Below are 56,365 nucleotides of genomic sequence, written 5' to 3'. Positions count from 1 at the left end.
CACCGCTCCGAAGAGCCCCTCGCGGGTCTTCCCGGGGCTGATGCGCGGGGCCAGCTTGTGCTTGCCGAAGCGCCAGCCGACCGCGTACGCCCCGGTGTCGCTGACCACCGTCAGGAGCAGGAAGGTGACCACGCGCTGCGGCCCGTCGTCCGCGGTGAGGAGCATCGCGACGAAGGTGGCCAGGAAGGGCACGTAGAAGGCGGCGAAGACCCCCGCCGTGACGTCCTTGAGGTAGTCCTCGGGGGGTTCGGTCATCCGCCACACGAGCACCGCGAGCGCGGTGAGCGCCATCGCGACCCAGGCGCCCTCGGCCCCCCGGACGTATCCGGCGATGACCATGGCCGCGCCACCGACCGCGAGCGGGACCAGCGGGGCCTTGATGCCCTTCTGCTCCTGGAGGCGGGAGGTCAGCTCCCACAGCCCCACGACGACCGCGACGACGACGACGCCGACGAACACCGCCTTGACGATGAACAGCGAGGCGAAGATCACCGCGCCGAGGCCGATGCCGACCCCTATGGCGGCGCGCAGGTCACGCCCGGCCCGCTTCTTCTGCGGGGGCTGCGAGGCGTCCTGCGGGGCCTGCGAAGGTGGGGTGGGCATGGGCTCCTGCGGCGGCGTCTCGGCGCGGAACTGGGGGCCGCCCGCATCGGCGGCCCCCGGATCGCGTGCTTCCCGGTCGTCGAAGTCACGGCCGGCGGCATCGGGAACGATGGGCATGGGCCGAGTGTGCGGGCCCACCTGCGCATCGTATGCGGGACCCGCCGGAACCGGCTCCGCCCGCCAGGGAGAGTCGTTCATCAGACTTCGAGCAGCTCGGCTTCCTTGTGCTTCAGCAGCTCGTCGACCTGCGCGACGTACTTCGCGGTGGCGTCGTCGAGCTCCTTCTCCGCGCGGCGCACCTCGTCCTCGCCGGCCTCCTTGTCCTTCACCATCTTGTCGAGGGTGTCCTTCGCCTTGCGGCGGATGGAACGGATGGAGATCTTGGAGTCCTCGGCCTTGGTCTTGGCAACCTTGATGAACTCCTTGCGGCGCTCCCCCGTCAGCTCGGGGAAGGTGACGCGGATGATGCGGCCGTCGTTGCTCGGGTTGACGCCGAGGTCGGAGTCGCGGATGGCCTGCTCGATGTTCTTCAGGGCCGACGCGTCGAACGGCGTCACGATGGCCATGCGCGGCTCGGGCACCGCGAAGGAGGCGAGCTGGTTGATCGGCGTGACCGCGCCGTAGTACTCGGCCACGATCTTGTTGAACATCGCCGGGTGCGCACGGCCGGTACGGATCGCCGCGAAGTCTTCCTTGGCGACGACGACGGCCTTCTCCATCTTCTCCTCGGCCTCGAGGAGGGTTTCTTCGATCACCACGTGCTCCTGCATGTCTTGATGGGATGGTTCAGGCTGGCGGGCCGGCCGGGCGGGCGCCGGTCGCCCGTGTCAGGCCCGGGTGCCCTGATCGCTGACGAGCGTGCCGATCTTCTCACCCTTGACCGCGCGGGCGATATTGCCCTCGGCGAGCAGTTCGAAGACCAGGATCGGCAGCTTGTTGTCGCGGCACAGCGTGATGGCCGTGGCGTCGGCGACCTTGAGGTCGCGGGACAGCACCTCGCTGTACTCCAGCGCGTCGAACTTCACCGCGTCCGGGTTCTTCTTCGGGTCGGAGTCGTAGACCCCGTCCACGCCGTTCTTGCCCATCAGCAGGGCCTCGGCGTCGATCTCCAGGGCGCGCTGGGCGGCCGTGGTGTCGGTGGAGAAGTACGGCATGCCCATGCCCGCGCCGAAGATCACGACGCGCCCCTTCTCCAGGTGGCGCACGGCGCGCAGCGGGATGTAAGGCTCCGCGACCTGGCCCATGGTGATGGCGGTCTGGACGCGGGAGTCGATGCCCTCCTTCTCCAGGAAGTCCTGGAGGGCGAGGCAGTTCATGACCGTGCCCAGCATGCCCATGTAGTCGGACCGGGCCCGGTCCATGCCGCGCTGCTGGAGCTCGGCGCCGCGGAAGAAGTTGCCGCCGCCGATGACGATCGCGATCTCCGCGCCGTCACGGACCACGGCCGCGATCTCGCGGGCGATGGCGTGCACGACGTCGGGGTCGACGCCCAGGCCGCCGCCGCCGGAGAAGGCTTCGCCGGACAGCTTCAGCATGAAGCGGCGACCCTTCTTGTCCTGGTCGCTCTTGTCGTCGGAAGCGGTGTGGGGGTCCACGCCCTGATTCATGGAGATCTCCTCGTGCACATACGAAGGAGGCCATTGCCGGTGGGTCCTTGCGGTTCCCTCTACGGCAATGGCCTCCTCGTCAGATCTGCGGTCGTCCGGCGCGAACGCGGACGACTGCTTCAGACCCTACCGGGGTCCGGTGTCCGTCGCGTACGGACGGACTCAGATGCCGACCTTGATGCGCGCGAAGCGCACCAGGGTGACACCGGCCTCGTCCAGAACCTTCTGGACGGACTTCTTGGAGTCCAGGGCGTAGGCCTGGCCGAGCAGGGTGTTGTCGCGGACGAAGCCCTTGACGCGACCCTCGACGATCTTCGGAAGGGCAGCCTCGGGCTTGCCCTCCGCGCGGGTGACCTCTTCGGCGACGCGACGCTCGGACTCGAGGATCTCGGCCGGGATCTCGTCCTCGGCCAGCCACTTCGGCGCGAACGCGGCGATGTGCTGCGCGACGCCGCGGGCGACCTCGGCGTTGGCCTTGTCCAGCTCGACCAGGACGCCGATCTGGAACGGCAGGTCGGGCATGGTGCGGTGCATGTACGCCGAGACGTAACCGCCGGTGAACTGCGCGAAGCGGTCCAGGACGATCTTCTCGCCAAGGTTGGCGTTGGCCTCGTCCACGAACGCCTGGACCGTCTTGCCGGCTTCGATCTCGGACGCGAGCAGCGCCTCGAGGTCGGCCGGGGTGGTCTTGGCGATGTGGGCGGCCAGCTGGTCGGTGACGGCCTGGAACTTGTCGCCCTTGGCGACGAAGTCCGTCTCGCACTTCAGCTCGACGATGACACCGGAGGTGTTGTCGTCGGCGATGAGCGAGGTGACGGCACCGTTCTCGGCAGAACGGCCTTCGCGCTTGGCGACGCCCTTCTGACCCTTGATGCGGAGCGCCTCGATGGCCTTGTCGACGTCGCCGTCGGACTCGACCAGCGCGTTCTTGCAGTCCAGCATGCCGACGCCGGTGAGCTCGCGGAGCTTCTTGACGTCAGCGGCGGTGTAGTTCGCCATGAGTCTGTGATTCTCTCTCGAAGTCGTAGATCTACGGGTGAACGGCGGAGGAGCGCGCTTGTGGCGCGGCTCCCCCGCCGTCATCGTCCGTGCTGCGAGTGCCCGGCGCGTGAACGCCGGGCGCTCTCAGTGGGTCAGGCCTGCTCGGCGTCGGCGGCCGGAGCCTCGACGACGGCCTCGGCGGCCGGAGCCTCGACCTCGGCGGCCGGGGTCTCGACGACCTCGGCGGCCTCGGCGACCGGAGCCTCGGCAGCGGCCTCGGCCGGAGCCTCAGCAGCGTCGTCGGCCTTCTTGTCGCCCTCGAGCAGGTCGCGCTCCCACTCGGCGAGCGGCTCGGCGGCGGCCTTCTCGCCCGGCTTCGAGTCACCGGTGGCGGCACCGGAACGGGCGATGAGGCCCTCGGCGACGGCGTCGGCGATCACGCGGGTGAGCAGGGTGACGGAGCGGATCGCGTCGTCGTTGCCCGGGATCTTGTAGTCGACCTCGTCGGGGTCACAGTTGGTGTCGAGGATCGCGACGACCGGGATGTGGAGCTTGCGCGCCTCACCGACGGCGATGTGCTCCTTCTTGGTGTCGACGATCCAGACGGCGCTGGGAACCTTCGACATCTCGCGGATGCCGCCGAGGGTCTTCTCCAGCTTGGTCTTCTCGCGCGAGAGCACGAGGAGCTCCTTCTTGGTGAGACCCGAGGCCGCGACGTCCTCGAAGTCGATCGCCTCAAGCTCCTTCAGACGCTGGAGGCGCTTGTAGACGGTGGAGAAGTTGGTGAGCATGCCACCGAGCCACCGCTGGTTGACGTACGGCATGCCCACGCGCGTCGCCTGCTCGGCGATGGCTTCCTGGGCCTGCTTCTTGGTACCGACGAACATGATGGAACCGCCGTGGGCGACGGTCTCCTTCACGAACTCGTAGGCGCGGTCGATGTACGACAGCGACTGCAGCAGGTCGATGATGTAGATGCCGTTGCGCTCCGTGAAGATGAAGCGCTTCATCTTCGGGTTCCAACGACGGGTCTGGTGACCGAAGTGGACGCCGCTTTCCAGCAGCTCCCGCATCGTGACGACGGCCATGGCCATCTCCTTGTTTTCTCGGTTTGGTTCCTGACGTCCCACCGCGCCCTGCCCCCGTGGAGGGGACCGAGAGACGCTGCCACGCGGCCTGAGAGGCCGGTGCTGGGGCGTGCGAAGTCGACCCGGTGACCCGGATCGCCACCAGAAGTGTACGGGACCCGGTGGTGTGCCGGGTGACGGCGATGTCCACATCGAACGGTCCGTCCACAGGCCGCGACGGAGCGTGTCCCCGGCGCGGGACGGTGGGGGCATGAAGACCCTGAACCTGGTGCTGGCGGCCCTGCTGGCGGCGCCCGCAGCGGCGCTCGCCCCGGCGCCCGCTCCCACTCCCGCGCCTGCCGCTGCTCCTGCTCCTGTTCCGGCTCCCGCTCCCGGCGAGGCCGGCGGCCGCCCGCTGCCCGCCCCGCTGCACGTGGCGCGCTGGTGGGACCCGCCGCCCACCCCGTACGCGGCGGGCCACCGGGGCGTGGACCTGATCGCACCGGTGGGTACGCGGGTCCGGGCGGTGGGTACCGGCCGGGTGCACTACGCCGGACGGGTGGCGGGACGCGGCGTGCTCTCGCTCACCCTGCCGGGGGGCCTGCGCACCACGTACGAGCCGGTGCGCCCCCTCGTCGCCGAGGGCGACCCGGTGCGTGCGGGGCTCGTGGTCGCGGCCCTCGAAGCGGGCGGTCACTGCGCGGCCCCGTGCCTGCACTGGGGACTGTTGGCGGGCGAGACGTACCTCGACCCGCTGCTCCTGCTCCCGCGCCCGAGCCCCCGACTGCTACCGCGGGCTCCCTGAGGGCGCGCTGCGCGGCGTCAGCCCCGGACGCCCCGGAGCGCCATCGAGACGGCGGTCTCGGTCACCTCGGCCGGGTCCTCGCCGGCCCCCAGCTCGATCCGGCGCACGGCGGCGTCGACGACCCCTTGCAACAGCATCGCGGCCAGTCGTGGCTGCTCCTGGCCCAGGGCGGCCAGCGCCTCGACGATCATCGCGATCAGGCCCCCGTGCGCGGCGCGGATCTTCTCGCGCGCACCGGCGTCCAGCTCGCTGGCGGAGATCGCCACCACGGCCCGGTGCCGCTGGTCGCCCACCAGGCCCAGCTGACTGCGGACGTACGCCTCGATCTTCGCCTCCGGAGTGGCGGCCCGCTCCATCGCGGCCTCGATCTCGGCGGCCCAGACGGGAAAGTCCACGACGCACAGCTCTTCGACCACGGCCGCGCGGGAGCGGAAGTACTCGTAGACGGAGGACCGGGCGAGACCGGTCCGTTCGGCGAGGGCGGGGAAGCTCAACGCTTCCGTCCCGCCTTCGGACAGCAGGGAGCGCGCGGCGTCCAGCAGGGCGCCTCGCTGCATCGTCCGGTGCTCGGCCACGGAGGCCGCTCGAATCCTGGGCACGCGCCCACTCTACGGAGGTACCGGGGACTCAGCGCCCCACATCCGCCAGCTTGGCCCGCAGCTGGAGAACCGACTTGGTGTGGATCTGGCTGACCCGGCTCTCGGTGACCCCGAGGACGTGACCGATCTCGGCCAGGGTGAGCCCCTCGTAGTAGTAGAGGGTCACCACCGTCTTCTCCCGGTCGGGGAGCGTGTTGATGGCCCGCGCGAGCAACCGGCGCAGCTCGCGGTCCTCGGCCACGGCCACCGGGTTGTCGGCGGCCGTGTCCTCCAGTGTGTCCATCAGCGAGAGGCGGTCGCCCTCGCCGCCCACGTGCAGCAACTCTTCCAGGGCGACCACATTGGCCAGCGACAACTGGCTGAAGACCGCGTGCAGTTCCTCCAGGGCGACGCCCATCTCGTCGGCCACCTCGGTCTCGGTGGGCGTGCGCCGCAACTGGGCTTCGAGCGTGGCGTAGGCCCGCTCGACGGCCCGCGCCTTCTGCCGCACCGAGCGCGGGATCCAGTCCAGTGCGCGCAGTTCGTCGATCATCGCGCCCCGGATCCGGGTGATCGCGTACGTCTCGAACTTGATGGAGCGCTCGATGTCGAACTTCTCGATGGCGTCGATCAGCCCGAAGACCCCGGAGGAGACGAAGTCGGCCTGCTCCACATTGGGCGGCAGGCCCACGCTGACCCGGCCGGCCACGTACTTGACGAGCGGCGAGTAGTGCAGGATCAGCTGTTCCCGCAGACGCTCGTCCCCCGATTCCTTGTACGAGCGCCAGAGCACGTCCAGGGACGAGGGCGCGGTGGTCCGCACGCTGCCGCGGGCAGCGGGGGGCACCGCAGCGCGGTCAGACCCTGAGGTGTGCTGGGGCATGCTTCGCCTTTGCCGGAGCCGGATTCCTTGGGAGCGTAGCGTGACGAGAGTGTCGCGGTGCGCGAAGAGTACGGGATCGCGCGGGGCCGTCGGGGCCTCCTGCCTCGCACGGGAGGCCCGGGACCGGCGCCTCGCGCGGGGTTCCGGCAGCTGCCATCGGGAAGACCGCTTCTCTCATCGGCTTCACTCTTTCACCGGAACGTCCCAGGTCAATGACCGCCTCGCCGGACGCCACCGGTTTGAGTGGCTCTCCCATGTGTTTGCCTGCTCAACTGCCAGTCATCGCCCTGCCGTTCGACGAACCCCAGAGAGTGAAGTTCGTACAGTCTGCCGATGACTTCATCGGTGCCGCTGCCCACGGCGCGGGCGAGGTCCGCCGCCCGCACGGGCCGTCCGGCGGGGAACTCTTCCAACACCCGTGCGGTGTCCGGGTGCAGCAGGTCCCGGGCGAGCACCGGTCCGCGCCGCTCGGGGGCCAGCTCTCCCATGGCGCCGACCAGTTCGATGACCTCGGCGGCGTCCGTGACCAGGACCCCGTCGCCGCGCAGCAGTTCGTGCACGCCGCCCGAGAGCCCGCTGGTGGCGGGCCCGGGGACGCCCATGGTGAAGCGGCCCAGCCCGTGCGCCCGCCGGGCGGTGACGAGAGACCCGCTGCGATGGGCGGCCTCGACGACGACGGTCCCCCGGGTCAACGCCGCGATGACCCGGTTGCGCTGGACGAAGCGGCTGGGCGTGGGATGGCTGCCGGGCGGGAGTTCACCGATCACCAGCCCCTGTGCGGCGATCCGGCCCAGCAGTCCGGCATGTCCGCGCGGGTAGGCGACGTCCACCCCGCAGGCCAGTACCGCCGCCGTGGCCCCGCCCGCGGCGAGCGCCCCCCTGTGGGCCGCCCCGTCGATCCCGTACGCCGCCCCGGACACCACCACCCAACCCCGCTCGGCGAGCCCGGCCGCCAGACCCTGCGCCATGTGCGCGCCGTACGGGGTGCAGGCGCGGGCGCCGACCACCGCGACCGAGCGCAGGGCCCAGGTGCGCAGGTCGGGCAGGCCGCGCAGCCACAGCCCCACCGGTCGAGCGTCGCCGAGGTCGTCGAGCTGCGAGGGCCACTGGGGCGAGCCCGGGCAGACGAACCGGGCACCGACCGCCGCCGCGGCGGCCAGGTCCCGGTCGGGATCCGCGACCGATGCCCGCCTGCGGTACCCGTCGAGCCGGCGCCCACTCGGCCCGGCCAGGCCCTCGGGTCCCGGGCCGGGCGCGGTCAGCTCCCGCATCAGCGCGACCGCGCCCCGCTCCCGCAGCAGGCGGCCGGCCCGCTCGTCCCCGGGCTCCAGCACCCGGGTGAGCGCGGCCCGGGCCCGCCGCTCCTCCTCCGGGGCCACCGCTGCCGGGGTCATGACCGGTATCCCTGGGGGACCGGGACACCGCGGGCGATGCCGGTGCGCAGTTCCAGGGCGACCGCCACGTCCTGGGCATCGGGGCGGTCCTTCTCGGCCAGGTCGGACACCGTCCAGGCGACCCGCAGCACGCGGTCCAGGCCGCGCGCGGTGAGCAGGCCCCGCTCCAGGTCCCTCTCGGCCTGCGCCAGGGCGCCCGGTGCGGGCAGCCAGCGGGTGCGCAGCTCATGCCCCGGCACCTCGGCGTTGACCCGCCAGGGGGTGCCGGCGAGCCGCTCCGCCGCCCGCGCCCTGGCCCCCGCCACCCGCAGGGCCACGACCGCACTGGCTTCGCCCCGACCGCCCCCGCCGACGAGGTCGGACCGGCCGACCGGTTCCACCTCGACCCGCAGGTCCACCCGGTCCAACAGCGGCCCGGACAGCCGCCCCTGGTAGCGCCGGACGGCCGAGGGCGCGCACTCGCACCCCGCGCCGCGCAGGGTCTGCCGCCCACAGGGACAGGGGTTGGCCGCGAGGACCATCAGGAAGCGGGCCGGCAGCCGCATCACCCCGGCGGCCCGGGCGATCACCACCTGGCCGGACTCCAACGGCTGGCGCAGCGCGTCCAGCACCCGCCCGCTGAACTCGGGCGCCTCGTCCAGGAAGAGGACCCCGCGGTGGGCCAGGGACACGGCCCCGGGCCGGGGCATCCCGCTGCCCCCGCCCACCAGGGACTGCATGGTCGCCGAGTGGTGCGGGGCGCAGTAGGGCGCCGCGGTCACCAGGGGTTCGCCGGGCGGCAGGATCCCCGCGACCGAATGCACGGCGGTGACCTCCAGGGAGTCCCGCCGACCGAGCGGCGGCATGATCCCGGGCAGCCGCTCGGCGAGCATGGTCTTGCCCGCCCCCGGCGGTCCGGTCAGGAACAGGTGGTGCCCACCCGCGGCGGCCACCTCCAGCGCCCGCCGGGCTGCGTGCTGCCCCGCCACCTCCGCGAGGTCGGGCGGCGCGCAAGCGCCGTACCCCCCGCTCGCCAGCCCCGTGCCCAGACCGGCCCCCGGGACCACGAGCCCGGCCGTCATCGGATCCGGTCGCACGGCCGCGTCCGGCGGCCCCTCGTCCGGCACCTCCCCGTCGGTCAGCACGGCGATCAGCTGACGCAGGCTCCGCACCCCCAGCACCGACACCTCGGGCACCAACGCGGCCTCGGCCGCGCACTGCTCGGGCACCACCACCTGCCGGTACCCCGCCTCGGCCGCGGCGAGCACGGCGGGCAGGATCCCCCGCACCGGACGCACCCGCCCGTCGAGCCCGAGTTCACCGATGAGCAGCAGGTCCGCGATCACCGCCGGGTCCACCCGCTCCGCCGCGCCCAGGACGGCGGCGGCGACGGCGAGGTCGAAGCCCGAGCCGGATTTGGGCACCGAGGCCGGGCTGAGACCGACCGTCAGCTTCTTCTGGGGCCATTCGGCGCCGGAGTTCACCACGGCGGCCCGGACCCGGTCCCGGCTCTCGACCAGTGTCTTGTCGGGGAGCCCGACCAGGGTGAAGGCGGCCACCCCCGGTTCGAGATCGGCCTGGACCTCGACCACCACGCCCTCGACCCCCACGAGCGCCACCGAGCAGGTCCGCGCGAAGCCCATCAGGCCACCCCCCTGACGTGTTCCACCACGGGGGCCCCGCGTCGGGGCAGCACCACCCCGACGAGGTCGATGCGCACCCCACCCGGCGGTGGTCCGCCGTGATCGGCGAGCCAGCGCCCGGCGAGCAGCCGCAGCCGGTCGGTCTTGTCGGGCCGGACCGCGGCCATCGGGTGCTCGAACATCGGTGAACCGGCGGGCCCTGACCGTCGGGTCTTCACCTCGCAGACGACGAGGGCGTCCCCGTCCCGGGCGAGGATGTCGATCTCACCGGCCCGGCAGCGCCAGTTCCGGGCGATCACGGTCATCCCGGAGCCGGTCAGCCGTCGGGCGGCCAGCTCCTCGCCGTACCGCCCGAGCGCCTGCCGGGCCGCGGCCCGCTCCCCCGATGTCCGTACCACCCGCGCCGGCCGGGCCGACGCCTCCCGCTGTGCCACGCCCTTCGCGTCCATCCGGCACCACCTCCGGCACCGACGATCCCGCGACCCGGCCCACCGTGTGGATCTTGGTGGACAACCCGGGTGTTGTGGACAACTCGCTCACCCCTTCGGGTGCATCAGCTGCCCGGCAGCTCCAAGTCGCTCTTGTTGAGCTCCTCGATGTTCACGTCCTTGAACGTCAACACCCTCACCTGCTTGACGAACCGGGCCGGTCGGTACATGTCCCAGACCCAGGCGTCCGCCATCGAGACCTCGAAGAAGACCTCGCCCTGGACCGAATGCACCTGCATCTCGTAGTCGTTGGTCAGATAGAAACGACGTTCGGTCTCGATCACGTACTTGAACAGCCCGACGACGTCGCGGTACTCCCGATAGAGCTTCAGCTCCATCTCGGTCTCGTACTTCTCGAGGTCCTCGGCGCTCATGGCATGTTCCCCTTCAGCCGTGCGTCCCCCTATTGTGCGCCAGGCCCGTCCGCCCCTAAACGATTTCCGGGGCCAGGATCACCGGCGCACCCGGCGGACCCTCTGCGAGCAGCGTGCGCAGCAGCTCGCCGAGTCTGGTCGGGTACACCGTCTCACGCGCCGCGATGAGTTCCTCGGAGGTCCACCACCTGGCTCCGGTGACGCTGCGCCGCTCCAGCTCGGTGAAGCCGTCCGTGGCCACCTCCGTCCGGTCGGTACGGGCCAGGAAGTACCACTCGTCCTGTTCCCAGCGCCGCCCGTCGAAGGGGAACGCGCAGTAGCGCTGCCAGAGCACCGGCCCCAGCTCCACCTCGGTGATCCCCGTCTCCTCCGCGAGCTCCCGCAGCGCGGCCTGCTCGCGGCTCTCGGCGCCCTCCAGCCCACCGCCCGGGGTGAACCACCAGTGCTCCGCCGGGTCCTGCGGTTCGAACCCGTGCAACAGCAGGATCCGGTCGGCCGGGTCGAGCAGGATCACCCGGGACACCTTGCGGACCTCAGCCCCGGGCACCGACGCGCTCCCGTCGCCCCGAACGCCCGAGGACCCGCGCCAGCGGCCCGTAGGCGGCCCCGAGGAGCACCAGCGCCGCTCCGGCCACCACCGCGGCCAGCTGGAGCCGCAGCGGGCCCGGGCGGGAGGTTCCGCCCGGCAGCGCGTCGTAGGTCGTCGGCCGCGCCAGCATCGCGGGGTCCGGCCACGCCCGGGCGTCCACCCGCGCGCTCACCGAGTCCAGCGGGACCATGCCCTGACCCGCTTCTTGCAGGTGGGCCCGGGAGTCCAGGGAGATCGAGCGCCGGTCGCCCAGCAGGAAGAGCTTGCCCTGCGGCACGGTCACCTCGAAGGTGACGTCCGACGCCTTGCCCGAGCCCGTGGAGGTCCGCGTGGACCCCGGATCGGCGATGTAGGGCTCGACCAGCGGCTTGCCGTTCAAGGTCAGCCGGCCCGCCGCGTCACAGCAGCGCACGGTGTCGCCGCCGAGCCCGACGACCCGCTTGACCATCGGCGAGTCGCTCCACACGGAATCGGTGAAGATGACCACGTCTCCGCGGCGCACCTCGGAGCCCTCGATCCGCTGCGCCATCACCCGGTCCCCGGCCTGCACCGTGGGGACCATCGACTCGGTCGGCACGGTGTACGGCCGGTACACCAGCGCACCCCAGGCGAACCCTCCGAGGAAGAGGGCAAAACCAAGGGCCACGGCGATCCCCGACAAGACATTGCCGAGGCCGCCGCGGCCGTCCCTGCCACGTATCGAACCGTTTGACCCGCCCATACCAGCGCCCCCAGCACCTCGGAGATCGTCGACCTGGGCGGCACCCTACCCGGCGGTAGGCGTCTTGGTCAGCTTCCGCCTGCGCCAGAGCACGATCGGCAGCGCCGTCGCGAGGCCCAGACCGGCCGGAGCGGCCGCGCCGAGCGCCGTCGCCACGGGCTTCTTGTCGATCCCCGGCTGGTCGAAGGTGTCCGGCACCGGCAGCGTGGACCAGCGGGTGATCGGCCAGGCGACCACCACGGCGCGGCCGACGACCTTGTCGACCGGCACGAAGCCACCGGTCGAGTCCTCCTGGTGCCAGCGCGAATCCTGCGAGTTCTGACGGTGGTCGCCCATCACCCAGATCTTGCCCTTGGGCACGGTCAGCGGGCCGAACGGCTTGTCGTCACAGGGGGTGTTGCCCGGGAAGATGTAGGGCTCGTCGAGCTGCTTGCCGTTGACGACGACCGGGCCGCCCTTCTTGCACTCCACGGTGTCCCCGCCGACCGCGATGGTCCGCTTGATCAGGTCCTTCTCCTCGGCCGAGGGCATCAGACCGATGAAGCTGAGCACCTTCTGCGCGATGTTCGGGTCCGGAGTGGGCTCGCCGTCCAGCCAGTTGGCCGGGTCGTGGAAGACCACGACCTCGCCGCGCTCCGGCTCCGAGCCGAACCACGGGGTCAGCTTGTCGACCAGGACCCGGTCGCCCTTCTGCAGCGTGTTCTGCATGGACTCGGACGGGATCGAGAAGGCCTGGACCAGGAAGGTCTTGATCAGCAGGGCCAGCACCAGCGCGATGCCGATGAGGAGCGGAAGCTCCTTCCAGAAGGACCGGTGCGCGGGCGGGGCGCTCTCGTCGTGGGTCTCGTTCTCGACGGCTGCCTCCGGCCGCTGGTCCTCGGGCTCATCGCGTCCGGATCGTGCTCCTACCGCCACGTCCCCCACATCCACTCCTCACTCCGATGTGCCGCCCGCGCCGAACCGGCGGGGGCCCTCCCCTCCCTTAACGAGCGGGAGTTCCCTTGGTAAGGAGCGGGAGACCTAGGACACACTATGCGAACGCGGCACCCCCACGACGCGCACGCCGCCCGCGGCGCCCCCGCCGGCTCCGGCGCTCCTCGTCCGGAACCGAGAGGAAGGTGGCGGGTTGATCGAACCCGCCCCAGTGCCCGTAGGGCCAGGCGATCACGATGGCGCGCCCCACCACGCCGCTTTCGGCGATCGTGCCGTGAAACGCCTCGTCGAGGTGGTAGCGGGAGTCGGCGGAGTTCGCCCGGTGGTCACCGAGGACGAAGAGCCTGCCCTTGGGCACCTTCACCTCGAACATGATCTCGGAGGGCGCGTTGCCGGGTGACACGTACGGCTCATCGAGCGGCGCTCCGTTGACGGTGACCCGGCCCCGGGCGTCGCAGCACTTGACGGTGTCCCCGCCCACCCCGATGACCCGCTTGATCAGGTCCTGCTCGTCGGCCGAGGGCAGCAGACCGATGAAGGTCAGGCCCTGCTTGATCTGCTTGACGACGATCGGGTCGGCCGCGGGCCGGGCCGACTCGCCGCGCAGCCAGCCGCCGGGGTCCTTGAAGACCACGACGTCGCCGCGCTCGACCTTGGCACCGAACCAGGGGGTGAACTTGTCCACGAGGACCCGGTCGCCGATCCGGATCGTCTGTTCCATCGACCCCGACGGGATGTAGAAGGCCTGGACGAGGAAGGTCTTGAGGAGCAGGGCGATGCACAGCGCGACCCCGACCAGCAGCGGTAGCTCACCGACCCGCCGGGTGCGCCTGCGCCGCTTGACCTTGCGGGCCAGCCTGCGCCGCTCCGCCCGACCTCCGAGCACGGCCAGCTCGGGGTCCGCGCCCGAGCCCGGCGTCGGCGTCGGCGCCACCGGACGGGCGGGCTCCGGCTCCTCGCCGCGCTCCCGCCCCCGGCTACCCATGTCCACCGCCCGAGCCGCCGGCGGTCCCCAGGGACCTCCAGCGGGACGCGGGCCAGCCGATCCAGTCGGCCCGTCCGATCACTTTGTCCACCGGCACCATCCCGCCGCCCGGCTCCCCGAGGTGGTCCCGGGAGTCCCGGGACTGGGAGCGGTGATCGCCCATGACCCACAGGGTGCCCAGGGGGACGACGATCCGGAAGGGCACCTTCGACGCCGTGTCACCCGGATACAGGTAGGGCTCCCGCACGGGGACGCCGTTCACCACCAGCTGCCCGCCCGCGTCGCAGCACACCACGTCGTCACCGCCGACCCCGATGACCCGCTTGACGAAGTCCGTGTCGGACGGCTCGGCGAGCCCGAGGGCCGACGCGGCGCCGTGCAGGGCCTCGCCGACCGGATTGTCGTCGCCGGCGCGCTCCGGCACGAAGGACCCCGTGCCATCGAAGACGACCAGGTCACCGTGCTTGGGTGGGGACCCGGGCCCGTACGCCAGCTTGTTCACCAGCACCCGGTCGCCGATCGCGAGCGTCGGCTCCATCGAGCGGCTCGGGATCAGGAAGGGCTGCACCACGAAATTGCTCAGCAGCAGCAGGAAGACGGTGCAGACGACCCCGAGCAGACCGGCGCGGCGCCAGGTGAACCAACCGGGGCGCCTCAGCCGGGCCCCGGAGAACGCGAAACGCGACCTCCCCTCCCCCTCATCGGGGGAAGAGCGGTCGCGTTGCGTGTGAGATGCCTCGGTGTCCATATCGGGGGCGAGCCTATCCGGATGCCTCCGGACACCGAAGGGGACCTCAGCGGTCGCGCTTCTCCTTGATCTTCGCGGCCTTGCCGCGGAGCTCACGGAGGAAGTACAGCTTGGCGCGACGCACGTCACCGCGGGTGACGAGCTCGATCTTCTCGAAGATCGGGGAGTGCACCGGGAAGGTACGCTCCACGCCGACGCTGAAGGAGACCTTGCGGACCGTGAAGGACTCGCTGACGCCAGAACCCTGGCGACGGATGACTACGCCCTTGAACTGCTGGATACGGGAGCGGTTGCCCTCGATCACGCGGACGTGGACGTTGACGGTGTCACCCGGGCGGAAGGCCGGGAGGTCCGTACGCAGGCTGCCGGCGGTGACGGCGTCGAGCACGTGAGACATGTTCTTCGTCTGCTTTCTTCGCACGACGCCACAGGCCGCCGGGCGGGTTCTTCGGAGAGAATTCGGGAGCTGTCCCGACCCGCGGGCGACGGTCCCCCTGTGGCAGGGGCGCGCGCGGACGTACAGCAGCCGCCTATTCTTCCACGGCCGGGGGCCTGCGCCAAAATCGACCGTCGGGCGTCGGCGACCAGCCCAGGACCGAGAGGGTCTCGCGGTCCTTCTTGTCGAAGCCGGACGCCTCGCAACGCTCGATCAGGTCGGGCCTGTTGAGGGTGGTGCGGCGGAACGCCTCGTCCCGGCGCCAGCGGGCGATCTTCCCGTGGTGCCCGCTGAGCAGGACCTCGGGGATGCCGCGACCGCGCCACTCCGGGGGCTTGGTGTAGACGGGCCCCTCCAACAGGTTCGCCATGTCACCGGGGGCGAAGGAGTCGTCCCGGTGCGATTCGGCGTTGCCGAGGACCCCGGGGAGCAGCCGGGCCACGGCCTCGGTGATCACCAGCACCGCCGCCTCGCCGCCGGCCAGCACGTAGTCCCCGATGGAGACCTCGTAGACCGGCATGCGCGTCGCGTACTCGTCCATCACCCGGCGGTCGATGCCCTCGTACCGGGCGGGCGTGAAGATCAGCCAGGGGCGCTCGGCCAGCTCGACGGCGAGTTCCTGGGTGAACGGGCGCCCGCTCGGGGTGGGGACGACCATGACCGGGCCGTGGGCGCCGGATTCATAGCCGTCGGCGAGGGCGGTGTCCAGGGCCTCGCCCCACGGGTCGGTCTTCATGACCATCCCGGGGCCGCCGCCGTAGGGGGTGTCGTCGACCGTGTTGTGCCGGTCGTACGTCCATTCCCGCAGGTCGTGGACGTGTACGTCGAGCTGGCCGCGAGCCCGGGCCTTGCCGACGAGGGAGACGTCGAGCGGATCGAGGTACTCCGGGAAGATGGTGACGACGTCCAGCCGCATCAGGCATCGCCCTCGGGCTCGGGCTCGGCCTTGACCACAGTCCCCGCCTCGGCCTCGGCCCCGACCTCCGCGTCGCGCTCGGAAGCGATCACCGCGCGGTCGTCGATCAGCCCGGGCGGCGGGTCGATGACCGCGCGCTGCTCCGAGAGGTCGATCTCCAGGACGATCTCCTCGACGAAGGGGATCATCACCTCGGTGCCGTCCGGCCGCTCGACGATGAACAGGTCCTGCGAGGGCAGGTGGGAGATCTCGGTGATCCGACCGATCTCCGTCCCGTCCTGGAGCACGACGTCCAGGTCCATCAACTGGTGGTCGTAGAACTCCTCCGGGTCCTCCGGAAGCTCCTCGGGGTCCACCTCGGCGATCAGCAGGATGTTCCGCAGCGCCTCGGCGCCGGTGCGGTCCTTGACGCCCGCGAAGCGGAGCAGGAGCCGGCCGCTGTGCACCCGGCCGGCCTCGATGGTCAGCGGACCCGCCGACAGGGGTTCGGTCTGGAGGACCGCACCGACACCGAGCCGCAGCTCCGGCTCGTCGGTACGCACCTCTACGGTGACCTCACCCTTGATCCCATGGGCGCGGCCGATCCGCGCGACTACGAGCTGCACGCTTGTTTCTCCTGTTCAGACGACGACGGGCCGGGAAGGGCACATGCCCTCCCCGGCCCGTGCCGGTGATTCATTCCTGCGATGGACGCGGTCTCAGCGGACCTGGTCCACGTCGACGAGGTCGACGCGGATCCCACGGCCGCCGATGGCGCCCACGACGGTCCGCAGGGCACGTGCGGTGCGGCCGTTGCGACCGATCACCTTGCCGAGGTCATCCGGGTGGACCCGGACCTCGAGCACCTGCCCGCGACGCAGGGTGCGCGAGGCGACCTGCACGTCATCGGGATTGTCCACAATGCCCTTCACGAGGTGCTCAAGAGCCTCCTCGAGCATGATCAGGCCTCGGTCGACTCGGCGGCGGCCTCAGCCTCGTCCGCCTTCTTGTCGGCCTTCTTGGCCTTCTGCGTGATGGCCTCGCCCTTGGTCTCGCCGATGCCCTCGAGGGCCTTGGCGAACTCGTCGAAGGTGCGACGCTTGCTTTCCTTGGTCTCCGGCTGCAGCAGCGGCGCGGGGGCCGGGAGGCCCTTGTGCGCCTGCCAGTCACCGGTGAGCTTCAGGATCGCGAGGACGGCCTCGGTCGGCTGGGCGCCGACGGAGAGCCAGTACTGCGCACGCTCGGCGTCGACCTCGATGCGCGAGGGGTTGTACGTGGGGTGGTACAGACCGATTTCCTCGATCGCACGACCATCGCGGCGGGTGCGCGAGTCGGCGACGACGATGCGGTAGTGCGGCTGGCGAATCTTGCCGAGGCGCTTGAGCTTGATCTTGACTGCCACTGGAGTGGTGTCTCCTGAACTTGACGTGGTTGGGCACATGAGATGCCACGTGGGGTTGCGGTACTCGGATGCCCGATGGACGCGTCAGCCGTAGGAGAGAGGGGCCTGTTCGACTGTCGAGTACAGCTAGCCATTGTGCCACATGCTCGCGGCGCTTCCACCCGGGGGGACCCGCAACCCCGGCCAGCCCTCCGCACCCTGGGGGGGCGGCCCCTCGCCGCACCGGGCTCAGGAAGCCGCGGCGGAGACGGCCACCTCGGGGATGCGGAAGGGCTTGCCGCAGCCGCCGCAGACGATCGGGGCCTGGGCGAGCACCGACGGCACGACCCGGACGTTGCGCCCGCAGTCGCAGACCGCCTTGACGCGCACCCCGCCGCCGGAGGACCCGTGCCGGGCGGCCGGTCCCCGGAAGCTGCGCTTGGTGTCGGCGGCGGTGGCGACGGTATGGGCCTTCAGGGCGCGCTGGAGGCGCTCCATGGTCGGCCGGTACCGCTTCTTCGCCTCGGGGTTCAGGGCGACCAGTGAGAAGCCGCTGCTCGCGTGCGGTTCTTCGGAATGGTCCAGACCCATCTCCTCGGCGATCGCGAGGAATCTGCGGTTGTGGTAGCGGCCGGCACGGGACGTGTCACGGACACCGCGGGCTGCGGCGATGCCGTGGACTGCCTCGTGCAGCAATCGCTCGAAGGAGAGTTCCGCGCCGCAGGCGGACGAGGACTCTCCGATCAGGGACTCGGGCGCGGCAAGGTCAGGCAGCTCGGGGTGGTACCGCTGAATATCGGCCCACGCCTGCGCCAGCTCTGCGGCGAGAACAGGTGGTGTCGTGCTCACGTCGTGACAACGAGCCGAGGTGCCCCGGTGTTCCGATTCCGGGCCATTCCAAATTTTTTGCACGTACCAGTCAGTTCAGTCTCATGCGTCCGGATGAGGCCGGGTGCGCAGATCTCCGGAGGAGTCGGTACGTATGGGGGTGCCCCCGGAGGTGGTCAGTCACCTTCCGGGGGCACCCCCAGCGTCACTTCAGGTCACATCAGTAGGAACGCGCCACGATGGCGAGGGTTCCCGGAGCGTCGTCCGCCTGCGGGACCGAGCCGTCCTCGGCGATGAGGCAGCGCACGGAGACGGCCTGCTCGGCGAGCTTCGCCTCGCCCTCGGGACCGAGGTCGGCCCACGGGATCCGCGCCCAGCCACCGGCGACGGCGGCCTCGGCGGCCTCCCCGATGGTCGAGACGTCGGAGGTGCGGGAGATACGGCGCTCGCGGGACTCGCGCAGCAGCTGCTCCTGGTCCTCCTCCAGCACCTTGGGCAGCAGCGCGGCCAGGTCCGTGATCTGCACGGGCTCCTTGCCGCCCGGGATCCGGCGGGCCAGCATCGCGGTGCCGGCCTCCAGGTCGCGGGGGCCGATCTCGATGCGGACCGGTACGCCCTTGAGCTCCCAGTCCACGGCGCGACGGCCGAAGGGGGTGTCGATGCGGTCGTCGACCTGCACGCGGATGCCCGCGGCCTTGAGCTGATCGCCCAGCTCGCGCACCTTCGCGACGGCCTCGTCGCCCTTGATCGCCATGACGACGACCTGGACGGCCGCCAGCCGCGGCGGCACCCGCAGCCCGTTGTCGTCGCCGTGGGACATGATCAGGCCGCCGACCATGCGGGTCGAGACGCCCCACGAGGTCTGCCAGACCAGTTCCTGCTTGCCTTCCTTCGACAGGTACTGCGTGTTGAAGGCCTTGGCGAAGTTGGTGCCCAGCTCGTGGCTGGTGCCCAGCTGCAGCGCCTTGCCGTCGCCCATCATGCCCTCGAGGGTGAGGGTGTTGATGGCGCCCGCGAAGCGCTCCTTGGCGGTCTTGCGGCCGAGGACGACGTCGATGCCGAGCACGTTGGTCATGAAGTCGCCGTAGACGTCCGTGTGGATCCGGGCGGCGTAGTCGCGGGCCTGCTCGTAGGTGGCGTGGGCCGTGTGGCCCTCCTGCCAGAGGAACTCGCTCGTACGGAGGAACACGCGCGGGCGCATCTCCCAGCGGACCACGTTCGCCCACTGGTTGATCAGCAGGGGCAGGTCGCGGTAGCTCTGGACCCACTTGGAGAAGTACTCGTTGACGATCGTCTCGGAGGTGGGGCGGACGACGACCGGCTCGTCGAGCTCCTTGCCGCCGCCGTGCGTGACGACCGCCAGCTCGGGGGCGAAGCCCTCGACGTGCTCGGCTTCCCGCGTCAGGTACGACTGCGGGATGAACAGCGGGAAGTACGCGTTCTGGGCGCCCGCGTCCTTGATGCGCGCGTCCATCTCCTGCTGCATCCGCTCCCACAGCCCGTAGCCGTACGGTCGGATGACCATGGTGCCGCGTACCGGACCGTTGTCAGCCAGCTCGGCCTTGTTGATCAGATCCTGGTACCAGCGGGGGAAATCCTCCGCCTGGGGGGTGAGAACGGGTGCCTTTGCCATGGCGCGAATGGTACGGCGCCCGGCACGCCGAACGTGAATCGGGGCCGGCGCTCCTCTGGACGCGGGGGCGAATGGGGAGTTCCCTGGCAACGGGGGCCAAGGGGGGCGACACGGAATCAGGAGCGCTCTTTCGATGACACCGACGCCGACGGCGACGCACGTCGCCCGGGACTGGGCGGAGATCCAGGAACGGATGCTGGTGCCGCTCTACGAAGCGGTCTACGACCGACTGGAGGTCGGGCCGGGTGACCGGCTGCTCGGCCTGGACTGCGGGGCCGGTCTCGGCCTGCTGCTGGCCGCGGGCCGGGGTGCCCGGGTGACCGGGGTCGAGGGGCGGCCCGCGCTGCGGGCCCTGGCCGGGGAGCGGGTGCTGGAGGTGCTGGCCGCGCCGCCCGGGCCCGGGCCGGAGCTGCGCCCGTACGACGTGCTCACCTCCGTGGGTCCCGATCCCCGGGCGCTGCCCGCGGCCCTGGCCGTGCTCCGCCGCGGCGCGGCGGTGGTGCTGGCCGACTGGGGCCCGCCGGAGCGCTGCACGGTCCCCGCGGTGCCGGGCGGCGGGCCCGCGCCGGTGGACCTGGACGCCCTCGTGGAGCGGGCCGGGCTGCGGCCGGACGGCTCGGGGCGGGTGTTCTGCCCGTTCGGGTACGCGGACATGGAGAGCGCGGTGCGGGGCCTGCTCTCGACCGGGCTCTACGACGGCGCCGACCCGGTGCAGGCGGAGAAGGAACTCGTCGAGGCGCTGCACCCGTTCGAGCGACCCGACGGGGCCGTGTGGCTGCCGAACATCTTCCGGTACGTCATCGCCCGGACGGTTTGAGGCTTGATGGCTTGAGGGCTTGGGGGCACGAGGCGTGGCGGGGGCGCGCGGCCCCCGCCGCTCCCTCAGGAGTGCTTCGTCAGCCGGGTGATGCCGGCCGCCTCGTACGCCGCCGCCTCCTCCAGCGTCTCGTTCGCCAGCAGGGCGCGGGCCAGCGCGTCCAGCTTGTCGCGGTTCTCGCGCAGCAGGCGGCAGGCCGTCTCGTAGCACTCGTCCACGATCCGGCGCATCTCGGCGTCCACCGCGTCCAGGGTGGCCGGGGCCGCGGAGAGGCCGTAGGCGCTCTGGGCGTCCGAGGGGATCGCGGTCAGCCTGCCCACGCGCTCGCTCATGCCCCAGCGGGCGACCATGCCCCGGGCCAGGTTCGTCACCTGTTCGAGGTCGTTCTCGGCGCCGGTGGTGATGACCTCGTAGACCACCTGTTCGGCGGCCATCCCGCCGAGCGCGCCGATGATCCGGCCGCGCAGGTACTCCTCGGTGTACGCGTACCGGTCGGCGTCCGGGGTGGAGAGGGTGACGCCGAGGGCCCGTCCGCGCGGCACGATGGTGATCTTGCGGACCGGGTCGGCGCCCGGCTGGAGCATGCCCAGCAGCGCGTGGCCGCTCTCGTGGTACGCCGTGCGGCGGCGCTCCTCCTCCGGCATGACCAGCGGCCGCTCCGCGCCGAGCTGGACCTTCTCCAGGGCGTCGGACAGGTCCGTCTGGGTCACGGCCTTCTGCTCGCGCTTGACGGCCAGCAGGGCCGCCTCGTTGGCGAGGTTGGCGAGCTCGGCGCCGGTCATCCCCGGGGTGGTGCGGGCGACCTGGGCCAGGCTCACCTCCTGGGCCAGCGGGATGTCCCGGGTGTGGATGCGCAGGATGGCCTCGCGGCCGCCGCGGTCGGGCGGGGAGACCACGACCGTGCGGTCGAAGCGGCCGGGGCGGGTGAGTGCGGGGTCGAGCACGTCGGCGCGGTTGGTGGCGGCGATGACGACGACGCCCTCGGAGCCGGAGAAGCCGTCCATCTCGGTGAGGATCTGGTTCAGGGTCTGTTCGCGCTCGTCGTGGCCGCCCATGCCCGCGCCGCCGCCGCGGGCCCGGCCGATGGTGTCGATCTCGTCGATGAAGATGATCGCGGGGGCCACCTTGCGGGCCTCGGTGAAGAGTTCGCGGACCCGGGAGGCGCCGACGCCGACGATCATCTCGATGAACTCGGAGGCGGAGGCGGAGAAGAACGGCACGCCGGCCTCGCCGGCGACCGCGCGGGCCAGCAGGGTCTTGCCGGTGCCGGGCGGGCCCGCGAGCAGGACGCCGCCGGGCATCCGGGCACCCATCCGGTGGTAGCGCTCGGGGTTCTTGAGGAAGTCGACGACCTCGCTCAGCTCGCCCTCCACCTCGTCGATGCCCGCCACGTCCTCGAAGGTGGTGCGCTTGCCGCCCTCCAGCTCGACCGGCTTGGGGGGCTGCTTGCGTCCGAGTCCGCCGGGGCCGCCCAGGCCGCCGCCGCTCATCCGGCGGGCGATGAGCACCCACAGGCCGACGAGCAGCAGCATCGGGGCGAGCGAGATGAGCAGGTTGGCCAGGAAGCTGCGGTGCTCCACGACCGGGGAGGCGGTGACGACGACGCCTTTGGACGTGAGGCTGGACCAGAGCTGGTCGTCGGCGAAGGCGGGGCGCTGGGTCGTGAACTTGGTGTAGTCGCCGTCCCCGTCTCCGGCGGGCCTGGGCTGCTTGTTCTTCAGCTCGCCCTGGATGGCGTCGCCCTTGGAGTAGATCTTCGAGACGTTGCCGCTGGTGACCTGCTTGCTGAACTCGGTGTACGGGATGGTCGGCTCGTCGCCCTCGTTGAAGAACGACAGCACCAGGTTGGTCAGCAGGTAGACGATCAGCGCCGTGAGGATCAGCCCGCGCCAGCCGCCGGGCATCTTCTTCTTGGGCGGCGGGGCGGGCGGGGCGCCCTCGGAGCGCCAGGGCGTGTCGGCCCGGTCGCGCGGCGGTACGGGGGTGGGGCTGGGCACGAGGCCTCCTTCTGCCGTCCTCCCGGCCGACATTAAGCCACAAACCGGACCATCGCCCCATGGGGCGGCCCCCGCGCGACAGCCCCGCCACCGCCCCTGAGCAGCCCGCACGCGCGAGGGGCCCCGGTCGCTGGTCGCGACCGGGGCCCCTCGTGGTGCGTGCTACTTCATGAACTTCTTGAACTCGTCGGGGAGTTCGAAGTCCTGGCCGGCGGGGCCGGCGGGCAGGCCGAACGGGTTGCCCGCGTCGCCGCCCGGCTCGACGGCCTGCGGTCCCTGCTCCTTGCGCAGGACGGCCGCGGCCTCCTCTTCCTTGCGCTTCATCGGGTTGCCGCTCTTGCGCTTGCCCTTGGCCTGCTTGATCTGCTTCTTCTGGCGGCCGGGGCCGCCGCCCATGCCCGGCATGCCCGGCATCCCGGGCATGCCGCCGCCCTGGGCCATGCGGGACATCATCTTGCGGGCGTCGAAGAACCGCTCGACGAGCGACTTCACGGCGCTGACCTCGACGCCGGCGCCCTTGGCGATGCGGGCGCGGCGCGAGCCGTTGATGATCGTCGGGTCGTGTCGCTCGGCCGGGGTCATCGACTTGATGACGGCCGCGGTGCGGTCGATGTCACGCTCGTCGATGTTGTTGATCTGGTCCTTGATCTGCCCCATGCCGGGCAGCATGCCGAGCAGCTTGGAGATGGAGCCCATCTTGCGGACCTGCTCCATCTGGGCCAGGAAGTCGTCGAGCGTGAACTCCTTCGGCCCCTTCGCCAGCTTGGCCGCCATCTTCTCGGCTTCGGCCTGGCTGAAGGTCTTCTCGGCCTGCTCGATCAGGGTGAGCATGTCACCCATGTCGAGGATCCGGCCCGCCATGCGGTCCGGGTGGAAGGCGTCGAACTCGTCGAGCTTCTCGCCGTTCGAGGCGAACATGATCTGCTTGCCGGTGACGTGCGCGATGGAGAGCGCGGCACCGCCGCGGGCGTCGCCGTCGAGCTTGGAGAGCACCACGCCGTCGAAGCCGACGCCGTCGCGGAAGGCCTCGGCGGTGTTGACCGCGTCCTGACCGATCATCGCGTCGACGACGAAGAGGATCTCGTCCGGGCTGACGGCGTCGCGGATGTCCGCGGCCTGCTGCATCAGCTCGGCGTCGATGCCGAGGCGGCCCGCGGTGTCGACGATCACGACGTCGTACTGCTTGGTACGGGCGTACTCGATGGAGTCCTTGGCGACCTGCACCGGATTGCCGACGCCGTTGCCGGGCTCGGGCGCGTAGACCGCGACGCCGGCGCGCTCGGCGACCACGCTGAGCTGGTTGACGGCGTTGGGGCGCTGGAGGTCGCAGGCGACGAGCAGCGGGGCGTGGCCCTGGCCCTTGAGCCAGAAGCCGAGCTTTCCGGCGAGGGTGGTCTTACCGGCACCCTGGAGGCCCGCGAGCATGATCACGGTGGGGGCGGTCTTGGCGAACCGCAGGCGGCGGGTCTCGCCGCCGAGGATCCCGACGAGTTCCTCGTTGACGATCTTGAGGACCTGCTGGCCGGGGTTGAGGGCCTTGGAGACCTCTACGCCGAGGGAGCGCTCCTTGACCTTCGCGATGAAGGACCGGACGACGGGGAGGGCGACGTCTGCCTCGAGGAGGGCGATACGGATTTCCCGGGCCGCAGCGTCGATGTCCTGCTCGGAGAGGCGACCTTTGCCCCGGAGGCTCTTGAAGGTCGCGCTGAGGCGGTCGGAAAGCGTATCGAACACGGTAGTCGCGATTCCTCGGGTCGGGGGCGTGTGGTCGCCCCCCAGGGTATCGGGCCGCGCCGCATGCCGGACCCTGCGGGGCGGTGCCCGTCCCGGAACGCCCCCGAAGCCTCCGGCGGCGCCGGGTGCGGCCGGTCGCCCCGGCTCCGCCGCGGTCGCCTCCGGCGGCGCCTCGATCTCCCCCAGCTACCGCTGGGAGGTGCCCCCGGGCGGGGCTGATCCGACCCGACCCCCTCGGACCGCGTCCGGCCCGCCCGCCTCCGGCGGCGCCTCAAACGCCGGCGGGGCTGAATCAACCCGGCCGGCGTTTGAGCCGCCAGGCACCGGCGGACAGCCGACCCCCGCCACCACCAGCCCCGCCGGCGTTTGAGGCGCCGCCGGAGGCGGGTCAGGACAGGGCCGAGAGGACCGTGTCGGCCAGGAGGGCGGCTTGCGCGGGCGGCAGGGGTTTGCCCTCGACGTCCGTCACATACAGGGTGTCCACCGCGTTCGCCCCCAGCGTGGACACGTGCGCGCTCCGCACCCGGACCCCGCCCTCGTCCAGCGCCCGCCCGATCCGGTGCAGCAACCCCACCGCGTCCGGCGCCCGCACCTCCAGCACCGTCGCCAGCGGGGAGGCGTCCGCGACCACGGTGACCCGCGGCGGCGGCGGTACGACCCCCCGCCGCCGGGGGTAGGCGGCCTCGCGGTCGGCCAGTCGCGCGGGCACGTCCAGCGAGCCGTCCAGGGCCCGGATCAGGTCCGTCCGCAGCCGCGCGCCCTGCGGCAGGGACCCGTACTCCGCGGCGACCCGCCATCTCAGCACCAGCACCTCCCCCAGCGCCTCCGGCAGCTCCAGCGTCCGCAGGTCGGCGGCCCGGACCGTGAGCCGGTGCAGGGCCAGCACCCCGGCCGCCGCGGGCAGCACCCCCGGCTGGTCGGGAACGGCCACGATCAGCTCGACGCCGACCGCGTCCTCTTCCTCCTGACGCGCGTAAAGGGCCAGCGCGGGCTCCCCCGTGCGCAATGCCTCCACCGCGAGCCGTTCCGGTTCCGCGCCCGGCGGCCGCTGCGTCCCCGGCGCCTCGGGCGCGGCGGCCTCCCCGTCGAGGACCGCGCCGACCCGGCCCACCAGGTCGGCGACGAGTGAGCCGCGCCAGGTGCTCCAGGCCGCGGGTCCGGTGGCCAGGGCGTCCGCCTCGGTCAGGGCGTGCAGCAGTTCCAGGGTGCCGGTCGAGCCCACGGCGTCCGCGACGGAGCGCACGGTCGCGGGGTCGTCCAGGTCCCGCCGGGTGGCGGTGTCGATGAGCAGCAGGTGGTGCCGTACGAGGGTGCCCAGCACGGCGACGTCGTCCGCGTCGAAGCCGACCCGGGCGGCGACGTCGCGGGCGATGATCTCGCCCGCGACCGAGTGGTCGCCGGGCCAACCCTTGCCGATGTCGTGCAGCAGGGCGGCCATGAGCAGCAGGTCCGGGCGGCCGACCCGGCGGGTGAGGGCGGAGGCGCGCACGGCGGTCTCGATGAGGTGCCGGTCGACGGTCCAGGTGTGCACGGGGTTGCGCTGGGGGCGGCAGCGGACCCGCTCCCAGTCGGGCAGCAGCCTGCTGATCAGCCCTTCCGCTTCGAGGGCCTCCCAGACGGCCACGGTGGGCTCCCCCGCGCCCAGCAGGGTCAGCAGTTGCTCGCGGGCCTCGGCGGGCCAGGGCACGGGCAGCGGTTTCGCCTGCGCGGCCAGGCGTCGTACGGCGTGCAGCGACACCGGGAGTCCGGCCTGCGCGGCGGCGGCGCCGAGCCGCAGGGGGAGCACCGGGTCCCGCTCGGGACGGGCGGCCAGGGCCAGTACGGCCTCGCCGTCCGCTTCGACGACGCCCTCGGCGAGCGGGGCCCGCTCCACGGCGGCCGCCCCCCGGGTGCCGAGCAGCCCGCGCAGCCGCGGCCGGGAGGCCCGGGCCCGCAGCACCCGGCCGACCTCGCGCCAGGTGACGTCGCCGGCGTACGAGACGACCCGCGCCGCTTCGTACACCTCGCGCAGCAGCGCGTCCGCGTCCAGCAGGCCGAGCTGCGCGGCGACCGGGTCCTGCTCCTGGAGGGAGAGCCGGTCGGTGGCCCGCCCGGTGACCAGGTGGAGGGCGTCGCGGGCGTCCAGGAGGCGCCGTCGGGCCTCGGCCAGTCCCTCGCGCGGGGCGTCGGCCAGCCAGGAGGCGGCCACGGCCCGCAGCGCGGTCACGTCGCGGAGTCCGCCGCGGGCCTCCTTGAGGTCGGGTTCGAGCAGGAAGCGCAGTTCCCCGCTCCGCTCGGCCCGCTCCCGGCAGAGCGAGTGCAGTTGCGGGAGCCGCTTGACGGCGTTGTTGCGCCAGTCGGCGAGGACGGAGGTGCGCAGCCCCGCGAGGAGTCCGACGTCGCCGGCGACGGGGCGGGCGTCCAGCAGTCCGAGGTGCACCTTGAGGTCTTCGGCGGCGGTCCTGCGGGCCTCGCCGGGGGTCCGCACGGAGTGGTCGAGGGCGAGGCCCAGGTCCCACACGGGGTACCAGATGCGGTCGGCGAGGACGCTGAGCGCCTTCGGGTCCGCCTTGCCGTCGTGCAGCAGGAGCAGGTCGAGGTCGCTGCGCGGGGAGAGTTCGCCGCGCCCGTAGCCGCCGACGGCGACCAGGGCGGCGCCCCGGACCCCGCTCTCCCGCACGGCGGTCGCGAACAGCGCGTTCAGCCAGTCGTCGGTCAGCCCGGAGAGGGCGGAACGCCGGGCGGGCCCGGACCGCGACTCCTCCTGGAGGAGTCGCAGCCGGGCCGCGGCGTAACCGCTGGGTCCCGAGTCGGCCGTGCCGGTCGTGTTGTCGACGCTCGTCACCCAGGGCTCCTGTCAGCTAAAGCGCGTCAGCGCCGCGCTCGCCGGTGCGGACCCGGACCACCGAGTCCACGGGGACACTCCACACCTTGCCGTCACCGATCTTGCCGGTGCGGGCGGCCTCGACGACGACGTGCATGACGTCCTCGGCCGCGTCGTCCTCGACGACCACCTCGATGCGGATCTTCGGGACGAGGTCCACGGTGTACTCCGCGCCGCGGTAGACCTCGGTGTGCCCGCGCTGGCGGCCGTACCCGCTGGCCTCGGAGACGGTCAGACCGTGGACCCCGAAGGTCTGGAGGGCCTCCTTGATCTCGTCGAGCCGGTGCGGCTTGACGATCGCGGTGATGAGCTTCATGCATCCACCTTCTTGCTGGCAGCGGCGACGGGTACGGAGCTGGTGGACCGGGACGAGGAACCGCCGCCGGCTCCGCTGAAGTCGTAGGCGGTCTCGGCGTGTTCGACCTGGTCGATGCCGGAGACCTCGTCGTCCTCGGTGACGCGCATCCCCATCGTCCTGTCGAGGAGGAAGGCGAGGCCCGCGGACGCGACGAGAGAGTACGCGAGGACCGAGAAGACCCCGACGGCCTGCTTGCCGAGCTGGTCGAGGCCGCCGCCGTAGAAGAGGCCGGCCGCGTCGGACTGCACCCCGCCGGTGGCGAAGAGGCCGACGAGCAGGGAGCCGATGACACCGCCGACCAGGTGGACGCCGACCACGTCGAGGGAGTCGTCGAAGCCGAACTTGTACTTCAGGCCGACCGCCATGGCGCAGACGACACCGGCGATGGCGCCGATGGCGATCGCGCCGAGCGGGGAGCAGGAGCCGCCGGAGGGGGTGATGGCGACGAGGCCCGCGACCGCGCCGGAGGCGGCGCCCAGCGTGGTGAAGGAGCCGTGGCGCAGCTTCTCGTAGCCGAGCCAGGCCAGCATGGCGGCGGCGGTGGCGACCTGGGTGTTGACGAACATGACGGCGCCGACGCCGTCGTCGTTGCCGAGCCAGGAACCGGCGTTGAAGCCGAACCAGCCGAACCAGAGCAGGCCCGCGCCGAGCATCACGAGCGGCAGGCTGTGCGGGCGCATCGGGTCCTTCTTGAAGCCGACGCGCTTGCCGATGACGAGGATGACGCCGAGGGCCGCGGCGCCCGCGTTGATGTGGACGGCGGTGCCGCCCGCGAAGTCGATGACGCCGAGTTCGAAGAGCCAGCCGCCCGTGCCCCACACCCAGTGGGCGACGGGGAAGTAGACGATCGTGACCCAGAGGGTGATGAAGAGGGCCCAGGCGCTGAACTTGACGCGGTCGGCGAGCGCACCGCTTATCAGCGCCGGTGTGATGATCGCGAACATCAGCTGGAAGACGGCGAAGACGTAGACCGGGATGGTGTAGCCGTCCCACAGCTCGGTGATCCCGATGCCGCTGAGGCCGAGGTAGTCGGAGGACCAGCCGATCAGGGAGCCCTTGTCGGTGCCGAAGGCGAGGCTGAAGCCGTAGAGGACCCAGAGGATCGTGACGATCCCGAGGCTGATGAAGCTCATCATCAGCATGTTGAGACTGCTCTTGACGCGGACCATGCCTCCGTAGAAGAAGGCGAGACCCGGGGTCATCAGCATGACCAGGGCGGAGCAGATGAGCATGAACCCGGTGTTCGCGGCAGACAGCGTCGGGGCGTCTGCCGCGAGGGTCGTGATGGCTGATGCCATCGGCGTCTCCTCGTCGTCGGTACGTTCGCGTGCGGGCGATCGTGAAAACCTGAGCGGCGTTAAGGGGGCCCGGTCCGGGGAGCTGACCGGGGCTGGCCGGTTATTGGCCCTGAGATTCGCGCAGGCCGGTTTCCGGCGGCGCCGCTGGGTGTTTCGCGCCGATGACGAAGAGGTCGTGCGTGTTACGCGTCCATGAACGGGGGCACAGCGAGCCGGCCGCGGCCGTCCTCCGGCTGACCTGGGGCGGGGGAGCCTGATCGGGCTTCACGGGAGGACTGCCGCGGCCGGGGCCTCGGGGGTGGCCGTCGAGGGCGTCAGACGGCTTCCGCGGACTCCGGGAGACGGGCCGCGAGGTGGTCGGTGAGCTGGACGACTTCGGCGACGTGGCCGTACTCACGGGCGGCGGTGTCGACGGTCTTGCGCAGCCGCGTGTTGACGCGTTCGGACCGCACCTTTCGCGCCACGTCGAGGGCCTGGTCGACGAGGACCGCGGACTGCTCGGGCTCGCGCTGGAGCAGGTGGACGGTGGCCATGCCGATCAGGTTGAGGGCGTAGGAGCGCTGGTGTTCCTCGTCCGCGGAGAAGAGTTCCACCGCCCGCCGCATGACGGGTTCGGCGAGCGAGGCGTAGGTGGGGCTGCGGCCCGCGACGTAGGCGAGGTCCCGGAAGGAGTGGGCGTTCTCGCCGCTCAGTTCGGCCTCGGAGAAGAAGCGGATCCAGTCCGGCTCGGTCTCGCCGTCCAGGGCGGCGTCCCCGAAGGTGTCCTCGGCCATCCGCACGGCCCGCTTGCAGCGGCTGGGCTGTCCCATGTTGGCGTAGGCGCGGGCCTCCATCGCATACAGCATGGCCTGGGTGCGGGGGCCCGCGCAGTCGCGGCTGCCGTACTGGGCGAGGTGGATGAGCTCCAGGGCGTCGTCGGGGCGGCCGAGGTGGATCATCTGGCGGCTCATGTTGGAGAGGATGTACGAGCCGAGCGGCTTGTCCCCGGCCTCCTTGGAGGCGTGCAGGGCGAGCACGAAGTACTTCTGCGCGGTGGGGTGCAGCCCGATGTCGTAGCTCATCCAGCCCGCGAGTTCGGCGAGTTCCGCGGCGACCTTGAAGAGCCGCCGCATGACCGGGGCCGGGTGGTTCTCCTGGAGCAGGTCGGTGACCTCGTGGAGCTGGCCGACGACGGCCTTGCGGCGCAGGCCGCCGCCGCACTGGGCGTCCCACTGGCGGAACATGACGGTGGTCGCTTCGAGCAGGTCGAGTTCCGGTTCGGAGAGCCGGGGGGGCCGGTAGCCGCTGAGGGCGCCGGTCCGGGAGCCCGCCGGTCCCGCCTCCCGCGATCCCGGGTCGGCGGCCGGGGCGGGGACGAGCCAGCGCTGCATGGGCTCGATGAGGGCGGGGCCGGCGGAGAGCGCGAGCGAGGTCCCGAGGAAGCCCCGGCGGGCGAGCATCAGGTCGCTGCGGGAGAACTCGCCGAGCAGCGCGACGGTCTGATCGCCCGCCCAGGGCAGGTCCACGCCGGAGACGGAGGGGGTCTGGTGCGCCGTGCGCAGGCCGAGCTGCTCGATGGCGACGACGCTGCCGAAGCGTTCGGAGAAGAGCTCGGAGAGGATGCGCGGGACGGGCTCGCGCGGCTGTTCGCCGTCGAGCCAGCGGCGGACCCGGGAGGTGTCGGTGCTGATGTGGTGGGCGCCCATCTGGCGGGCGCGGCGGTTGACCTGGCGGGCGAGTTCGCCCTTGGACCAGCCGCTGCGGACGAACCACGACGTCAGCTGCTCGTTGGGACGGGGGTCCTCGGCGCGGCCCCGGACGGCTGAGTCCGCGTCCGTTCCGCTTGCGTCGCTGCCGCTCACTGGAACGCCCCCATCCACTCAGCCTCTTTCACACGAAACCCTGGCCGGGCCCGGGTGGGCCACATGGGGCCTTCACAAGCCCTTCACACATTGCCTCCGGCATACCCACGGACGGGCGTACCTTCGGGGTTCGTGCACTGAAAGTAATCCTACGATCACCCCTACGGCGAGGCCGTTTGCGGAATCGCCACCATTCGCCACCCCTTCGAATGAACTCGCCACGCGCCGAGCACGATTCACTTGACACGGGATGACCCGCAGTCGGCGCAGCGGTGTACGCCGGGGCGCGCACGGCGAGGAGTGCGCCGGGCGTGGCCCGTGTGCCGCACGGTCGACGACCGCGTCGCGGTGAGTCGTAACCACCGGCGCGCTCGACCCGTTGGAGGGGGCATGGGCATGGGCTTCACGATCGGCGGCAGCCGGAGCACCAAGGAGTTCCGGTCCGGCGCTCGGCGCCGCGGCCGGATGTCGGAATGCACAGCGGTGGCCGAGTACACCGGACTGTGGGGATGGGACGCGGTTCCCGGCGCCCGGGCCGCCTCCCCCGGCCGGGACTGCTCCTGCGGGAACGCGCGCTGCGCGGCCCCGGGGGCGCACCCGCTGGACTTCGGGGTGGTGGTCCCCGCAGGGGCCACGCTGGACGAGGTGACCGACGCCTGGGGCGGGTTCCCGGGCGCCGCGGTGCTCCTCCCGGCGGGCCGTTCCTTCGATGTCATCGAGGTCTCCGCGGAGGCCGGGCGGCAGGCGCTGGTGCGGCTGGAGCGGATGGGTCTGCCGCTGGGTCCGGTGACCGCGACCCCCGACGGGCGGGCCCAGTTCTTCGTGGCCCCGGGGGCGGCGGCCGAGCTGCCGCAGCTGCTGTACCGGATGGGCTGGGACGACGCGGACCTCGACCTGCGCGCTCTGGGGAAGGGAGCCCACGTCACGGCTCCGCCCTCCGACCACGCGGGGTTCGGCCCGGTCGTCTGGCTGCGCCCGCCGACCCTCGACTCCGCGGGCGGCCCCCCGCAGGCCCGGCTGCTGCTGGGCACGCTGGCCTACATCTGCCACCGCTTCAGCCGCTGACGCCCCGGCCGGCGCCGATGCGACGGGGCCCCCGCGCCGTCGTGGCGCGGGGGCCCCGGGGGCCGTACGGCCGGGTGGCCGGTGCGGGGGTCAGTCGCCGATCAGGGCGTCGACGAAGGCCTCCGGCTCGAAGGGCGCCAGGTCGTCCGGGCCCTCGCCCAGGCCGACCAGCTTGACCGGGACGCCCAGCTCGCGCTGGACGGCGACGACGATGCCGCCCTTGGCGGTGCCGTCGAGCTTGGTCAGCACGATGCCGGTGATGTCCACGACCTCGGCGAAGACGCGGGCCTGGGTCAGACCGTTCTGCCCGGTGGTGGCGTCCAGGACCAGCAGGATCTCGTCCAGCGGGCCGTGCTTCTCCACGACGCGCTTGACCTTGCCCAGCTCGTCCATCAGGCCGGTCTTGGTGTGCAGCCGGCCCGCGGTGTCGATCAGTACGACGTCCGCGCCCTCGGCGATGCCCTCCTTGACGGCGTCGTAGGCGATCGACGCCGGGTCGCCGCCCTCGGGACCGCGCACCGTGCGCGCGCCGACCCGGTCGCCCCAGGTCTGGAGCTGGTCGGCGGCGGCGGCGCGGAAGGTGTCGGCCGCGCCGAGGACCACGCTGCGGCCGTCCGCGACCAGGACGCGGGCGAGCTTGCCGGTGGTGGTGGTCTTACCGGTGCCGTTGACGCCGACGACCATCACGACGCCCGGGGTGTCGACGCCGCTCTCCGTCTTCACGGCGCGGTCGAAGTCGGTGCCGAGCAGGGTCAGCAGCTCCTCCTTCAGGAGGGCGCGCAGGTCGGCCGGGGTGCGGGTGCCGAGGACCTTGACCCGCTCGCGCAGCCGGTCCACCAGCTCCTGCGTGGGGGCGACGCCGACGTCGGCGATGAGGAGCGTCTCCTCGATCTCCTCCCAGGTGTCCTCGTCGAGGTGCTCGCGGGAGAGCAGCGTCAGCAGCCCCTTGCCCAGCGAGTTCTGCGAACGGGCGAGCCGGGCGCGCAACCGCACGAGCCGGCCCGCGGTGGGCTCGGGCACGTCCAGGGCGGGCGCCTCGGGCGCCGCGACGACGGGGTCCTCGACGGCGACCGGCGAGTCGGTGGCGGTCTCCCCCTCGGGGAGCACGACCTCCTCGATCGTGCGCCGCGGCTCGTCCACCGTGGGTGCGGCGTCGTCCCCGACCTGCGGCTCGGCGGGCGGGGCAGTGATGGTCGGCGTGCTCGACGGTGCCGTGGGGGGCAGCTGCTTCTTCTTGCGGCTGCTGACCACGAGCCCGCTGACCGCGCCGACCGCGACCAGGGCGATGACTACAGCAAGGATGAGGATTTCCATAACCAACCCAGTATCGGTCACCGTCGGCCCGGACCCCGGACCTTGGCGAATCAGCCAAGGGGCGTAAGCCTCTATTTGAGCTTTTCACATCAAATCTACGATGATGGTCGACCTCCCCCGCCCCCAGCCCCTCCCGGAGTACCGCATGTCTGCCGAGCCCGCCGACGGCGCCACAGAGACCGCGATGGAAACCCGCGGCCTCGAACCAGTCCCGGACGGCGAGCGCACGGGCCGCGTCCGTGAACTCGTCCCGACCTGGGTCGCCGCCAACATCAGCGTGCTGCTGCTGACCATGGGCGCGGGTCTGGTCATCTTCAACAAGCTGAACTTCTGGCAGGTCCTCGTCGTCGCCGTCGCGGCGCCCGTGCTCTCCTACGGGATCGTCGGGCTGATATCCATCGCCGGCAAGCGCGGCGGCGCCCCGGGCATGGCCCTCTCGCGCGCCGTCTTCGGCCAGCGCGGCAACCTCTTCCCCGGCGCGCTCATCTGGGTCGCCCGCTGGGGCTGGGAGACGATCAACGCGGTCAGCGGCGCCTTCGCCATGCTGACCGTCCTGGACCTGCTCTTCGACATCCACAAGAACACCGCGCTGATCGTGGTCACTCTGCTGCTCTTCGTCGGCTGCACCTTCGTGGTCTCCGGGCTCGGCATCAACGCGCTGCGCGTGTGCTCGACGTGGTCGACGTACCTCTTCGGCGCCTTCAGCGTGCTGGTCCTCGGCTACCTGATCGTCGAGACCGACTGGTCCGCGGTCTTCGACAAGCCGGCCGGCTCGACCGCGATGATGGTCGCGGGCATCGGCACGATCGCGGCGGGCGGGATCAGCTGGGTGCCCTCCGGCCCCGACTTCACGCGGTACCTGCCGCGCACCGCTTCCTCCAGGGGCATGGTCGGCGCGACGATCGGCGGCGCGGCCGTGGTCGTCATCCCGATGGTCCTGATGGGCGCGGTCATGGCGGTCGGCACCCCCGACCTGGCCACCGCGCAGGACCCGGTCTCCTTCATCGGTGAGCTGCTGCCCGTCTGGATCGCCGTCCCGTACCTGCTCGTGGCCCTGGTCGGGATGCTGCTGATCAACTCGATGTCGATGTACTCGGCCGGCTTCACCGCGCAGACCCTCGGCATCAAGGTCCCGCGCGCCTGGGCCGTCAGCGTCAACGCCGTCATCAGCCTGGTCTTCGGCTTCCTGCTGATGGTCGTGGCCACCAGCTTCTTCGGGTCGTTCATCTCCTTCCTGACCCTGCTGGCCGTGGCGTTCTCCGCGTGGATCGGCGTCTTCGGCGTGGACATGCTGCGCGGGCGCACGTACGACGGGGCCGCACTGCTGAACACGGGGCGCACCAGTGCCTACTGGTACAAGGGCGGCTTCGCCTGGCAGGCGATGTGCGCATGGGGGACCGCCCTGGTCGTGGGCCTGCTGTTCACCAAGGTCGACTGGTTCGGCGGGCCGCTCGCCGACAGTTGGATCGGCGAGAACGGCCTCGGCTGGGCGGCCGGCATCGTGACCTCCGGGCTGCTGTACGCCGTCCTTCCGCGCACCGGGGCGCCGGTGGCGGACGAGGACGCGCCCGCGCGGGAGCCCGAGCCCGCCGGATCCCTGTCCAACTGACGCTGCGTCAGCTAACGTCCCCCTTCGCCCGGCCCGTCACCGCGAGCAGCAAGGCGAAGGGGGACTTCTTCATGCCCATCACCGTGGCCCGGTTCAACCTCATCGACCCGGACGGCACGCCCGAGACCCTCTCCGCCCGCTACCGCGCGGCACTGGAGATGGCCCGGTACGCCGACGAGCACGGGGTCGACACCCTTCAGACCGAGGAGCACCACGGCACCGACAACAACTGGCTGCCCTCGCCGTTCGCCTTCGCGGGCGCGGTCTTCGGCGCCACCCGGCGGATCGCGGTCACGGTCTCGGCGATCATCGGGCCGCTCCACGACCCGCTGAAGGTCGCCGAGGACATCGCGGTCCTGGACCTGCTGAGCGGCGGGCGCCTGGTGACCGTGGCGGGCATCGGGTACCGGCCCGCGGAGTACGAGCAGCACGGCGTCGAGTGGGGCAGGCGCGGCCGGCTCCAGGACGAGCTGCTGGAGACCCTGCTCCGGGCGTGGACCGGAGAGCCCTTCACCTACCGCGGCCGCACCGTGAAGGTCACCCCGCGCCCCTTCACCCGGCCGCACCCGCTGCTGCTGGTCGGCGGCAGCTCGCAGGCGGCGGCCCGGCGCGCGGCCCGGCTCGGCCTGCCGTTCTTCCCGAGCGCGCACCTGCCGGAGCTGGAGGCGTACTACCTCGCGCGGCTGGCGGAGTACGGCACCGAGGGCTTCTGCATGATGCCCGCGGCCGAGACACCGCTGCTGCACATCGCCGAGGACCCGGACCGCGCGTGGGCGCTGTACGGCCACCACTTCCTGCACGAGGCGGGCATGTACGCCTCCTGGCAGTCCAAGGACATCCGCTCGGCGGTGCGCTCCGGCGCGCGGACCGTGGAGGAGCTGCGCGCGGAGGGGGTGTACCGGATCCTGACCCCGGACGAGGCGGTGACGTACGCCCGGGGCGCGGGCGAGGCCGGCAACCTGGTCCTGCACCCGCTGTGCGGCGGCATGCCGCTGGACGAGGGGCAGCGCAGCCTGGAGCTCCTGTGCCAACGGGTACTGCCCCGGCTCAAGGACTGAGCCGGGGCAGTACCGGGGGAGACGGGGCGGTGGCGGGGATTGGTTACCCCATCTCCTCCAACGCCTTGCCCTTGGTCTCCGGCACCCACTTGAGGATGAAGGGGATCGAGAGCAGGGCGAAGACCGCGTAGATCACGTACGCACCGGACAGGTTCCAGTCCGAGAGCGTCGGGAACGACACCGTGATGACCCAGTTGGCGATCCACTGGGCCGCGGCGGCCACGCCGAGGGCGGCCGCGCGGATCCGGCCGGGGAACATCTCGCCGAGGAGCACCCAGACCACCACGCCCCACGAGAGGGCGAAGAAGAGGACGAAGAAGTTGGCGGCGATGAGGGCCACCAGGCCCTGGGCGTGCGGCAGGGCGATGTCGCCGCCGCTGGTGTCCTTGTAGGAGAACGCCCACGCGGCCAGTGCGAGGGAGACCGTCATGCCCGCGGAGCCGATGAGGGCCAGTGGTTTGCGACCGATCCGGTCCACGAACACCATCGCGATCACCGTACCGATGATGTTCACGACGGAGGTCTCGAAGGAGTACAGGAACGAGGAGCTCGGGTCGATGCCGACCGACTGCCACAGCGAGGAGCTGTAGTAGAAGATCACGTTGATGCCGACGAGCTGCTGGAAGACGGAGAGGCCAATGCCGATCCAGACGATCGGCAGGAAGCCGAAGCGGCCGCCGAGCAGGTCCTTGAAACTGGACTTCTGCTCCGAATGGATGGCGCTGTCGATCTCGCGGACCCGGGCGTCGGCGTCGATGTTCTCGCCCTCGACCTCGCGCAGGACGATCTTGGCCTTCTCCATCCGCCCCACCGAGACGAGGAAGCGCGGGGACTCGGGGATCGCGAAGGAGAGCAGCCCGTAGAGCACGGCCGGGACCACCATCACGCCGAGCATCCACTGCCAGGCCTCCAGTCCGCCGACCTTGCCGCGCTGGTCGCCGCCCGCGAGGTTCAGGATGCCCCAGTTGACGAGCTGGGAGATGGCGATGCCGATGACGATCGCGGCCTGCTGGAAGGAGGCGAGGCGGCCGCGGTAGGCGGGCGGCGACACCTCGGCGATGTAGGCGGGGCCGATGACCGAGGCCATGCCGATGCCGAAGCCGCCGATGACGCGCCACACGGCCAGGTCCCAGAGGGCGAACGGCAGGGCGGAACCGATGGCGCTCGCGGTGAAGAGGACGGCCGCGATCTGCATGCAGCGGATGCGGCCGATCCGGTCGGCGATGCGGCCCGCGGTGGCCGCGCCGAGGGCGCAGCCGATGAGTGCGGCGGCGATCACCTGGGCGAGGGTGGCGGAGCCGACGTCGAAGCGGCCCCGGATGGCCTCGACGGCGCCGTTGATGACGGAGCTGTCGTACCCGAAGAGGAAGCCGCCCATCGCCGCGGCAGCGGTGATGAAGATGACGTGACCGAGGTGCTCGGGCTGCGATGCACGTCCGCCGCCCGGCGAGGACGCCTGCGCTGTGCTGGTCAAGGTCTGCTCCTGCGTGCCCGGCTGCGGTGACGGGCGGATGTGGGGGTGATTCCTACCAGTGGCGCACAGTTCAAGATCGGCCACCACCCGAAAGGAAGGACAAGCGGGAGCGAGCCTATGTCTTCATTTTGTGAAGTCAAGACGTGCCCCGAACTTCGCCCCACCCGGCCCTCATGGCCCACCTGACGGAACAGGGGGGACACGGGGCCGTCTTTGACTTCACTTCTTGAAGAGATGGGCTTCTATGGCCCCCTCAGCGCAGGCGCTGGCTGATGACCTTGGAGACCCCGTCGCCCTGCATCGAGACCCCGTAGAGCGCGTCGGCGACCTCCATCGTCCGCTTCTGGTGCGTGATCACGATCAGCTGGGAACTCTCCTGGAGCTCCTCCATGATCCTGATCAGCCGCTGCAGGTTCGTGTCGTCCAGGGCCGCCTCGACCTCGTCCATCACATAGAACGGGCTGGGCCGGGCCTTGAAGATGGAGACCAGCAGGGCCACGGCCGTCAGCGAGCGTTCGCCGCCGGAGAGCAGCGAGAGCCGCTTGACCCTCTTGCCCGGCGGGCGGGCCTCCACGTCCACGCCGGTGGTGAGCATGTTGTCGGGATCGGTCAGGACGAGGCGCCCCTCGCCGCCCGGGAAGAGCCGCGAGAAGACGCCCTCGAACTCGCGGGCCGTGTCGTGGTACGCCTCGGTGAACACCTGCTCGACGCGCTGGTCGACCTCCTTCACGACGTGAAGGAGGTCGGCCCGGGTCTTGCGCAGGTCTTCGAGCTGCTCGCTCAGGAACTTGTGCCGTTCCTCCAGCGCCGCGAACTCCTCCAGAGCGAGCGGATTGACCTTGCCGAGCTGCTGGTACGCCCGTTCGGCGGCGCGCAGCCGCTTCTCCTGCTGCGCCCGGACGTAGGGAACGGGCAGCGCGGCGGAGTCCGGAGTGCCCCGCTCCGCTCCCCCGCCGTCCTGCGCCTCGATCTCGGCGGGCTCGGCAGGCGCGCCGGGTTCGCCGGCGGGCACCGGCTGGTCCGGTCCGTACTCGGCGACCAGACCGGCCGCCGTCACCCCGAACTCCTCCAGCGCCTTGGTCTCCACCTGCTCGATGCGCAACCGCTTCTCGGCGCCGAGCACCTCGCCGCGGTGCACGGAGTCGGTGAGCTTGTCGAGTTCGCCCTTGAGGTCGCGACCGCGGGTACGGGCCTGCGCCAGCTCCCCCTCCCGGACGCCCTTCGCGGCCTCCGCGGCCCGGCGCTCGCCGTCCGCGCGGGCCAGGGACACCTCGATGTGCGCCGACAGCTGGCGGGCGCCGTCGCCCACCGCCGTGGCCACCCGGGCCTCGTGGCGCCGCCGGGCCGTGCGCCGCTCCGCCCGGGCCCGGGCCTCGCGCTCCGCCCGGGCCGCGCGGTCGAGGGAATCGGCCCGGCCCGCCAGCGCCTTGACCCGTTCCTCGTGGGTGCGCAGCAGGAGCCGTGCCTCCATCTCGGTCTGCCGGGCGTTGGCACCGTCCGCCGCGAGCCGGTCGCGGGCCGAGGCGTCCGGCTCCTCGGCGCCGGGCATCTCCTCGACCACCGCGAGCCGTTCGGCGCACTCCTCGACATCGGCCAGCGCCTGCTCCAGCGCGTCCTGCGCCTTGGCCGCCGCGGCGGCGCAGCGCTCGGCCTCACCCGCCGCGCCCTTGGCCTGGCCGGACAGCCGCCCGAGCTGCTGGGCGACCCCGGCCTTCGCCTGTTCGCCCGCGCGGCGTCGCTCGGCCAGGTCCTCGACCAGCTCGGCGCACGCGCGGCGCCGGGCTTCGGCGTCCGCGCGGGCCCCGGTCAGCGCCCGGCACTCGACCTCCAGGCCGCTCAGGTCGGCGTCCGCCTCGTCGACCGCGGCCTGCACCTCGATGAGGCTGGGCGCTCCGGCGGCCCCGCCCTGGGCGAGGTGCGCCCCCAGTACGTCGCCCCCCACGGTCACCGCGACCAGCTCGGGGTGCTCGGCCACGAGCGCCTCCGCGTCCGCCAGTTCCGGCACGACCCGGTAGTCCCGCACGACCCGGGCCACGGACCGGCGCAGCCCGGCGTCCCCGCCGACCAGCTCGGCGACGGCCACGCCGGACCCACCGGGAGCCGGGGCCGCGACGGGGTCCGGGGCCCGCGTCCCCACGGTGCGCACGGCCCCCGCAGGGCCCGGCTCCCGGGCCGGCTCCGCGCCGGGGGCGGGGGCGTGGGCGGGGGCGGGGACCGGCGAGCTCGGCCCGGGGACCTGGGCGGGCGGTACGTGCCCGGTCGCGCCCTGGTCATCTCCCGGGGCGGCGGGTCCGGCCCCGGCCGGAGCGCCCGCCGGGGCCGGTGGCTGGGCCGGGACCGCCGTCGGGGCGATCAGGAAGGTCGCCCGGCCGGCGTCCGCGTCGCGCAGGTGCCGGATCGCGGCGGCGGCCGCCGCCGGGGAGGTCACGGCGAGGGCGTCGGCCGCCGCGCCCAGTGCCGCCGCGACCGCGACCTCGTACCCCGTGGCCACCGACAGCCGCTGCGCCGCCGGGCCGAGCAGGCCCGCCAACTGCTCCCGGGCCGCCAGCACCGCCGCGGTGCCGTCCTTGCGCCGCAGGCCGAGCGCCAATGCCTCCCGGCGCGCGGACACCGCCGCGCGGGATCGTTCCGCCGCGGCCAGTGCGTCGCGGGCCGCGGAGAGCGCGGCCTCCGCGGCGGTCAGCTCGGCCCGTGCGGCTTCGTGTTCCGCCGCCACGGCCTCGCCGGCGTCCAGCGCCCCGACCTCCTCGGCGAGGGCCTCGTACTCCTCGCGCGCCGCCACCGACCGGGATTCCGCTTCGTCCCGGGCGGCGACCAGCCGGTCGATCTCCGCCTGCGCGGCCCCGGCCCGGGAGCGGGCCGCTCCCAGCCGTCCGGTCAGCCGGGCCAGGCCCTCGCGGCGGTCCGCGATGGCCCGCGCCGCGTCCCGCAGCCGGCGCTCCTCGCCCTCCAGCGCGCGTTCCAGTTCCGCCCGGTGCGCCGAGGTGTCCTCCAGGGCGCGGGTCGCGGCCTCCAGCGCGGCCGTCAGTTCCGCTTCCTGGTCGCGGACCCGGGCGGCCTCCTTCTCCAGGTCCTCGGGGTCGCGGCCGCGCCGCTCCTCCTCTACGGGAGCGGTCGCGCTGCGGACCCGTGCCTCGGCCAGCGACGCCGTGCCGCGAACCCGCTCGGCCAGTTGCGACAGTTCGTACCAGGTCTGCTGCGCCCGCTGGAGTCGCGGCGCGAGCACGCGCACGGCCTCCTCCGACTCGGCCTCCCGGCGCAGCGCCCCGGACAGCTCCGCCTCGGCCGACTCCTTGCGTTCCTTCAGCGCGGACTCGTCCGCGATCTCCGCGTCGAGCGCGTCGCGCAGGATGACGAGGTCGTCCGCGAGCAGCCGCAGCCGGGCGTCGCGCAGGTCGGCCTGGATGACGGCGGCCCGCCGGGCGACCGCGGCCTGCCGTCCCAGCGGCTTGAGCTGGCGCCGCAGTTCGTCGCCGAGGTCCTGGACCCGTGCGAGGTTCGCCTGCATCGAGTCCAGCTTCCGCAGCGCCTTCTCCTTGCGCTTGCGGTGCTTGAGCACGCCCGCCGCCTCCTCGATGAAGGCGCGGCGGCCCATCGGATCGGCGTGCAGGACGGAATCCAGCTGGCCCTGGCCGACGATGACGTGCATCTCGCGGCCGATGCCGGAATCGGAGAGCAGCTCCTGGATGTCCAGGAGCCGGCAGGTGTCCCCGTTGATCTGGTATTCGCTGCTGCCGCCCCGGAACATGATCCGGGTGATGGTGACCTCGGCATAGTCGATCGGTAGTGCGCCGTCGGAATTGTCGATGGTCAGCGAGACCTCGGCGCGGCCGAGCGGCGGCCGGCCGGTGGTCCCGGCGAAGATGACGTCCTCCATCTTGCCGCCGCGCAGGGACTTGGCCCCTTGCTCACCCATGACCCAGGAGAGTGCGTCCACCACATTGGACTTGCCCGAGCCGTTGGGGCCGACGACACAGGTGATGCCCGGCTCGAAACGCAGGGTGGTGGCGGATGCGAACGATTTGAAACCGCGCAGGGTCAGGGCCTTGAGGTGCACGCCGCCGGACTCTACCTTTCACGTTCGGTTTCGCCCATGAAGGTGCAGGGCACATCTGACGTTAAAGGAAATGGCCCCCCACCTGGCGCAATGGGAGAACGGCGAAGCCGGCGGAGAGCGACGAGGACGACGGGAAAGAAAGAAGGGACGCCGAAGCGTCCCTTGCAGATCAAGCGGTGCTGACAGTCGAGAGGGGCGGGCTGACAGTCACAGCGACGAGATCGCGAATCAGGTGAGCGCAGGCTCCGCCTGGGGTACGTCGATGTCGATGCTGTCCAGCAGCAAGTCTCCGTGCTGAGCGGCGGCCGCGTTCAGAGCGTCATTCTCGGACTGGATTCGTCCGAGCTCGGACTCGAGGTCCTGGACGCGCTGCTGAAGCCGTCGCATCTCGGCGAGGAGTCGCGGGTCGGAACCGCCGACGTAACCGAGAAGCGCCTTTGCCATGATGGATGGTCCTCCACACTGAGTGACCGACCGAAGCGGTGTGGGTCGTGAGGGAATCGCACCCGCGTTGTCCGGCAGTGGCTGTCAGTCACTGCGCTAAATACTGCCAACACTGCCAAACAGCTCAGGTGCGCGGGGCTTCCAGCGTCTCACCAAAAAGTTTGACGGTCAACACGATCACGCCCTGTATCGGCGGGCAGCCCGTTTCCCGCAAGGGGGACGGAGATCGTCCTCACCTCCGAGCCTTCCACTGATGACCACACTCGGCAACGTATGCGCAGTTCCGGCGGTATGTAGATGCGATCAGCGCACGATCACCGGATCGCGAACCCGTCATAGCCGCCGCGCGGAATTCCCCAGATCTCGGTCACCCCGTCCACCCGCCCGGGCGTGTCGGCGGACCGGAGCCAGTCGAGCAGCCGGTGGCAATTCTCACGTTGACCTTCGGCGACGACCTGCACCCGCCCGTCGTCGAGGTTGAGCGCGAAGCCCACCAGCTCGCCGATCTCCAGCGCATTGGCCCTGGTGAACCAGCGGAAGCCCACTCCCTGTACCCGGCCGCGTACCCAGGCGGTCACCCGGACATGTTCATTCATGCGTGAACGCTAACCGGGCAATCGGATTCCGGTCACCTTGCCCCCGGCACGCCATGGGCTACAGTCGCGCCTCAATGCTCACCCATTTGGGCGAGTAACGGTTGATCTTGGAAGGCACAGCCGATGGGACGCCACCGACTCCCCGCGCCGCAGCGCGACGGCCGCGGCGGCCTCGCCGTGCGCACCGGCCTGCTCGGCGCCTGCGTGGCAGTGGTCCTGGGGACCGCGGCCGTGACCACCGGCCTGGTGCCCGTCGGCGGGAGCTTCCCCTACGTCGGCCAGGGCTCGGACGCCAAGACCGAGGCCAAGGGCGCTGCGCACAAGGACGCCGGCGGCGCCTCGGACGCGAGCGAGCAGGGCGGCCTGGCGAACCTTTCCGGCCGCTCCCCCGACGCCCCGTCCCCGTCCGGCAGCGCATCCGGCAGCCCTTCGGGTTCCCCCTCGCCGTCGGCCTCGCCGAGCCCGTCCGCCTCGGCTTCCGCGTCGGCCTCCCCCTCGCCCGCGCCCTCGACGAAGGCTGCGCAGACGCCCGTACCGGCGGCGCCCAAGCCGCCGAAGCCTGCCGATCCGCCGCCCGCCAAGCCCTCCGCGCCGACCTCCGGCGGGGGGTCCTCCGAGGAGGCCGCCGTGCTGACGCTGGTGAACGTGGAGCGGGCGAAGGCCGGCTGTGGTCCGGTGCGCGCGAACCCGCCGTTGGCCGCCCTCGCCGGCGCCTTCAGCAAGGACATGGCCGTGCGCGGCTTCTTCGACCACACCGACCCGGACGGGAAGACCCCGTGGGACCGCGCGTCGAACGCCGGGATCACCAGCCTCGGCGGGGAGAACATCGCCCGAGGTCAGGGCGACGCCGACGCGGTGATGAGGGCGTGGATGGACAGCCCGGGCCACCGGGCCAACATCCTCAACTGCGAGTACCGCACCCTCGGCGTCGGTGTGTACCTCGCCTCCGGCGGCCCGTGGTGGACCCAGGACTTCGGCTTCTGACGGACGCCCCGCCCGGGGTCGTGCCCCGCGCGGGTCAGGCGGCGACGGCGACGCGGCCCGCGAGGAAGACGCGGGTCGTCCCGGCGACGCGGCGGCCGAGGTGCTCGGCGGTCAGCAGGTCGGCCTTGTGCACGCCTTCGACGCCTTGGTCGGAGTTGCTCTGCGCGGCGGCGCCGTCGAAGAACCCGAGGCGGTTGATGTCGTTCTCGGAAGCGGTGCTGGAGTTCCAACCCGGCTTCAGGCCCAGGTTGATCCAGTTCATGCCGTGCTGCGCGGCCAGCGTCTGGAAGTAGTCCAGGGTGTTGCCCTTGTCGCCGCTCTTGGACGCGGAGTTCGTGAAGCCCGCCGCCAGCTTGTCCTGCCAGGCGTCGGTGAACCAGCGCTTCGAGCTGGCCTCGGCGAAGACGTGGAAGGCGCCGGACGCGGTGCCCATGTAGGTCGGGGAACCGAAGACGATCGCGTCGGAGGCGTCGAGGAGTTCCCACTGGGCGTCGTCGATCTCGTCGACCTTGATCAGGTGCACGGTCGCACCCGCGTCGACGGCGCCGACACGGACGGCCTCGGCGACGACGGCGGTGTGCCCGTAGCCGGAGTGGTAGGCGATCGAGACGACGGGGGTGGGGAGCGGAGCGGACACGGTGGATCTCCTCTGGAACGTGGTGGTGCGTCGAGAGAAGGTAAGCACTAACTTTTGGATAGCGCAAGCTATTGGTTAGCGCTGCGCAGGAGTAGTCTGTTCGTCATGGAGACCCCTGTCTGTACCGAAAGTGCCGCAGCGGCCGAACTGCCGTTCGATGTTTTCGCGCGCGCCTGCCCGTCCCGGGAGACCTTGGAGCACGTCACCGGGCGCTGGGGCAGCCTGACGGTCGGCGCCCTCTACGACGGAGCGCGCCGCTTCAACGAACTGCGCCGCCGGGTCGACGGAGTGAGCGAGAAGATGCTCTCCCAGACCCTGCACGCGCTGGAGCGCGACGGCATCGTGCACCGCGAGGCGCAGCCGACGAACCCCCCGCGCGTGGACTACGAGCTGACTCCGCTGGGCCGGGAGATCGCCGAGCGGTTGCTGTCACTGATCCACTTCGTCGAGGGCAGCATGACTCCGGTGCTGGCCGCCCGGCAGTCCTACGACGAGGCGCGCGGCGGGCGCTGACAGCGCGGGCAGAAGTAGCTGGACCTGTTCATCCAGGGGCGGCGGCGCATCGGCGTGCCGCAGCGCCGGCACGGCTCGTCCTCGCGCCCGTAGGCGTCGAGAGAGCGGTCGAAGTAGCCCGACTCGCCGTTCACGTTGACGTAGAGGCTGTCGAAGCTGGTCCCACCGACGGCGAGGGCCGCGTTCATCACGTCGCGGACGTGACCGAGGAGTTCCTGGCTCCGGGGGCGCGTGAGGGCGGCGGTGGGGCGCTCGTAGTGCAGCTTGGCGCGCCAGAGCGCCTCGTCCGCGTAGATGTTGCCGATGCCGCTGATCAGGGACTGGTCCAGCAGGGCCCGCTTGAGCGTGGTCCGCTTGGCGCGCAGCGCCGCGTGGTAGACGGCCTCGTCGAAGGCCGGGTCCAGGGGGTCGCGCGCGATGTGCGCGATGACCTCGGGGAGCCCTTCGGCGCTGTCGGCAGCATCGGTGACGGTTGGGTGCAGCGAGAGCCCACCGAAGGTCCGCTGGTCGACGAAGCGCAGCTCGGTCCCCGTGGAGTCGTCGAAGCGGACCCGGATGCGCAGGTGCTTCTCGTCCGGGGCCCCGGTGGGCTGCACCAGGAGCTGGCCGCTCATGCCGAGGTGGGCCAGTACGGACAGGTCCCGGTCGTCCAGGGGCAGCCACAGGTACTTGCCGCGCCGCTGCGGGGCGCCGATGGTCCGGCCGGCCAGGCGCGCTGCGAAATCGGCGCCGCCACCGGGGTGGCGGCGTACCGCGCGGGGGTGCAGCACCTCCACGGAGTCGACCGTCCGCCCGGCCACCCAGCGCGCCAACCCGCGCCGCACGACTTCGACTTCGGGCAGCTCGGGCACGGCGTCTCCTTGGGCGGGCGTTCCTTCTCGACTCGCCCCGAGCTTAGCGCCGCGCGGCGGGGGGCCCGGAAACGGGTCCGCCCGCCCCTGCCGGAGCAGGGGCGGGCGGGGGAAATCCCGAAGGAAGTCAGGCCGTCGGCGTCGGGTCGGCGGGCGTCGGCGCCCCGCCGTCCTCGGCCGGAGCCTCGGCGACAGCCGGTGCGGCGGCAGCGGCTGGCGCCGCGATCCGCTCGTCCGCGGCGGCGCGAATACCGCGCCATGCGGACTCCGCAGCCTGCTGTTCCGCTTCCTTCTTGCTGCGGCCGGTGCCGGTGCCGTACGAGACACCACCGACGCGAGCAGCAGCTGTGAAGGTCTTCTCGTGGTCCGGTCCCATCTCGCTGACCAGGTACTCGGGCACACCGAGTCCCTCGGCCGCGGTCAGTTCCTGGAGACTGGTCTTCCAGTCCAGGCCTGCGCCGAGGCTCGATGACTTCTCGATCAACGGATCGAAGAGCCGGTGAACCAGCTCCGATGCCGCGTCGAGACCCTGGTCGAGGTAGACCGCGCCGATCACCGCTTCGAGCGTGTCGGCGAGGATGGAGGCCTTGTCCCGGCCGCCCGTGCCTTCTTCGCCCCGGCCGAGCCGGATGAAGAGACCGAGTTCGAGCCCGCGCCCGACCTCGGCCAACGCACGCGAATTGACCACAGCGGCCCGCAGTTTGGCCAGTTGGCCTTCCGGCAGGTCCGGGTGGATCCGATAGAGCGTGTCCGTGACCACCAGGCCGAGCACGGAGTCCCCGAGGAACTCCAGCCGCTCGTTGGTGGGCAGACCGCCATTCTCGTACGCGTACGAACGGTGGGTCAGTGCACGCACCAGAAGGGCGGACTCGAGGTGATACCCGAGCCGCCCTTCCAGAAGCGTGTGGGACGAGGCCGCGTTGTTCTTGTCTGCCTGCGTTTGGCCGCCGGCAAGCTCAGACATTGCGCCTCTCACCAGCCGCTCAGACCTCGAGGACCTGGCGCTTGTTGTAGGTGCCGCAGCTCGGGCACGCAATGTGCTGGAGCTTCGGCTCCTGGCAACGCTCGCACGAAACCAGGGTGGGGACCGCAGCCTTCCACTGCGACCGGCGGTGGCGCGTGTTGCTGCGCGACATCTTCCGCTTCGGAACAGCCACGGCTACTTCTCCTGCTTCTCGGCGGCGCGCTGGACGTCAGATGCGACGCCGCTCATGTTGTCCTTCTCGTCGTCCTGATCGGTCACGACGAGTCCCTGCAACGCTGCCCAACGAATGTCGGTGGCGTCATGGTGGTGGTCCGGGTCGTCGTTCAGACTGGTCCCGCATTCGGGACACAGCCCGAGACAGTCCTCCCGGCACACCGGCTGCAGCGGCAGTGCGAGCACCACCGCGTCACGCAGCACTGATTCGAGGTCGAACAAGCCGTCCTCGATGAAGAGTGTGTCCTCGTCATTCTCAACGTCGTCGCCCGGTTCCGTTTTCACACGGCCCCGGTCGTCGGCGTCAGGGTACGAGAACATCTCCTGGAAGTCCGCCTTGAGCTCGCGCTCCACGGCCTCCAGACACCTTACGCATTCTCCGGCGGCCTGTGCACGGGCGGTGCCTGTGACAAGCACCCCTTCCATGACGGACTCCAGCCGGAGCCTCAGCTTCACCGGCGCGCCTTCCGGCACTCCGATGACGTCCGCGAGACCGAAGTCCCCGGGCGCCGCGATCTCGCGGGTCAGCCGCAACAAGGCACCAGGACGCCGACCCAGCTCGTGCGTATCGAACACGAGGGGATTGCGGTGGTCGAGGTGGGTGTTCAGGGCTGGTCCTGCTTTCGAAATCGCCGAGCTGTTTGCCGCTTGCGGGCAGCAAGGATCGCGTCGCATACGCGCGACCGAAGAGCCAGGATACCCGCCGCTTCGCTCTGAGCCCAATCCGGGACCGCGGGGTCGACGGGGCCGGGTCAGCGGCCCTGCTCGTACTGGCGCAGCTGGTCCAGGTTGATCATGCTCGTGTCGAAGAAGCTGGTCTCGTCGAGCGCCTGCTGCGCGGGCGGTTGGTGCTGCTGGCCGGGCTGCTGGTGCTGCGGCTGGCCGGGCTGCTGGTGCTGCGGCTGGCCGGGCTGCTCGTAGGCGGCGTACGGGTCCGGCTGCTGGTGCTGGCCGCCCTGGTGCTGGGGCTGGTACGCGGCGTACGGGTCCGGCTGCTGCGGGGTCTGCTGGTAGCCGTAGGGGTCCTGGTAGCCGTACCCGTCCGGCGCTGCCTGCTGCGGGGACGGCTGCTCGTAGGAGTAGGCCTCGTACACCGGTTCCCGCGGCGGCTGGGACTGCTGCGGGATCACCGCGGCCGGCTCCGCCAGGCCGGCCAGGAAGTCCGCGTCGCTCGTCGTGTGCTGCTGGCCGCCGGCCGCGTCCTGGGCCGCCATGTGCGCGCCCAGGTCGTCCGTGGGCAGCCGGCCGAGCAGCTTCTGGCGGCCGCGGCCGACCGCCTCCAGGGTCTTGGCCAGCACCGCCTCGAAGGTGGCCAGCTTGGTGTCGACGTACGCGTCGACCTGGCGCCGCTGGGTCTCGGGGTCGTGGCTGCGCTCCGGCGCCTCCGCGTCCGCGAAGCCGTGCTCGTCCAGCCCGGGGCCGCGCCCGAGCAGCTTCTCGCGGCCGCGGTCGACGGACCCGATGGTCTTGGAGAGGACCGCCTCGAAGTTCGCGAGCTTGCTGTCGACGTAGTCGTCCGCCTCGGCCCGGATCTCCTCGGCCTCTTGGCGGGCCTGGGCCAGGATCCGGTCCGCCTCGCCCTGCGAGCGCCGCGCGACCTCGGTGTCGGAGACCAGCGAGCCCCGCTGGGCGTGCGCGGACTCGATGATCCGGTCCGCCTCGCGGCGGGCCTCCTCGACCATCTGCTCGCGTCCGCCGATCAGCTCCCGCGCCTGGGCCAGAGAACCCGGCAGTGCCTGGCGCACCTCTTCGAGCTGGGCCAGCAGCTCGGCGCGGTTGATCACGCACGAGGCGGACATCGGCATGGACCGGGCGCCGCCGACCGACGCGACGATCTCGTCGAGCTTCTTCTGCACGTCCACGGCGGCTCGCACTCTCTCGGCCTCGGGTGGTTCCTGAGACGGACGGGTCGACTGTACGGCCACCGGGTGGCCCCCGGCAGCGCGTCAGGCGGCGTCAGTTGCCGTGCAGGCGTTCCATCAGCGCGGTGTGGACGAAGGTCGGCAGCAGGTGGGAGACGTCGCCGCCCCAGGTCGCGACCTCCTTGACCAGGGAGGAGGACAGGAAGCTGTAGGTCGGGTTGGTCGGCACGAAGAGCGTCTCGACCCCGGTCAGGCCCATGTTCATCTGGGCCATCTGGAGCTCGTAGTCGAAGTCGCTGACGGCACGCAGGCCCTTGACGATGGCCGGGATGTCCCGCTGCTTGCAGAAGTCGACGAGCAGCCCGTGGAAGGACTCGACCTCGATGTTCCCGTAGCCGGCGGTGGCCTCGCGGATCAGCTCGATCCGCTCCTCGATGGTGAACAGACCCTGCTTCGACTGGTTGATCATCACGGCGACATGCACGACGTCGTAGAGCCTGGCGGCTCTGCCGATGATGTCGAGGTGTCCATTGGTGATGGGGTCGAACGACCCCGGACAGACGGCGCGGCGCAACTGAAGTCCCTCGCTCTCCGGTGCGGGCATCATGACTCTTCGCTGGTGAAGGCGGCGCGACCGTACCAAAGGGTGCCTTCGCCGTACCGCCGGGAGCGGAGCGGCTCGAAACCGTCGGGCCAGGGGAACGCACCGCTTCTGGTGCTGCGTTCCACGGTGACGAGCGCATCGTCGGTGAGCCAGGCATTCGACCGGAGTGTGAGCAGGATCTCCGCAAGATCGTCATGTGCGACGTCGTACGGCGGGTCCAGGAAAACGATGTCGTAGGGGTCACCGACCGCCGGGGCCGCGACGATCTGCTCCGCCCTGCCCGCCCGGAACTCGGCGCCCGGCAGGCCGAGCGTCGCGATGTTGTCGCGGATCGCCTTCGCGGCCTTGGCGTCGGCCTCCACGAGCAGGGTGTGCGCGGCGCCGCGCGAGAGGGCCTCCAGGCCGACCGCGCCGGAGCCGCCGTACAGGTCGAGGACCCGGGCCCCGCCGACTCCGTGCAACGACTCCCAGGTGGAGAAGAGGCCCTCGCGCATCCGGTCGGAGGTGGGCCGGGTGCCGGTGCCGGGCGGCACGACGAGGCGTCGCCCACCGGCGCTGCCGGCGATCACGCGGGTCATGTGGAGGTCCTTCGCTCAGGGAATGCTCGCGGCTCCACGATAGGACCTCCCTGATCGGACCTCCTGGTCAGCCCTTCTCCAGGTACTGCTCGCGCTCGGCGTCGAGCAGCGCGTCGAGCGCGGTCAGCAGACCGGGCAGCCCGGTCAGCTCGGGGTCCTCGGCGACGACCCGGGCGGCCTCCTCGCGGGCCTGCGCGATGACCTCCTCGTCCTCGATGACGGACAGCATCCGCAGCGAGGAGCGCACGCCCGACTGGGCCTGGCCGAGGACGTCCCCCTCGCGGCGCTGTTCGAGGTCGATGCGGGAGAGCTCGAAGCCGTCGAGGGTGGCGGCGACGGCGGCGAGCCGGGCGCGGGCGGGACTGGCCTCGTGCATCTCGCTGACGAGCAGGCACAGCCCGGGCGCGGAGCCGCGGCCGACGCGGCCGCGCAGCTGGTGGAGCTGGGAGACCCCGAACCGGTCCGCGTCCATGATCACCATGACGGTGGAGTTCGGCACGTTCACCCCGACCTCGATGACGGTCGTGGCGACCAGCACCTTCACCTCGCCCGCCGCGAAGCGCCGCATCACGGCGTCCTTGTCGGCCGGGTCCATCCGGCCGTGCAGCACCTCGACGGACACCCCGGCGAGGGGTCCCTTCGCCAGCTGTTCGGCGATCTCCAGCACGGCCAGCGGCGGCCGCCTGTCCCCGTCCTCCTCGGCGGCGGCCTTCTTCTTCGCGGCCTTCGGGTCGTCCTCGCCGTCGCCGATGCGCGGGCACACCACATACGCCTGGTGCCCCTTCTCCACCTCCTCGCGGACCCGCTCCCAGGCCCGGGTGAGGAAGTGCGGCTTGTCCTTGGCGGGCACCACGTGGGTGGCGATCGGGGACCGCCCGGCCGGGAGCTGGTCCAGGACGGAGGTCTCCAGGTCGCCGAAGACGGTCATCGCGACCGTGCGCGGGATCGGGGTCGCGGTCATCACGAGCAGGTGCGGGGGCTGCTTGCCCTTGGAGCGCAGGGCGTCGCGCTGCTCCACGCCGAAGCGGTGCTGTTCGTCGACCACGACGAGGCCGAGGTCGTGGAACTTGACCTTGTCCTCGATGAGGGCGTGGGTGCCGATGACGATCCCGGCCTCGCCGGTGATCAGGTCGAGGAGCGCCTGGCGCCGCGCGGCCGTCCCCATGGAGCCGGTGAGCAGGACCACTTTGGTCCCCCGGTCGGAGCCGCCGAGCAGGCCGCCCTCGGCGAGTTCGCCCATCATCTCGGTGATCGACCGGTGGTGCTGCTGGGCGAGCACCTCGGTGGGCGCGAGCATCGCGGCCTGCCCGCCGCAGTCGACGACGGCGAGCATCGCGCGCAGGGCGACCATCGTGTTGTGCGTCACGGTGAAGTTGTCGGTGACGTACGACCGGCTCGGGTGCTTGACGCTGATGCACTGCACCGGCTTCCGGCCGACGTACTCGACGGCCCGGATGCCACGCCTGAAGTTCCTGTACTTGGTCCGGGGCACCATGCGGCCGAGCTTCCGCGAGAGCCGGAAGGGCGGGAACTCTTCGGGCAGGGTCAGGGCGACCTCGAACACCGCCTTCTTCTGCCGGACCCGCGCCCGGCCTCCCAGGGACCTGGCGAGCCAGGCCACGTCCTCGGCGAGCCGCTTCGACGCGGAGCAGAACGAGATGCCCAGTCCGGACTTCCCGATCGTGCCGTCCGTGTCCATGAGCCCTTGCAGGATGGCCAGGCGCTCCTTGACCGGGGCGTTCCGGTATGCCTCCGGGACGAATGTGTCGTGGGAGGTCAGTCCCCACAAGTGCAGGTCGCGCAATGCCTGGATCACGGGGTTCCGCCGTTTCCCACCCCTCTCCGTGCCCATGCCGATCGTGACATCACACAGGGAGCCCGGCACCGCCTCCAGTGCGCAGCCGGATCCCAGCTCTGCGCCGACCGTCACCAGAATCTCGTCGTCCGTCGTGGAGAGCCGAAGGTTGTGGCGGAACGAACCATCGCCGATGAGCACGCCGAGCAGGTAAGGGTCGAGCGGCCGGTCTCCACCACCCTCCAGGTCCACGGGAGTGGCCTCTGGCAGGTACCACTTCGAGGAGCCGTTGGCTTTGAGCAGGTCATCACGGATCCCGCTCGTGGTCAGGACCTTGGGCTGCTCGCCTCGGGCCCACGCGCAGCTTGTGGCCACGGTCCAGAGGTGCTCGTCGTCGCATTCCACCGAGGTCCCGTCGGAGAGCACAAGGCTCCACACGTCCCGGACGCCCTGCGGGTACACGCCCTCGACCACGGCGATCTCGCCCGTCGGCACGGCCACCTCGTCGCCCACCTTGATCTCGCCCATGGGGCGGAAGCCGGACGGCGTCAGCACCTGCGCGTCCAGCGGCTGGGCTTTGCCCGAGCCGACCTCGCCCTGGAGGAGGCGGTGCATGGGGTGGTCGGTGGCCAGGTCGTCGAAGATCTCGCGGGAGACGGTGAGCTGGCCTTCGGTGAGGGTGAAGGGGAGCTTGGCGTCGAAGGCGTCCAACAGCCCGTCGGGGGCGGGGCGGCGCGGGACCGCGGGGAGCAGGGTGTCCGCGTGGCGGCGGCGGGCCAGGGCGACCTGGAGGACGAAGGCCTCGTCCCACTTGAGCCGCTGGCGGGCGGCTTCGACGTCGGCCTTGGTACGGGGCCGGTGGATCGCGAGCAGCGCTTCGGTGAGCGGGAGCATCCCGCGGCCCTCGCGCAGCGCGGGCGGCAGCGGGTCCACGGCCTCCTGGGCGCTGGGCAGGACCGCGTCGACCGCCTTGGCGATCTTCCACGACTCCAGCTGCTTGCAGGCCGGGTAGATCGGGATCAGCTGCTGGGCGAAGGCGTCCACCGCGTCGGCGGTACTGGCGTCCACGCCGAGGGGTTCGTAGGCGGGGTGGGCGAGCTGGAGCTTGCGGTTGAACATCGAGACCTTGCCCGCGAACATCGCGCGGCTGCCGGGGAGCAGGTCCTTGTGCGGTTTGTGGACGCCCGCACCGAAGAAGACGAGTTGGAGCCGTCCGCTGCCGTCGGTGATGGTCACCTCCAGCCGCTTGCCGCGCCCCCCGTTGAAGGTGAGCACGCGGGCGTCGGCGACCTGGGCGACGACGGTGACGTGCTCGTCGATCTGGTCGGCCAGCTCCGCCAGCGAGGTCAGCTCCCCGCGCTCGGCGTACCGGCGCGGGTAGTGGTGCAGCAGGTCCAGGGCCGTGTGCAGGCCGAGCTGCTCGGCCAGCACCTTGGCGGTGGCGGGGCCGAGGGTCTTCTTGAGATCTTCGTCGAGCGCGGGCACCCGTTCATTGCACACCATCCCTGTGACAACGCGGACACGCGACCCGGTCCCGGCCCCCCGGCGGACCGCCGGCAGCCCGCCGGGGGCCGCCTATTCGATGCCGATGAGCAGGGGCGCCGAGTAGCGGCCGCCCCGGTAGGTGAGGGTGTCCACGGCCAGGTGCCCGTGCTGCACGTACGCCTCCAGGCGCGCGGCGAGCGCGTCCGGCACCTCCGGACCGAGGACCAGGGTGACGAGTTCGCCGCCGGAGCCCAGCATCCGTTCCAGGACGGCTTCGGCGGTCTCCGCGAGCTCCGATCCGATGACCGCGACGTCGCCGTCGATGAGCCCGAGGACGTCCCCGGCCTGGCAGATCCCGGCCGAGGTGAAGGACTGCCGTTCGGCGATGGCGAGTTCGCCGTGGCGGGTGGCCCCCGCGGCGGCGGTCATGGCCACGACGTCCTCGTCGAAGCTGGCGTCCGGGTCGTGCACGGCGAGGGCGGCCAGGCCCTGGACCGCGGACCGGGTGGGGATGACGGCGACCCGTACGCCGTCGGCGCGCGCCTGTTCGGCGGCGGCCGCGGCGGCCGCGCGCTGTTCGGCGCCGCCGGGCAGCAGGACCACTTCGCGGGCGTGGGCGCGCCGCACGGCCTCGGCGATCTCGGCGGCGGCGGGCGGTTCGCCGGGCAGGGCGAGCACGGTGGTCGCGCCCGCTTCCCGGCAGAGCCCGGCCAGGCCCTCGCCCTGGACGACGGCGACCACGGCACGCTGGGCGCGCTCGGTGCGGGCGCGGCGGCGTTCGTCGCCGAAGTGGGTGATGCGGATCCGGTAGGGCCGTCCGGCGACCACTCCGGCTTCCACGGCGGCGCCGGGGTCGTCGACGTGGACGTGGACGTTCCACAGTCCGTCGCCGCCGACGACCACGAGCGAGTCGCCGAGGGCGTCCAGCGTCCCGCGCAGCAGGCCGACGGCCGGGTCGGGGGCGTCGAGCAGGTAGGTCACCTCGTACCCGGGCCCGTCCGGCTCCTCGTCGCAGGGCTGCGGCTGCGTCGGTACGGCCACGGCCCGCCCGCGCACCGGCTCCAGCGGCACCTCCTGCCCGGACAGGGCCTGCCACAGCGCCCCGAGCACGGCGACGATCCCGCAGCCCCCGGCGTCGACGACCCCGGCCCGGCCCAGCACGGCCAGTTGCCCCGGGGTCTCGGCGAGGGCGGCACGGGCCCCCTCGTAGGCGGCGCGGGCCACGTCGGCCGCGCTCCCGGCGGCCGCCTCGGCGGCGCCGGCGGCCCGGGCCGCCGCGGCGGCGACGGTGAGCATGGTCCCCTCGACGGGGTGCGCGACGGCCTCGTACGCCGATTCCGCGGCCCGGGCGAGCGCTCCGGCCAGCAGTCCGCCCGACGCCGTCGCGCGGGGTTCCCCGCCGAGTACGTCGGCCACCCCGCGCAGCAGCTGCGCGAAGATCGTCCCGGAGTTGCCGCGGGCCCCGGTGAGGGCTCCGTGGGCGTAGGCCCGTACGGCTTCGCCCAGCGAGGTGGCGGCGCCGGCGCCGACTGCGCCGTCGCTGCGCGCTGTTGCCTCGCTCACATCCGCGGAGGCGTCGAAGGCGGCCTCCAGGGCCCGGGCGGCCGAGCAGGCGGTCAGGTAGAGGTTGGTCCCGGTGTCGGCGTCGGCGACCGGATAGACGTTGATCGCGTCGATGTCCTCGCGGGCCCGGCCCAGTGCGGCCAGGGTCAGGGAGCTCCAGGTGCGCACCGCGGCGGCGTCCAGGCTGTGCGGCTCGTGCGGCACCGGGTGTTCCTCCTTGGGCGGGCGAGGGTTCACCGCAGGGTAACGAAGGACGGCCCGGGATCCGGGGTGCACCCGGGACGGGGTCCGTGGCCGCCATGGTAGTTTTCTTGGACGGACGCAGTCGTTGTATGCTGCTCCGGTTGCCCGATGAGAGTCGGGCCAATCCCCCGGCAAACCACTTCAGATCTCGCAGATCTCTGATTCCGGTGCGCCGGTTTCACTGTAATTGCATCTGAAGTCTTTGGAGTGACCTGTGGCTGCCAACTGCGACGTTTGCGCCAAGGGGCCGAGCTTCGGCAACAGCATCTCCCACTCGCACCGCCGCACCTCGCGTCGCTGGAACCCGAACATCCAGCGCGTCCGTGCCGTGGTCAATGGGACGCCGAAGCGCCTCAACGCCTGCACCTCGTGCATCAAGGCCGGCAAGGTCTCGCGCTGACGCCTTCCGTCGTCGTAGCGCAGCCCTTTCCGGTTGCCAAAAAGACCGGTCCACCTCGGTGGACCGGTCTTTTGCCTTTGTCCGGGCGCAGCCCCGGACCACGTACGGACGGCCGCCCCGCAACCACTGCCGGGGCGGCCGTCCTGCGTTGACGCCCTAGGGGGTTCGCCACCGCCAGGCGTGGTCCACCGGGCCGATGCCCGCGCCGAGGGCGAAGCCGGACGCGAGCGCGCCCGTGACGTAGTCCTTGGCCGCGGTGACCGCCGCCGGGACGTCCAGGCCCTTGGCCAGGCCCGCGGCGATCGCGCTCGCCAGGGTGCAGCCGGTGCCGTGCGTGTGCCGGTTGTCGTGGCGGGGCGCCCGGAGCCACAGCTCCGTGGAGCCGTCGCTGAGCAGGTCGACGGCCTGGTGGCCCGACGCGAGGTGGCCGCCCTTGATCAGGGCCCAGCGCGGCCCGTACGCGAGGACCGCCCCGGCGGCCCGCCGCATGTCGTCCTCGCTCTCGACCTGCACGCCCGTCAGCTGTGCCACTTCGTCGAGGTTCGGGGTGGCCACGGTGGCCCGCGGCAGCAGTCGCGTGCGGACGGCCTCCAGCGCGGACGCGGCGAGCAGTGCGTCCCCGTGCTTGGAGACCCCGACGGGGTCCACCACGGCCGGAGCCGCGGTCCCGGCCAGTAGCGCGGCCACGGTCTCCACCAGGACCGCGGAGGAGAGCATGCCGGTCTTGACCGCCCCGACCCCGATGTCGTCCACCACGGCCCGGTACTGGGCCGTCACGGCCTCGGCGGGCAGTTCCCACACCCCGCGCACCCCGAGGGAGTTCTGGGCCGTCACGGCGGTGACCACGCTCATCCCGTGCACCCCGAGGGCCAGCATGGTCTTGAGGTCGGCCTGGATGCCCGCCCCGCCGCCGGAATCGGATCCGGCGACGGTCAGGCACAGCGGTGGCGCAGCGCTCATCGCGGGGGTTCCTGCGCCGGGTCGGCGCCGAAGTGGTCCCAGCCGCCGGTGCTGGTCCAGGGCGCGCCGTCCACGGTCACCTGGGGCAGCGCGGACCGGTTGAGCACCTCGCCGATGACCTTCCAGCGGGCCGGGAGCTTCACGTCGGGCGGGAAGGTGGCCACGATCGCGTGGTCCTCTCCCCCGGTGAGCACCCACTGGAGCGGGTCCACGCCGACGGCCTGACCGATGTCGTGCATCTGCGTCGGGATGTCGACGGCGGCCGAGCGCAGGTCGATGCGGACCTTGCTCGCCTCGGCGATGTGGCCGAGGTCGGCGACCAGGCCGTCGCTGACGTCGGTCATGGCCGTGGCGCCGAGTCCGGCGGCCGCGGGGCCCGCGTGGTAGGGCGGTTCGGGGCGTCGGTGCGCCTCGACGAAGGCCCGCGGGGAACGGAACCCCCGGGAGAGCACCGCGAAGCCCGCCGCCGACCAGCCGAGCCAGCCGGTGACGGCGACGACGTCGCCGGGCCGGGCGCCGGAGCGCAGCACGGGGTCGTGGTTGCGCAGGTCGCCGAGGGCGGTGATGGCCACCGTGATGGTGTCCCCGCGCACGACGTCCCCGCCGACCACGGCCG

53 protein-coding genes and 1 pseudogene (2 of these 54 only partly in view) are annotated in these 56,365 nt (G+C 71.8%); 8 read left to right on the top strand and 46 right to left on the bottom strand.

What is annotated here, in order from left to right:
• The 5 genes from ACIBEA_RS28725 to rpsB all read right to left on the bottom strand — a co-directional run.
• On the bottom strand, positions 1-801 hold the 5' portion of the coding sequence (locus ACIBEA_RS28725; RefSeq protein WP_399265744.1) for a phosphatidate cytidylyltransferase. It extends 267 nt beyond the left edge of the window; only the first 801 of its 1,068 coding nucleotides appear in the window; its start codon is at positions 799-801; the stop codon falls past the left edge of the window.
• Entirely contained in the window at positions 801-1,358 is a 558-nt protein-coding gene (gene frr / locus ACIBEA_RS28720; protein ID WP_399265880.1) for a ribosome recycling factor, read from the bottom strand. Before frr ends, ACIBEA_RS28725 begins: the two co-directional genes overlap by 1 nt.
• A gap of 72 nt (positions 1,359-1,430) precedes the next feature.
• Positions 1,431-2,210 (bottom strand): UMP kinase, encoded by a 780-nt coding sequence (gene pyrH / locus ACIBEA_RS28715; RefSeq protein WP_399265742.1) that lies wholly within the window; start codon positions 2,208-2,210, stop codon positions 1,431-1,433.
• A gap of 162 nt (positions 2,211-2,372) precedes the next feature.
• A complete protein-coding gene (gene tsf, locus ACIBEA_RS28710; RefSeq protein ID WP_399265740.1) occupies positions 2,373-3,209 on the bottom strand; it encodes a translation elongation factor Ts in 837 nt (278 codons plus the stop codon).
• Positions 3,210-3,343: 134 nt separating this feature from the next.
• Positions 3,344-4,279: a 30S ribosomal protein S2 gene (gene rpsB / locus ACIBEA_RS28705; protein ID WP_399265739.1), complete on the bottom strand. Its 936-nt coding sequence runs from the start codon at positions 4,277-4,279 to the stop codon at positions 3,344-3,346.
• Positions 4,280-4,529: 250 nt separating this feature from the next.
• Here rpsB and ACIBEA_RS28700 point away from each other — a divergent pair, with 250 nt between their 5' ends.
• Positions 4,530-5,063 carry a M23 family metallopeptidase gene (locus ACIBEA_RS28700; RefSeq protein WP_399265737.1) on the top strand — a complete coding sequence of 178 codons (534 nt, stop codon included), beginning with the start codon at positions 4,530-4,532 and terminating at the stop codon, positions 5,061-5,063.
• Between the two features lie 17 nt (positions 5,064-5,080).
• On the opposite strand, the gene ACIBEA_RS28695 is transcribed toward ACIBEA_RS28700, so the two are convergent.
• The 18 genes and pseudogenes from ACIBEA_RS28695 to proS all read right to left on the bottom strand — a co-directional run bounded on the left by ACIBEA_RS28695 (position 5,081) and on the right by proS (position 19,551).
• Positions 5,081-5,638, bottom strand: coding sequence for a TetR/AcrR family transcriptional regulator (locus ACIBEA_RS28695; protein ID WP_385779218.1), 558 nt, complete (start codon positions 5,636-5,638; stop codon positions 5,081-5,083).
• Between the two features lie 52 nt (positions 5,639-5,690).
• The gene (gene whiG / locus ACIBEA_RS28690; RefSeq protein WP_385779103.1) at positions 5,691-6,524 is read right to left on the bottom strand and encodes an RNA polymerase sigma factor WhiG; all 834 of its coding nucleotides are present in this window, start codon (positions 6,522-6,524) and stop codon (positions 5,691-5,693) included.
• Positions 6,525-6,733: 209 nt separating this feature from the next.
• Positions 6,734-7,918 carry a DNA-processing protein DprA gene (gene dprA, locus ACIBEA_RS28685; protein ID WP_399265735.1) on the bottom strand — a complete coding sequence of 395 codons (1,185 nt, stop codon included), beginning with the start codon at positions 7,916-7,918 and terminating at the stop codon, positions 6,734-6,736.
• Complete coding sequence (locus ACIBEA_RS28680; protein ID WP_399265733.1) at positions 7,915-9,540, bottom strand: YifB family Mg chelatase-like AAA ATPase; 1,626 nt, start codon at positions 9,538-9,540, stop codon at positions 7,915-7,917. Before ACIBEA_RS28680 ends, dprA begins: the two co-directional genes overlap by 4 nt.
• Entirely contained in the window at positions 9,540-9,989 is a 450-nt protein-coding gene (locus tag ACIBEA_RS28675; RefSeq protein WP_399265731.1) for a YraN family protein, read from the bottom strand. The genes ACIBEA_RS28680 and ACIBEA_RS28675 overlap by 1 nt, the downstream gene beginning before the upstream one ends.
• Before the next feature lie 104 nt (positions 9,990-10,093).
• Positions 10,094-10,402, bottom strand: a complete 309-nt coding sequence (locus ACIBEA_RS28670; protein WP_005311352.1) for a DUF2469 domain-containing protein — start codon at positions 10,400-10,402, stop codon at positions 10,094-10,096.
• Between the two features lie 55 nt (positions 10,403-10,457).
• Positions 10,458-10,949 (bottom strand): NUDIX hydrolase, encoded by a 492-nt coding sequence (locus tag ACIBEA_RS28665; protein WP_399265730.1) that lies wholly within the window; start codon positions 10,947-10,949, stop codon positions 10,458-10,460.
• Positions 10,936-11,712 carry a signal peptidase I gene (gene lepB / locus ACIBEA_RS28660; RefSeq protein WP_399265728.1) on the bottom strand — a complete coding sequence of 259 codons (777 nt, stop codon included), beginning with the start codon at positions 11,710-11,712 and terminating at the stop codon, positions 10,936-10,938. The genes ACIBEA_RS28665 and lepB (ACIBEA_RS28660) overlap by 14 nt, the downstream gene beginning before the upstream one ends.
• Positions 11,713-11,757: 45 nt before the next feature.
• Positions 11,758-12,627: a signal peptidase I gene (gene lepB, locus ACIBEA_RS28655; RefSeq protein WP_399265726.1), complete on the bottom strand. Its 870-nt coding sequence runs from the start codon at positions 12,625-12,627 to the stop codon at positions 11,758-11,760.
• Positions 12,596-13,630, bottom strand: a pseudogene (gene lepB / locus ACIBEA_RS28650) (signal peptidase I). The gene lepB (ACIBEA_RS28655) and the pseudogene lepB (ACIBEA_RS28650) overlap by 32 nt, the downstream one beginning before the upstream one ends.
• Entirely contained in the window at positions 13,623-14,378 is a 756-nt protein-coding gene (lepB, locus tag ACIBEA_RS28645; protein WP_399265724.1) for a signal peptidase I, read from the bottom strand. Before lepB (ACIBEA_RS28645) ends, lepB (ACIBEA_RS28650) begins: the two are co-directional and overlap by 8 nt.
• Positions 14,379-14,424: 46 nt before the next feature.
• Entirely contained in the window at positions 14,425-14,775 is a 351-nt protein-coding gene (gene rplS / locus ACIBEA_RS28640) for a 50S ribosomal protein L19 (RefSeq protein ID WP_399265722.1), read from the bottom strand.
• A 133-nt stretch (positions 14,776-14,908) separates the two neighbouring features.
• A complete protein-coding gene (gene trmD, locus ACIBEA_RS28635; protein ID WP_399265720.1) occupies positions 14,909-15,730 on the bottom strand; it encodes a tRNA (guanosine(37)-N1)-methyltransferase TrmD in 822 nt (273 codons plus the stop codon).
• Entirely contained in the window at positions 15,730-16,335 is a 606-nt protein-coding gene (rimM, locus tag ACIBEA_RS28630) for a ribosome maturation factor RimM (protein ID WP_399265718.1), read from the bottom strand. Before rimM ends, trmD begins: the two co-directional genes overlap by 1 nt.
• Positions 16,336-16,428: 93 nt before the next feature.
• Complete coding sequence (locus tag ACIBEA_RS28625; RefSeq protein ID WP_283456387.1) at positions 16,429-16,668, bottom strand: RNA-binding protein; 240 nt, start codon at positions 16,666-16,668, stop codon at positions 16,429-16,431.
• Between the two features lie 2 nt (positions 16,669-16,670).
• Entirely contained in the window at positions 16,671-17,111 is a 441-nt protein-coding gene (gene rpsP / locus ACIBEA_RS28620) for a 30S ribosomal protein S16 (protein ID WP_330332868.1), read from the bottom strand.
• 228 nt (positions 17,112-17,339) lie between these two features.
• A complete protein-coding gene (locus tag ACIBEA_RS28615; RefSeq protein WP_354380087.1) occupies positions 17,340-17,939 on the bottom strand; it encodes a hypothetical protein in 600 nt (199 codons plus the stop codon).
• Positions 17,940-18,138: 199 nt separating this feature from the next.
• Positions 18,139-19,551 (bottom strand): proline--tRNA ligase, encoded by a 1,413-nt coding sequence (gene proS, locus ACIBEA_RS28610; RefSeq protein ID WP_399265715.1) that lies wholly within the window; start codon positions 19,549-19,551, stop codon positions 18,139-18,141.
• 133 nt (positions 19,552-19,684) lie between these two features.
• Between proS and ACIBEA_RS28605 the strand changes: the two genes are divergently transcribed.
• Positions 19,685-20,368 (top strand): methyltransferase type 11, encoded by a 684-nt coding sequence (locus ACIBEA_RS28605; protein ID WP_399265713.1) that lies wholly within the window; start codon positions 19,685-19,687, stop codon positions 20,366-20,368.
• 65 nt (positions 20,369-20,433) lie between these two features.
• Here ACIBEA_RS28605 and ftsH read toward each other — a convergent pair whose 3' ends face one another.
• The 6 genes from ftsH to ACIBEA_RS28575 all read right to left on the bottom strand — a co-directional run bounded on the left by ftsH (position 20,434) and on the right by ACIBEA_RS28575 (position 30,459).
• A complete protein-coding gene (gene ftsH, locus ACIBEA_RS28600) occupies positions 20,434-22,398 on the bottom strand; it encodes an ATP-dependent zinc metalloprotease FtsH (RefSeq protein WP_399265711.1) in 1,965 nt (654 codons plus the stop codon).
• Positions 22,399-22,527: 129 nt separating this feature from the next.
• A complete protein-coding gene (gene ffh, locus ACIBEA_RS28595; protein WP_399265709.1) occupies positions 22,528-24,099 on the bottom strand; it encodes a signal recognition particle protein in 1,572 nt (523 codons plus the stop codon).
• A gap of 388 nt (positions 24,100-24,487) precedes the next feature.
• Positions 24,488-26,923, bottom strand: coding sequence for a [protein-PII] uridylyltransferase (locus ACIBEA_RS28590; RefSeq protein ID WP_399265707.1), 2,436 nt, complete (start codon positions 26,921-26,923; stop codon positions 24,488-24,490).
• A gap of 16 nt (positions 26,924-26,939) precedes the next feature.
• Positions 26,940-27,278: a P-II family nitrogen regulator gene (locus tag ACIBEA_RS28585; RefSeq protein ID WP_351040006.1), complete on the bottom strand. Its 339-nt coding sequence runs from the start codon at positions 27,276-27,278 to the stop codon at positions 26,940-26,942.
• A complete protein-coding gene (locus tag ACIBEA_RS28580) occupies positions 27,275-28,618 on the bottom strand; it encodes an ammonium transporter (protein ID WP_399265705.1) in 1,344 nt (447 codons plus the stop codon). The genes ACIBEA_RS28585 and ACIBEA_RS28580 overlap by 4 nt, the downstream gene beginning before the upstream one ends.
• 314 nt (positions 28,619-28,932) lie before the next feature.
• Positions 28,933-30,459 (bottom strand): hypothetical protein, encoded by a 1,527-nt coding sequence (locus tag ACIBEA_RS28575; RefSeq protein ID WP_399265703.1) that lies wholly within the window; start codon positions 30,457-30,459, stop codon positions 28,933-28,935.
• A gap of 396 nt (positions 30,460-30,855) precedes the next feature.
• On the opposite strand from ACIBEA_RS28575, the gene ACIBEA_RS28570 reads away from it, so the two are divergent.
• Positions 30,856-31,524 carry a bifunctional DNA primase/polymerase gene (locus ACIBEA_RS28570; protein ID WP_399265701.1) on the top strand — a complete coding sequence of 223 codons (669 nt, stop codon included), beginning with the start codon at positions 30,856-30,858 and terminating at the stop codon, positions 31,522-31,524.
• Positions 31,525-31,614: 90 nt separating this feature from the next.
• Here ACIBEA_RS28570 and ftsY read toward each other — a convergent pair whose 3' ends face one another.
• Entirely contained in the window at positions 31,615-32,838 is a 1,224-nt protein-coding gene (gene ftsY, locus ACIBEA_RS28565; RefSeq protein ID WP_399265699.1) for a signal recognition particle-docking protein FtsY, read from the bottom strand.
• 145 nt (positions 32,839-32,983) lie between these two features.
• Here ftsY and ACIBEA_RS28560 point away from each other — a divergent pair, with 145 nt between their 5' ends.
• Together ACIBEA_RS28560 and ACIBEA_RS28555 are read left to right on the top strand one after the other, a co-directional pair.
• A complete protein-coding gene (locus tag ACIBEA_RS28560; protein ID WP_399265697.1) occupies positions 32,984-34,447 on the top strand; it encodes a cytosine permease in 1,464 nt (487 codons plus the stop codon).
• Between the two features lie 71 nt (positions 34,448-34,518).
• Positions 34,519-35,505, top strand: a complete 987-nt coding sequence (locus ACIBEA_RS28555; protein WP_399265695.1) for an LLM class flavin-dependent oxidoreductase — start codon at positions 34,519-34,521, stop codon at positions 35,503-35,505.
• A 43-nt stretch (positions 35,506-35,548) separates the two neighbouring features.
• Here ACIBEA_RS28555 and ACIBEA_RS28550 read toward each other — a convergent pair whose 3' ends face one another.
• The 4 genes from ACIBEA_RS28550 to ACIBEA_RS28535 form a co-directional block, all read right to left on the bottom strand.
• Positions 35,549-36,979 carry a sugar porter family MFS transporter gene (locus tag ACIBEA_RS28550; protein WP_399265693.1) on the bottom strand — a complete coding sequence of 477 codons (1,431 nt, stop codon included), beginning with the start codon at positions 36,977-36,979 and terminating at the stop codon, positions 35,549-35,551.
• Positions 36,980-37,232: 253 nt separating this feature from the next.
• The gene (locus ACIBEA_RS28545) at positions 37,233-41,036 is read right to left on the bottom strand and encodes an AAA family ATPase (RefSeq protein WP_399265691.1); all 3,804 of its coding nucleotides are present in this window, start codon (positions 41,034-41,036) and stop codon (positions 37,233-37,235) included.
• 228 nt (positions 41,037-41,264) lie between these two features.
• Entirely contained in the window at positions 41,265-41,480 is a 216-nt protein-coding gene (locus ACIBEA_RS28540; RefSeq protein ID WP_283460000.1) for a hypothetical protein, read from the bottom strand.
• 314 nt (positions 41,481-41,794) lie between these two features.
• Positions 41,795-42,076, bottom strand: coding sequence for an acylphosphatase (locus ACIBEA_RS28535; protein WP_399265689.1), 282 nt, complete (start codon positions 42,074-42,076; stop codon positions 41,795-41,797).
• A gap of 123 nt (positions 42,077-42,199) precedes the next feature.
• Between ACIBEA_RS28535 and ACIBEA_RS28530 the strand changes: the two genes are divergently transcribed.
• Entirely contained in the window at positions 42,200-43,060 is an 861-nt protein-coding gene (locus tag ACIBEA_RS28530) for a CAP domain-containing protein (protein WP_399265687.1), read from the top strand.
• Positions 43,061-43,094: 34 nt separating this feature from the next.
• Here the strand turns inward: ACIBEA_RS28530 and ACIBEA_RS28525 are convergent, their stop codons facing one another.
• Positions 43,095-43,697, bottom strand: a complete 603-nt coding sequence (locus ACIBEA_RS28525) for a flavodoxin family protein (RefSeq protein WP_399265685.1) — start codon at positions 43,695-43,697, stop codon at positions 43,095-43,097.
• Between the two features lie 105 nt (positions 43,698-43,802).
• On the opposite strand from ACIBEA_RS28525, the gene ACIBEA_RS28520 reads away from it, so the two are divergent.
• Positions 43,803-44,210: a winged helix-turn-helix transcriptional regulator gene (locus tag ACIBEA_RS28520; RefSeq protein ID WP_399265683.1), complete on the top strand. Its 408-nt coding sequence runs from the start codon at positions 43,803-43,805 to the stop codon at positions 44,208-44,210.
• Here ACIBEA_RS28520 and mutM read toward each other — a convergent pair.
• The 9 genes from mutM to ACIBEA_RS28475 all read right to left on the bottom strand — a co-directional run bounded on the left by mutM (position 44,183) and on the right by ACIBEA_RS28475 (position 54,350).
• The gene (gene mutM / locus ACIBEA_RS28515; RefSeq protein WP_399265681.1) at positions 44,183-45,061 is read right to left on the bottom strand and encodes a bifunctional DNA-formamidopyrimidine glycosylase/DNA-(apurinic or apyrimidinic site) lyase; all 879 of its coding nucleotides are present in this window, start codon (positions 45,059-45,061) and stop codon (positions 44,183-44,185) included. The genes ACIBEA_RS28520 and mutM overlap by 28 nt on opposite strands.
• Before the next feature lie 127 nt (positions 45,062-45,188).
• A complete protein-coding gene (gene rnc / locus ACIBEA_RS28510; RefSeq protein ID WP_399265679.1) occupies positions 45,189-46,025 on the bottom strand; it encodes a ribonuclease III in 837 nt (278 codons plus the stop codon).
• A gap of 19 nt (positions 46,026-46,044) precedes the next feature.
• Positions 46,045-46,218, bottom strand: a complete 174-nt coding sequence (gene rpmF / locus ACIBEA_RS28505) for a 50S ribosomal protein L32 (protein ID WP_003965982.1) — start codon at positions 46,216-46,218, stop codon at positions 46,045-46,047.
• Between the two features lie 2 nt (positions 46,219-46,220).
• Positions 46,221-46,868, bottom strand: coding sequence for a YceD family protein (locus tag ACIBEA_RS28500; RefSeq protein WP_399265878.1), 648 nt, complete (start codon positions 46,866-46,868; stop codon positions 46,221-46,223).
• Between the two features lie 143 nt (positions 46,869-47,011).
• Positions 47,012-48,121: a cell division initiation protein gene (locus tag ACIBEA_RS28495; RefSeq protein WP_399265677.1), complete on the bottom strand. Its 1,110-nt coding sequence runs from the start codon at positions 48,119-48,121 to the stop codon at positions 47,012-47,014.
• 94 nt (positions 48,122-48,215) lie between these two features.
• Positions 48,216-48,695 (bottom strand): pantetheine-phosphate adenylyltransferase, encoded by a 480-nt coding sequence (gene coaD / locus ACIBEA_RS28490; protein WP_399265876.1) that lies wholly within the window; start codon positions 48,693-48,695, stop codon positions 48,216-48,218.
• 29 nt (positions 48,696-48,724) lie between these two features.
• Positions 48,725-49,303, bottom strand: coding sequence for a 16S rRNA (guanine(966)-N(2))-methyltransferase RsmD (gene rsmD, locus ACIBEA_RS28485; RefSeq protein WP_399265675.1), 579 nt, complete (start codon positions 49,301-49,303; stop codon positions 48,725-48,727).
• A 67-nt stretch (positions 49,304-49,370) separates the two neighbouring features.
• Positions 49,371-52,601, bottom strand: a complete 3,231-nt coding sequence (locus tag ACIBEA_RS28480) for a helicase-related protein (protein ID WP_399265673.1) — start codon at positions 52,599-52,601, stop codon at positions 49,371-49,373.
• A 72-nt stretch (positions 52,602-52,673) separates the two neighbouring features.
• Positions 52,674-54,350, bottom strand: coding sequence for a DAK2 domain-containing protein (locus ACIBEA_RS28475; RefSeq protein ID WP_399265671.1), 1,677 nt, complete (start codon positions 54,348-54,350; stop codon positions 52,674-52,676).
• A gap of 253 nt (positions 54,351-54,603) precedes the next feature.
• On the opposite strand from ACIBEA_RS28475, the gene rpmB reads away from it, so the two are divergent.
• Entirely contained in the window at positions 54,604-54,789 is a 186-nt protein-coding gene (gene rpmB, locus ACIBEA_RS28470; RefSeq protein ID WP_073911113.1) for a 50S ribosomal protein L28, read from the top strand.
• A 156-nt stretch (positions 54,790-54,945) separates the two neighbouring features.
• Here the strand turns inward: rpmB and thiD are convergent, their stop codons facing one another.
• Entirely contained in the window at positions 54,946-55,749 is an 804-nt protein-coding gene (gene thiD / locus ACIBEA_RS28465) for a bifunctional hydroxymethylpyrimidine kinase/phosphomethylpyrimidine kinase (RefSeq protein ID WP_399265669.1), read from the bottom strand.
• Positions 55,746-56,365 carry the 3' portion of a thiamine-phosphate kinase gene (locus ACIBEA_RS28460; protein ID WP_356407989.1) on the bottom strand. The gene runs 361 nt beyond the window's last position, so the window shows 620 of its 981 coding nt (coding positions 362-981); the start codon falls outside the window, past its right edge; the stop codon is at positions 55,746-55,748. The genes thiD and ACIBEA_RS28460 overlap by 4 nt, the downstream gene beginning before the upstream one ends.

The sequence above is a fragment of the Streptomyces sp. NPDC051555 genome (genome assembly GCF_044454405.1).
In the GTDB taxonomy this organism is placed as follows: domain Bacteria; phylum Actinomycetota; class Actinomycetes; order Streptomycetales; family Streptomycetaceae; genus Streptomyces.
The sequence above is the reverse complement of the archived record's forward strand: the minus strand, read 5'-3'. Positions and strand labels throughout refer to the sequence as shown.

What these genes read in the sequence shown, in the direction of transcription:
- ACIBEA_RS28680 (WP_399265733.1), bottom strand. Translation starts at nt 9,540, where the DNA reads ATGGGCTTCGCGCGGACCTGCTCGGTGGCGCTCGTGGGGGTCGAGGGC.
- ACIBEA_RS28530 (WP_399265687.1), top strand. Translation starts at nt 42,200, where the DNA reads ATGGGACGCCACCGACTCCCCGCGCCGCAGCGCGACGGCCGCGGCGGC.
- ftsY (WP_399265699.1), bottom strand. Translation starts at nt 32,838, where the DNA reads ATGGAAATCCTCATCCTTGCTGTAGTCATCGCCCTGGTCGCGGTCGGC.
- rpsB (WP_399265739.1), bottom strand. Translation starts at nt 4,279, where the DNA reads ATGGCCGTCGTCACGATGCGGGAGCTGCTGGAAAGCGGCGTCCACTTC.
- ACIBEA_RS28570 (WP_399265701.1), top strand. Translation starts at nt 30,856, where the DNA reads ATGGGCTTCACGATCGGCGGCAGCCGGAGCACCAAGGAGTTCCGGTCC.
- whiG (WP_385779103.1), bottom strand. Translation starts at nt 6,524, where the DNA reads ATGCCCCAGCACACCTCAGGGTCTGACCGCGCTGCGGTGCCCCCCGCT.
- tsf (WP_399265740.1), bottom strand. Translation starts at nt 3,209, where the DNA reads ATGGCGAACTACACCGCCGCTGACGTCAAGAAGCTCCGCGAGCTCACC.
- proS (WP_399265715.1), bottom strand. Translation starts at nt 19,551, where the DNA reads ATGGCAAAGGCACCCGTTCTCACCCCCCAGGCGGAGGATTTCCCCCGC.
- rsmD (WP_399265675.1), bottom strand. Translation starts at nt 49,303, where the DNA reads ATGACCCGCGTGATCGCCGGCAGCGCCGGTGGGCGACGCCTCGTCGTG.
- ACIBEA_RS28580 (WP_399265705.1), bottom strand. Translation starts at nt 28,618, where the DNA reads ATGGCATCAGCCATCACGACCCTCGCGGCAGACGCCCCGACGCTGTCT.
- dprA (WP_399265735.1), bottom strand. Translation starts at nt 7,918, where the DNA reads ATGACCCCGGCAGCGGTGGCCCCGGAGGAGGAGCGGCGGGCCCGGGCC.
- ACIBEA_RS28700 (WP_399265737.1), top strand. Translation starts at nt 4,530, where the DNA reads ATGAAGACCCTGAACCTGGTGCTGGCGGCCCTGCTGGCGGCGCCCGCA.
- lepB (WP_399265728.1), bottom strand. Translation starts at nt 11,712, where the DNA reads ATGGGCGGGTCAAACGGTTCGATACGTGGCAGGGACGGCCGCGGCGGC.
- ACIBEA_RS28555 (WP_399265695.1), top strand. Translation starts at nt 34,519, where the DNA reads ATGCCCATCACCGTGGCCCGGTTCAACCTCATCGACCCGGACGGCACG.
- ftsH (WP_399265711.1), bottom strand. Translation starts at nt 22,398, where the DNA reads ATGTCGGCCGGGAGGACGGCAGAAGGAGGCCTCGTGCCCAGCCCCACC.
- ACIBEA_RS28585 (WP_351040006.1), bottom strand. Translation starts at nt 27,278, where the DNA reads ATGAAGCTCATCACCGCGATCGTCAAGCCGCACCGGCTCGACGAGATC.
- ACIBEA_RS28675 (WP_399265731.1), bottom strand. Translation starts at nt 9,989, where the DNA reads ATGGACGCGAAGGGCGTGGCACAGCGGGAGGCGTCGGCCCGGCCGGCG.
- trmD (WP_399265720.1), bottom strand. Translation starts at nt 15,730, where the DNA reads ATGCGGCTGGACGTCGTCACCATCTTCCCGGAGTACCTCGATCCGCTC.
- ACIBEA_RS28560 (WP_399265697.1), top strand. Translation starts at nt 32,984, where the DNA reads ATGTCTGCCGAGCCCGCCGACGGCGCCACAGAGACCGCGATGGAAACC.
- thiD (WP_399265669.1), bottom strand. Translation starts at nt 55,749, where the DNA reads ATGAGCGCTGCGCCACCGCTGTGCCTGACCGTCGCCGGATCCGATTCC.
- ACIBEA_RS28520 (WP_399265683.1), top strand. Translation starts at nt 43,803, where the DNA reads ATGGAGACCCCTGTCTGTACCGAAAGTGCCGCAGCGGCCGAACTGCCG.
- ACIBEA_RS28670 (WP_005311352.1), bottom strand. Translation starts at nt 10,402, where the DNA reads ATGAGCGCCGAGGACCTCGAGAAGTACGAGACCGAGATGGAGCTGAAG.
- ACIBEA_RS28540 (WP_283460000.1), bottom strand. Translation starts at nt 41,480, where the DNA reads ATGGCAAAGGCGCTTCTCGGTTACGTCGGCGGTTCCGACCCGCGACTC.
- ACIBEA_RS28605 (WP_399265713.1), top strand. Translation starts at nt 19,685, where the DNA reads ATGACACCGACGCCGACGGCGACGCACGTCGCCCGGGACTGGGCGGAG.
- lepB (WP_399265724.1), bottom strand. Translation starts at nt 14,378, where the DNA reads ATGGACACCGAGGCATCTCACACGCAACGCGACCGCTCTTCCCCCGAT.
- pyrH (WP_399265742.1), bottom strand. Translation starts at nt 2,210, where the DNA reads ATGAATCAGGGCGTGGACCCCCACACCGCTTCCGACGACAAGAGCGAC.
- rplS (WP_399265722.1), bottom strand. Translation starts at nt 14,775, where the DNA reads ATGTCTCACGTGCTCGACGCCGTCACCGCCGGCAGCCTGCGTACGGAC.
- ACIBEA_RS28535 (WP_399265689.1), bottom strand. Translation starts at nt 42,076, where the DNA reads ATGAATGAACATGTCCGGGTGACCGCCTGGGTACGCGGCCGGGTACAG.
- ACIBEA_RS28480 (WP_399265673.1), bottom strand. Translation starts at nt 52,601, where the DNA reads ATGGTGTGCAATGAACGGGTGCCCGCGCTCGACGAAGATCTCAAGAAG.
- rnc (WP_399265679.1), bottom strand. Translation starts at nt 46,025, where the DNA reads ATGTCTGAGCTTGCCGGCGGCCAAACGCAGGCAGACAAGAACAACGCG.
- ACIBEA_RS28625 (WP_283456387.1), bottom strand. Translation starts at nt 16,668, where the DNA reads ATGCTCGAGGAGGCTCTTGAGCACCTCGTGAAGGGCATTGTGGACAAT.